This window comes from uncultured Moraxella sp. (genome assembly GCF_945873075.1).
GTDB lineage: Bacteria > Pseudomonadota > Gammaproteobacteria > Pseudomonadales > Moraxellaceae > Moraxella.
In genome coordinates this window covers 1-57671 of sequence record NZ_CAMCBS010000002.1, presented here as the reverse complement: position 1 = coordinate 57671, position 57671 = coordinate 1, and the positions used below count along the sequence as shown (strand labels likewise).

The following is a 57671-nucleotide window of genomic DNA, read 5'->3' as shown; positions in this document are numbered from 1 at the left end:
CACAGTAATGTTGCCATTAGGCTTAATTGTTTCACTAAGTTTTCCTTATGCATCGGATGATGACGCTGGTTGGATACCAAAACTTATCACATCTTTTAGCCTTTTATTATCAGCATTTTTCTTGTAATTACAAGCCTAATTTGGTAACTGCTTTTTTGAATGATAGTCATTATTATTAAGCACCATGTGTCAATATCACAACTTTGCCAAACTTTGCCTTTAAAGATGACGCCCTTCGTGGTAAACTTAGCCCAAAATCTTATCAATATTGAACTCATGAACAGCACCGACTATTTAAAAAAAATTCACCAAACCAGTTTTTTGATGTCCGCACCGACTTTCAAGCTCTGCCCTGAAGACAGTGGCTTTGAAGTGGCGTTCGCTGGCCGCTCAAATGCTGGCAAGTCATCCGCCATCAACACCATCACCCACCAAAAACAACTCGCCCGCTCATCCAAGACCCCGGGGCGTACGCAGATGATTAACTTTTTTAAGGTGGGGGCTGATGAAGCTCGCATCGTTGATTTGCCGGGTTATGGCTATGCCGCCGTGCCTGAGAGCATGAAAATCAAGTGGCAAAAAGAGCTAGAAGAATATCTGGTCTCACGCAAATCGTTGGTCGGGCTTGTCTTGATGACTGATATTCGCCATCCGCTTAAGTACTTTGATGAGCAGATGCTCCACTGGGCAAAAGATGGCGGTCTGCCTGTGCACGTGCTATTGACCAAGTCAGATAAGCTAAAGCGTGGCGCTCAAAAAGCTGCCCTACTCGCCACCAAAAAACAGCTACAAGCACTGGATTTACCATTTAGCATTCAGCTATTTTCGGCGCTCAAAAAAGAAGGTATGGATGAGCTTGCGCTTATACTTGGCGAATGGCTACATTTAGCTGAGATTGATAATAAAGCCAAAGCTGATGATGCTACTTCATCAAATGACAACGCTGATATCAGCACTCAGACAGATACTCCATCAGACACTGCCACAACTGACACTCAAGCGGTAACCACCGATGAATAAAGGCGTGCTATACATCGTTGCCACACCGATTGGCAATCTGTCTGACATCACCGCTCGTGCCATCGATACGCTCAAAAGCGTCGATATCATCGCCTGCGAAGATACTCGCACATCAGGTAAATTGTTAAATTATTTTAACATCACTACCCCGACAACCGCCTATCATGAGCACAATGCCGACAGCCAAACCGAGCGATTGATTGACAAACTGCTCGGCGGGCAATCGCTTGCACTCATCAGCGATGCAGGCACGCCACTGGTGTCTGACCCCGGTTTTCGCCTAGTCAAGGCGGCGCATGAGCATGACATCACGGTCGTGCCGATTGTCGGTGCGTGTGCGATGATTGGGGCATTGTCAGCGGCAGGCTTGGCATCGGATAAGTTTAGTTTTATTGGGTTTTTGCCCGCCAAAAGTCATGGCAGACAAAAGACGCTAGAAGCATGGCAAAACCGCACTGAAACGCTGATTTTTTATGAAGCGCCACATCGTATTATCGACAGTCTTGCCGATATGGTGACGGTATTTGGTGCACATCGTGAAGCAACACTTTGCCGTGAATTAACCAAAACTTTTGAAACCATCAAAAAACTGCCACTTGGCGAGTTGCTTGACTTTGTCAAAAATGACGCCAATCAACAAAAAGGCGAAATCGTACTCGTCGTGGCAGGCGCTGATGATACCGAGCAAGAAGTCCAAGACTATGACACATGGCTACTACGCATCGCCCAAGAGCTACCGCCCAAGAAAGCCGCCGCTGTCGTTGCTGATGTCTTGGGGCTCAAAAAATCTGCCGTCTATGATAGACTGCTTGCTCTACAAAACGCATGATATATAATTTAAACTTAATGGTATAAACACAGGAGAATAGTAATGAGCCTAAAAGATACACTCACCGAAGCGGTCAAAACCGCCATGAAAGCCCGTGAAATGGACACCGTCAAAGTCCTACGCAATGTCCAAGCTGCACTCAAAAAAATCGAGATTGACAGCCAAATTGAGCTTGATGATAAAGCGGTGCTTGAGCAACTACAAAAGCAAATCAAACAGCGTCAAGAGTCATTGACCATCTATCAAGCCAATGGCCGTGAAGACTTGGCACAAAAAGAACAGTTTGAAATCACCATCATCGAGCAGTTCCTACCAGCACAGCTGTCTGATGATGAGCTCACTGCCATCATCACCGCAACCATCAGCGAAACTGGTGCGGCTGGCATGAAAGATATGGGCAAAGTGATGAATGCCGTCAAAGAAAAAACCGTCGGTCAAGCTGACCCTGCGGTGATTTCAGGCTTGGTCAAAAAAGCACTGGCAGGTTAATCAATTTTTATCAAAATTGAACAAAACCCACAAAAACAAAAAGTGGCGATATCAATTGCCACTTTTTGTTTGCCTGATGCTTTTGGATAACTTTTTAAATATTTTTATCAGTTAATCAAATATGTTTTGAATTTTATAGACATACTTTGTTCATTAACAGCTAATAGCTATGGCTTAAACTCCTGCGCATCCACAATGGCTTCTTTATCTTTTTTGAGCATGGTCAGCATCATCTTAGTGCGTTCTTGCTCGCCTGCTAGCTGCTCGGCTTGAGCGATGGACTGCAAGGCTGCTTGATATTGCCCTTGCCACAGTGCTTCTTGACTGCGCGCTCTGAGCGCATTGATGGTGGCGATGGTCTTGGCGATGTCATCTTGGGCACTTCTTGCCATCAGCTCATAGGCTTGGGCGGCGTATTGCCACGCCACTAGGTCATTTGAGCCATCTTGGGTGAGTAGCGAGAGTAGGCTATTTGCCTTTTGACCATCGCCATGATGGATATGATAATTGGCAAGCACTAGGCGTAAATCTCGACGCTCGGGATAGATGGCTTGGCATGGCGTGAGTATCTCAATGGCGCTTTGATAGTCTTTTTTGGCAAATGATAGGTGCGATTTGGTCAAGCACACGAGCGTATCAGCGGTGTCAAACGCTACGCCATCAAAGACTTGCTTGGCTTCGTCATGTCGCTGACGGTCTGCCAAATAAGTCGCCAAAGCAAGCTTTGCACCATCGCTTTGGGCAGCATTGGCGACAAGCTCGGTATGCGATGTTTGATTGGTGAGATATTTGATACGCCACACCCAGCGGTCAAATAGCTTGGCTTGGGTTTGCTTGGCGCTCATCATCGGCGCAGGATGGCTAGCTGCTCGGGCATTGGCTTCGCTGAGCCGTTCGGCGGTGAATGGGTGCGACTGCATAAAGCTTGGCATAAAGGCATTTTTGGCTTGGTTGATGTTCAGCTGTCTTTGTAATCGCCCAAAAAATCTTGGCATTGCATAGGCATCATAGCCCGCCTGCACCAAGATTTGCATACCGACACGATCGGCTTCTTTTTCGTGCTCACGGCTGTGTGTGGCGGCGTTTTCAGCGGTGGCTGTCTGTGAGCCTGCCATCGCAAGTAGTGCTGCATCACCCCCTGCTGCCGATGCAGCAATCGCCGCCAACAGACCACCCAGCTGTAGTGCCATCAGTCGTTTATTATTCTCCATGCGGTGTTCATAGTGCTTTTGGCTGATGTGTGCAATCTCATGCGCGATGACGCTCGCCACTTCATCTAGCCCCTGAGCGGATAATATCGTCCCTGTATTCATACCAATCAACCCACCCGGCACGGCAAAGGCATTGATATTCTTATCCATAATCAGTGGCGTGGCATACAGCTGACGAGTACGCACGACGGCATTCATCTCACCAGATAACTGCATTAGCACCTGATTGACCCATGGATCGGTGACGAGAGGTAGCTCACGGTTGATTTGGCGTAATGACCAAGCGGCAATCTGCTCATTGCGATGCACTTCATAAAACCCTGCACCACTCGTCATCGTCGGCAGACTAAAAGCACTCGTCGGCGCCTGCGCCTGTACGGTACTGGTACTTATGCTAAGCACCACGGGCAGCGCCAAGTATAATGAATGGAATCGGTGTTTGGTCAGAAAATTTTTCATATCAATGGCTAAATTCACAAGACAAAATAAACAGAATTATCCTATGATGATTGTACTTGAAAAATAGTACAAATGTATGTCTTATGGACAACTTTTTGTTATTAGCATTGACAAGGCTGTAACATTTTGTCAATATAGGCTACCTTAAGCAACAAATTCTCGCTTAATTTGGTGTATTTTTTAGTTTTATTTTCAAGGATTGTTTATGAAACACCCACTACTTACTCCATCTCGTTTGGCACTTGCTGTTGGTTTGAGTGCATTATTGGCTGCTTGTGGCGGCGAATCAACTGACAAACAAGCTACCCAAAGCACTGCCAAAGCCACTAAAGCCGATGAGCTAACTATCAATAACGGCGCTGAGCCAGAATCTCTAGATCCGCACAAAGTTTCAGGCGTGCCTGAGTCAAATATCCTACGCCAAATGTTCGTCGGTCTGACCACCACCGATCCTGATGGCAAGACAATTCCAGGTATGGCAGAAAGCTGGGAAACCACTGATAACAAGGTCTGGACATTCAAGCTGCGTGATGCCAAATGGTCCAATGGCGATCCTGTGACCGCCCATGACTTTGTGTACTCGATGCGTCGCCTTGGCGATCCTGCGACCGCATCACCGTATGCCACTTATCTAGCAGATGCCAAAGTGGTGAATGCACAAGCCGTCGTCGATGGCAAGGTCAAGCCTGAAGAACTTGGCGTCAAAGCCATCGATGATAAGACACTTGAAATCACCCTATCTGAGCCTGTGCCATATTTCCCTGACATGCTGATTCACACATCAGTCAAGCCTGTAAACCAAAAAGTCATCGAAGCACATGGCGATAAATGGACAGCTCCCGAAAATATCGTCGTCAATGGCCCATATAAGCTAGCCAGCTGGCAGGTCAATGAGCGCATCGTCCTTGAGCGCAACCCACAATACTATGATGATGCCAAGACCACGATCAATAAAGTGACCTTGCTTGCTGTATCAGCATCGACCACCGATGTACAGCGCTACAAGGCAGGCGAGATCGACATCACTTATGATGCACTGCCACCAGAGCAATATGATCAGCTCAAAAAAGATCTGGGCGCAGAAGTCATCGAGCCACCGAAGCTTTGTACTTATTATTATGAGTTCAACCACACCAAAGCACCATTTGATGATGTGCGTGTGCGCAAGGCACTATCTTTGGCACTTGATCGTGACACCATCGTCGATGGCATCCTAAAACAAGGTCAAAAAGTTGCTTATCAATTCACCCCAGAAGCCACCCAAGGTATGAAAAACTTTGAGCCTGAGTGGAAATCTTGGGATAAAGCCAAGCGCATCGAAGAAGCGAAGAAACTCTTGGCTGAAGCTGGTTATAGCGAATCAAACCCATTGAAGTTTGAACTGCTGTACAACACCAACGAACAGCACAAGACTTTGGCGGTGGCAGCAGCGGCATTTTGGAAAGAATCGCTTGGCTTTGTTGAAGTTAATCTAAACAACCAAGAATGGAAAACTTATCTAGAAACTCGCCGTACACAAAAGCATGAGATGGCTCGTGGCGGCTGGTGTGCTGACTACAACGAAGCATCGACTTTCCTAAATACCTTCAAGTCAGATAACTCTAGCAACTATGGCAAATACAACAGCCCTGCCTTTGATCAGCTGATGACACGCACCCTAAGCGGTGATGTCACCCCTGAACAGCGTGCCGATCTGTACGCCCAAGCAGAAGCTGAATTGGATAAAGATTCTGCCACCATCTTTGTATATCAATACACAGCGCCACGCTTGGTCAAGCCATATATCCAAGGCTTCTCAGTCGTTGATCCATTGGGCAACTGGCAAGCCAAAGATCTTAGCATCAAGCAATAATTGGCCAACACTCATCAAGCTTATGGTCGCAACCGTGCGATCGTAAGCTTGATGACATCAATTTTTATCGCCATCAGATAGCGATATTTACTCATCGATCAAGGAAAGACCCATGAAACAAACCCTGTTAAAACCAAGCTTACTTGCGCTCAGCCTAGCCTTAGCACTCAGCGCCTGCTCAAAAGACAGCGCCAAGCCTGCTACCAGTGCTGCCAACCCAACTGGCATCACCATCAATAACGCCAGTGAACCTGAAACGCTCGATCCACACCTAGCTCAAGGCGTCCAAGAAGCCAATATCATCCGTCAGTTCTCAGAAGGCTTAGTCAGCACGGACAATGACGGCAATCTGATTCCGGGTATCGCCACCGAATGGACGACGAGCGATAACAAGGTCTGGACATTCAAGCTGCGCGATGCCAAATGGTCCAATGGTGATCCTGTGACCGCTGATGACTTTGTGTATAGTTTTCGCCGTCTGGTCGATCCTGCCACAGGTTCGTACTACGCCAGCTATCTAGAAGATGCTAAGCTGGTCAATGCCCAAGCCGTCATCGATGGCAAGGTCAAGCCTGAAGAGCTAGGCATCAAGGCGATTGACGATAAGACACTGGAAATCACTCTATCTGAGCCTGTGCCGTATTTTGTGGATATGATGATTCACTCATCAGTACAGCCTGTGCATCGTGCAACGGTGGAGAAATTTGGCGAAAAATGGACAGATCCTGCCAATATCGTCGTCAATGGCGCATATAAGCCAAGCCAATGGGTGATTAACGAAAAAATCGTCCTACAAAAGAACCCAAGCTATTACGATGCGGACAAAGTCAAGCTTGAGAGCCTAACGGTACTACCAATCCCACAAGCCACCACCGATGTACTGCGCTATCAAGCCGGTGAGATCGACATCACCGCAAGCGAACTACCGCCAGAGCAATTTGAACAGCTTAAAAAAGAACATGGCGATGAGCTAAAGACCGCACCGACGCTGTGCACTTATTATTATGACCTAAACCACGAAAAACCACCGTTCAATGATCCAAAGGTACGTCAAGCGCTATCATTGACGCTCGACCGTGAACAAATCGCCGAAAAAGTGATGGGTCAAGGTCAAATTGCGGCATACCAATTCACCCCAACCGCCATCAAAGGTAATCTAAAATACACCCCGGATTGGCAAGCATGGGATAAAGCCAAGCGCATCGAGACCGCCAAACAGCTACTTGCCGAAGCAGGCTATAATGAGTCAAATCCGCTGAATTTTGACCTGCTTTACGACACTAACGAAAGCCATAAGAAAATCGCTGTCGCAGCCAGTAGCCTATGGAAAGACTCGCTTGGCTTTGTCAATGTCAATCTGACCAACCAAGAGTGGAAGTCTTATCTCGACAGCCGCCGTAATGGTAACTATCAAATGGCTCGTGCTCGCTGGTGTGGCGACTACAACGAAGCATCGACTTTCCTAAATCTGCGTAAGTCGAACAACACCAACAACTGGACACGCTATAAGTCAGCGGAATACGATCAAGTGATGGCACAAACTTTGGCGGCAGGTCTATCTGATGCTGATCGCATCAAGCTGTACGAACAAGCCGAGCGCATCATGGATCAGGATCATAGCCAAATTGACATTTTCTACTATGCCAATGTGCGCCTGGTCAAGCCCCGTGTCGGCAACTACGCCAACAAAGATCCACTGGATCAATGGCAAGCCAAATACTGGGTCATCAATCAATAATCCAGAAGCACCGCACAAACAGCCTGCTACCATGCAGGCTGTTTTTTATCGCAGCCTGCAAATGATGATAGATTGCAAAAATTTGCATAATTATCACCAAAACGCTTAAAATGCCCACTTTTTTGGCAGTTTTATTCGATTTTTATGATAATGCCATCGCAAAATATCTCAAATAAATCATAATCATCTTGCAAAGTTTTGATATAATACGAAAATTGTGGTTTGTGTTTACAAACTGGCAAGAATTGATACAGTTTTGATGCAATTCAACATTAAAAAAATGATTATTGCGACTGACTGATATTTTTTGGTTCTGCATTGACCAACCGCACGGCTGTACCCTTTCTTAGACAGCCATCAAATGGAAGTGTTTTGCCTTGGCAAAAAGAGGTTTTTTATGCTCAAGCTCATTATTCGACGCACCTTGGAAGCGATTCCAACGCTACTTTTTCTGATCACCATTTCATTTTTTATGATGCGACTGGCTCCTGGCAGTCCATTCACTGGTGAACGCAATCTACCCCCTGCGGTTCTAGCAAACATCGAAGCTAAATACAATCTCAATGATCCGCTTTGGCTACAATATCTACACTATCTTAAGCAGCTACTGCACGGGGATTTTGGCCCATCGTTCAAATATAAAGACCATACCATCAATGAGCTGCTGATTCAGAACTTACCTGTATCGATTGAGCTTGGCGTCTATGCCTTTATTATCGCTGTCGTCATCGGAGTGACGATGGGTATCATCGCAGCACTCAAGCAAAACAGCGCTTTTGACTATGGTCTGATGACGCTTGCGATGGCTGGCGTGGCGATCCCAAGCTTTGTCAAAGCGCCGCTGATGGTGCTGATTTTTGCAGTGATTTTAAAGTGGTTCCCGGCAGGCGGCTGGAATGATGGCGCCTTTATGAACCTTGTGCTACCGGTGACCGCATTGTCCTTAAGCTATATCGCCAGTATCGCTCGTATCACTCGTGGCTCGATGATTGAGACGATGAACTCTCAGTTTATCCGCACCGCACGCGCCAAAGGCTTGCCACTGCGACACATCGTCATCAAGCACGCCCTGCGCCCTGCATCGCTGCCAGTGATTTCATATCTTGGCCCTGCATTCGTCGGTATCATCACAGGCTCAATCATCATCGAAACCATCTTTGGCCTGCCAGGGATTGGTCAGCTATTTGTCAATGGCGCCTTGAACCGTGATTACAGCTTGGTGCTGAGCTTGACCATTTTGGTGGGTGTCTTGACCATCGTATTCAACGCCATCGTTGATATTTTATACGCGGTCATCGACCCAAAAATCAAATACTAAGCCTGATTGCGATATTTTTATAAGGATTGTTTATGTCTAACATTGCAACGACCACACCAACCACGACCCAAGCCAAAGAAATCAAAGGTCGTAGCCTGTGGCAAGATGCTTGGCGCCGCTTTTCACGCAACAAAGCCGCCTTGGTCAGTGGCTTGGTATTATTATTGATTGGATTATTTGTGACATTTGTGCCGATGTTTGCGCCATTTGGCTATGCCGATACCGACTGGGCAAATATGGCATCAGCACCATCGATGGAAACCAAGCACTATTTTGGTACCGACAACCTTGGTCGTGACCTGTTGGTACGTACTGCTGTCGGTGGTCGCATCTCGCTCATGGTCGGTATCGCTGGTGCATTCGTGGCGGTACTATTTGGCACCATCTATGGCGCAATCTCAGGCTATCTGGGTGGTAAAGTAGATATGCTGATGATGCGTTTTGTTGAAGTGTTAAACGCATTTCCGTTCATGTTCTTTGTGATTTTGCTTGTGACTTTATTTGGTCGTAACATCATCTTTATCTTTGTTGCCATCGGTCTGGTGTCATGGCTTGATATCGCCCGTATCGTGCGTGGTCAAACCTTGAGCCTAAAAAACAAAGAGTTCATCGAAGCGGCTCATGTCGGCGGTGTGTCTGGCTGGAAAATCGTTACCCGTCATATCGTACCGAATGTGCTGGGCGTGGTCGTGGTCTATGCGTCACTGCTAGTACCAAATATGATCATGTTTGAATCTTTCCTAAGCTTTTTGGGTCTGGGCGTTCAAGAGCCGATGACCAGCTGGGGTGCACTACTACAAGAAGGTGCACAGACCATGCAGGTATCGCCATGGCAGCTGATCATTCCATCGATCTTTTTGACCATCACACTGTTTTGTTTTAACTTCTTGGGCGATGGTCTGCGTGATGCGCTGGATCCAAAAGATCGCTAATAGATGACACAGATTTAAGGATATTAACAAGGTGTGGCGATCGTCATACCTTAGGAGAACACCATGGCTTTATTAGAAGTATCAGACCTAAAAGTCAAATTTGCCACCGAAGACGGCTTGGTCACTGCCGTCAATGGACTCAATTTCAAACTCAATCAAGGCGAAACGCTTGGCATCGTCGGCGAATCAGGCTCGGGCAAATCGCAAACCGCCTTTTCGATTCTAGGACTGCTTGCCAAAAACGGTCGCACCGAAGGCTCAATCAAATTCCGTGACAAACAACTGGTCGGAATGCCAGAGCATGAGCTGAACAAAATTCGTGCTAATGAGATCGCCATCATCTTCCAAGATCCGATGACCAGCCTAAACCCATTTATGAAAGTGGGCGATCAGCTGTCTGAAGTCTTGGTGCTACATAAGGGCATGAGCAAGGCCGAAGCGTGGGAAGAATCCATCCGTATGCTCGATGCGGTCAAAATCCCCGAAGCTCGTAAGCGTATCGGTATGTATCCGCATGAGTTCTCGGGCGGTATGCGTCAGCGTGTGATGATCGCGATGGCGCTACTGTGCCGTCCAAAGCTACTGATCGCTGACGAACCGACCACTGCACTTGATGTCACCGTGCAAGCACAGATTATGGCACTACTAAACGACCTAAAGCGTGACTTTGACACCACCATCATCATGATTACCCATGACCTAGGCGTTGTGGCAGGCACTTGTGATCGCATCCTAGTGATGTATGCTGGTCGTACGATGGCATATGGCAAGACCGAAGAGATTTTTTATAATCCGACGCATCCATACACCATCGGTCTGCTCGGTGCTGTGCCACGCCTAGATAATGACAATGAGCGTCTCACCACCATTCCTGGTAACCCGCCAAACCTACTGAACCTACCAGTCGGCTGTCCATTTGTTGAGCGTTGCCAATACGCCATGGACATCTGCCACAGCACACCGCCTGAGCTACAATTCTTGCCGAATGAGCGTCAGCGCGCCTGCCACTGGAAGCACCCAAATCTACCTGTAGGAGAATAATGCATGAGTACCCCACTATTACAAGTTCGCGATGTACAAACGCATTTTGACATTCATAAAAAAGGTGCGTTCTTTTGGCAAAAGCCTGCCACCCTAAAAGCCGTCAATGGCGTGTCATTTGACCTAAAAGCAGGTGAAACCTTAGGCGTGGTCGGTGAATCAGGCTGTGGTAAATCGACACTGGCTCGCACCATCATTGGTCTGGTCAAAGCCAAATCAGGCAGTATTTTGTTTGATGGTGAAGAATTGGTCGGCTTATCTGAAAAAGGCTGGAAGAAAAAACGCCAAGAAATTCAGATGATTTTCCAAGATCCGTTGGCGTCATTAAACCCCCGCATGACCGTCGGTGATATCATCGCCGAGCCACTACGCACCTATCACCCTGAGCTTGGCAATGAAGAGATTGGCAAGCGTGTGCGTGAGATGATGAAAAAAGTGGGTCTGTTGCCCAATGTCATCAACCGCTATCCACATGAGTTCTCAGGCGGTCAGTGTCAGCGTATCGGTATCGCTCGTGCGCTCATTCTACGCCCAAAGCTGATCATCTGTGATGAGCCAGTATCGGCGCTCGATGTATCGATTCAGGCGCAGGTGATTAACCTACTCCAAGAAGTCCAAGAAGAAATGGGCTTGGCACTGATTTTCATCGCCCACGATCTATCTGTCGTCAAGCACATCTCAGATCGTGTATTGGTGATGTATCTGGGCAATGCTGTCGAAGTCGGCACTGACACCGCCGTGTATGACAAGCCAACACATCCATACACCCAAGCACTGATGTCGGCCGTGCCGCTGCCCGATCCAGAGCTTGAGCGCACCAAAGAAGTGCAGCTACTCGAAGGCGATCTACCAAGCCCAATCAATCCGCCATCAGGCTGTGTGTTCCGCACTCGCTGTCCAAAAGCCACCGATGCTTGTGCCCAGACCAAGCCAAGCCTTGCTGGTAATGACGATCATCAAGTGGCGTGCTTACATGCGCAGGTGTAAGTTAAGATAATAAAAATCGGCTTAGTGATTAAGCCGATTTTTTGTATCTACTATATATTTAGCAGAGCATGGTTTACAATTGCACTACCGTCACGCCGACATCACGGTTATTTTCCATACCTATGAGAGCATCAATAGACGCTTCCAAATCGATCGTCCTGCCAATCAGCTTCTCAGGCGCCAAGCGACCCGACTGAATCAGCGTCATCATATCATCATAGCGATGCGCCTGCATACCATGACTACCGATAATCTCAAGCTCATTGGCAATCACACGACCCATCGGGATTGGTGGTAGGCTATGAGTGCCCAGCATGAGTCCAACTTGGATATGCTTGCCAAGTTTGCGCAAGCTATTGATGGAGTTAACACAAGTTGCTGTCGCACCCAGTGCATCTATCGATGCGTGCGCACCGCCACTGGTCAAATCACGAACCACTGCGCCCACATCTTCAACACCTGTGGCATTGAGGCAGATGGCAGCACCCAGTGATTTTGCCAATGCCAGTTTATCTTCTTGGACATCGATAGCGATGACATTAGCACCTGCCGCCACAGCAATCATAATCGCTGACAAACCCACGCCACCGCAACCATGCACACACAGCCATTGTCCAGCTTTGATTTTGGCTTGATCAATCACCGCACGATACGAAGTTACAAAGCGACAGCCCAAGCTTGCCGCCGTGGTAAAATCCATCGTCTGTGGCAGATGTACTAGATTTAGATCTGCATGATGAACCGCCACCAGTTCGGCGAACGACCCCCAATGCGTAAACCCTGGCTGCGACTGATGATCACATACCTGTTGATTACCCGAATGACAGCTCGGACAATCCCCACAGCCTGCCACAAAGGGCACCGTCACTCGATCACCAACTGCAAACCGCTTAACATTCTTGCCCACAGCGGCAATCACCCCCGCAAACTCATGTCCTGGCACATGCGGCAAGATAATATCACTATCATGCCCCACAAATCCATGCCAATCACTGCGACATACGCCAGTTGCCTTGACTTCGATGACTACGCCATCGTCATGCACGATAGGATCGGTTACGCTTTGTATGGTTGGGCGTTTGCCAAATTGTTCTATGACGACTGCTTTCATAAGACACTCCTTGTGTAACTGTTGATGCCATACAAATTCTATGGCAAAAAATAGGCGAATTGATCGTTTTAATTGTAGTCAATTTCATCTTACTACACAAGCAATTCATCTTGACAAATACCTTGATAAATCAAGTTTTGCCCTTATAAAAATCCCAATCACTCAAATCTATTGCCAAAATTAAGACAATACCCATGACAAGCCCTATCTTTGATTTTTTAGACACACCCGACCAAACAGAGCTATCAGCACAGCTGACTGAACAGTTGCATCAAGCCACCTTGCCACTAGATACGGTGACGGTATTTTTTGACGCACGCAATCTACCTTGCCCGATGCCATTACTCAAAGCCAAGCTTACCCTACGCTCGGTCGCCGATGGCAAGGCACTGTATCTGATTGCTACGGACAAAAATTCTCAGCACGACTTGGTGGCATTTTGCCAAAAAAACGGCTACACCGTCCATGCATGGCAAAGCGAGCAGGCTGATGCGATGATTTATCATTTTATTATCAAAAAACCTTAATTAATTATATTAAGTATCTAAAAATTGCCACAAACTTTGCTGATTGTAAAATTTATAAAACAACCACATCTAACACTAGCCACGACCGCCAATTTGCCGTACAATACAAAGCAATGAATAACAAAATTTAGTGGAAACAATGGCACCAAGAAACCGACACGATGACTATCACGATGATTATGATGGTCACAGCTATGATAATTATGACGACGGCTATGATGAAGATTATGCCGATTATGAAGATGTGCTTGATGATGAACTCATCGGCGAGCTCGATGATTTTGACGAGACGCTGATTGATGACATCGATGACTTGGACGAATCAGCCACCCAACTCATCAACAAACGCCCACAAATCATCGATCATGGCGATACCGACAAGCACAGCATCCCGACCAAAGAGCTTGTGCCTGCGATGCCAACGCACCTAGCCGCGCCGGGGGTCAATCTCGGTGCGTATATCAATACCGTGCACCAAATCCCCATTCTCACCCCAGAGCAAGAGCAAGAGCTCGCCCTACGCTACTACAATGATGGCGATGTCGAAGCGGCGCGCCTGCTTGTCATGAGCCACCTACGCTTTGTGATTCATATCGCACGCAGTTACTCAGGCTATGGACTCTCCCAAGCCGACCTGATCCAAGAAGGCAATCTGGGTCTGATGAAAGCGGTCAAGCGTTTTGATCCCAATAAAGGCGTGCGATTGGTCAGCTTTGCGGTGCATTGGATCAAGGCCGAGATTCACGAGTTTGTCATCAAAAACTGGCGTATCGTCAAAGTCGCCACCACTAAGGCGCACCGTAAGCTGTTTTTTAATTTAAGAAGTCTTAAAAAATCCAGCAATCAGCTGACACTCGAAGAAGCCACCGCCATCGCCAATGATCTGAATGTCACTGTCAAGCAAGTGCTTGAGATGGAATCACGGCTCACCAGCTACGATGCGTCCTTTGAAGCACAGGATTCGGATGATGAAGATGGGCGTTATGCACCGCAGTTATTCTTAGAAGATGCTGCCGACCCTGCCGACATGGTCGAAGAAGCCGACTGGGAAGAGAACACCACCAACGCCCTAAAAGATGCGATGGACAGTCTTGATGACCGCTCACGAGACATCATCACTCAGCGATGGCTCGCCGACCAAAAATCCACCTTGCATGAGCTGGCTGCGGTGTACAATATCTCCGCCGAACGAGTCCGCCAAATCGAAAAAAATGCAATGGATAAAATCAAAGAAGCCATCACGCTTGACCGTATGATTTTGGAAAATGACTAAACAATAACCATCATCCGCTTGGACAAGCTTATCAAGCTACAAGCGGATGATTCACAGATGATATGATGATGAACTGGCTAAAAATCGCAGCACTGAATCTTGCCATAGGCGTGGGTCTTGGGGCGTTTGGCGCACATGGGCTCAAAAAATTTGCCGACAGCTATGCCATCGACATTTGGCAGACAGCTACCTTATATCTGTTCGTGCACGCCTTGGGACTACTTGCCATTGGTGTATTGCACACGGTGAGCCAATACCGTGCCGATAAGTCTGCCTATCTGATGCAAGGCGGTATCGTGATTTTTAGCGGTAGCCTGTATGCGATGGCATTGGGTGCGCCCAAATGGCTTGGTGCGATTACACCGATTGGCGGGACGCTGTTTATCGTAGCATGGCTATTGCTTGCTTTTGGTCGTCATACTGTTAAGCATTGATAAACAATTATCTTGTATAAATCAAACCATCAGATAACAAAAACGGATTTCTTTATGACACAGTTACTACTAAACGGACAAGCGATTGAAACGACAGCCGCCACCGTGCTTGAGCTACTGACCGCACAAGGATTGACCCAAGGACGCTTTGCCGTCGAAATTGATGGGCTACTCGTGCCAAAATCTCGCCTAGCTGATACCGCTCTTAGCAATGGCATGACCATCGAAGTGGTGCAGGCTGTGGGTGGTGGCTGATGGCACTTATTAGCCCGATTAAATAAAAATACCCAATGATTATCACAGCCTGTTAGTAATAAAATGACAATCATTGGGTATGCTTGTACTATCGCATATCAAGCAGGCTTTTGCAAGCTGTTTTTAACTTGTTTTATACTTGGTTTGTGCTTTGCGATTTTTTCTTGGATTTTAATCAAAGAAAGCCAAACCATAAAAGCCCAAAAAACCCATCACCTACCGACACCACAGACACCACAGGGACGAGCCATGACCACCATCCGTATCGCCAGCATTCAGCTGAACAGCCAAACCGATATCGACGCCAACCTTAACATCATCACCCACGCCATCGGTGATGCCGCCTTGCATGGTGCTCGGCTGATTGTCCTGCCTGAGAATGCTTGCGTCATGGGTCGCCAAAGTGAGCTTGCCGATAGATTTGATGAAATTTGTCAATTTTATCAATCACTTGCAAAGACTCATGGCGTACATATCCTAGCAGGTACACTGCCTTGCCCCACCAGACCCAGCGGCACAGCCGTCGCCCATGATAAGGTACGACAGGTGAGCCTACTCATCGACGACACAGGCGCTATCAAGGCACGCTATGATAAAATTCATCTGTTTCGTGCCACCGTCGATGATGCCACAGGCAATTATGATGAAGGCAAGACCTTTGAAGCGGGTGATAAGCTTGTTGTCGCTGACTGCACCATCGATGGCGTGGCGGTGGGCATTGGCATGATGATTTGCTTTGATGTCAGATTTCCTGCGCTAGCACAGCGGCTACGCCAAATGGGTGCGGACATCATCACCGTGCCTGCGGCGTTCACTTATCAGACGGGCAAGGCACATTGGCAACTGCTACTCCAAGCCCGTGCTCTAGATAGTCAGTGCCTAGTCGTCGGCTCGGCACAAGGCGGCAGCCATCACATCGGCACAAGCACACGAGAGACTTGGGGGCATTCGTTGGTGGTAGATGCTAGTGGCAAAGTGGTGGCAGACAGTGGCACGACCGACATCGGCACTGATGGCTATGCGGTGGTGTATGCCGAATTTGACCCCGCCAAGCAAGCCAAAATCCGCCAAGCGATGCCGATTTTTGACTGTCATCGCTTGGGCGCTTAACTCATCTGCCCTTATTGATTGGAACTTTACCATGAAAGCTTATCCGTTTTATCTGATCAATGTCTTTGCCGAAAGTCATTTTGGTGGCAATCCTTTGGCGGTCTTTCCCCATGCCGATGGGCTAACTGACGAGCAAATGCAGGCGATTGCCAAGCAGTTTAATCTATCCGAGACGGTGTTTATTCATCCACCGACAGACAGGCATGGCGTATCGGCGGCGGCTGATTTACGCATTTTTACGCCAAATTATGAATTGCCACTGGCAGGTCATCCGACGCTTGGCAGTGCGTTTATTTTAAAAAAGTTATACAATCTACCATCATCATTTACCACCAATACCCAAGCCAAGCCTGTGCAAATCCACATTAATGATGATACCGTGCAAATGGCAGTCGCAGGGTTTGAAGTTCATAATATCACCAATTATAGTTCAGCACTACATGATATTTGTGGACTTGCACCCAGTCACATCGTGGACACGGGGTATTTTGTCAATGCAGGGACTTTGCAGTTTTTATTACAAGTAGATAGCCCATCAGCACTGCATTCTGCCAAAATCAATCTTAATAACTTACAACAATTATTCATCAACCACCCTTGCGCTAATGGCTATGAACCGTCGATTTATTTATGGGCACAGGATGATAATGATGATAGTGTAGTTTATGCAAGAATGTTTGCCAAAGAAGGTGATGTTATCAGCGAAGACAGCGGTACAGGTTCGGCGTGTGCCAATTTGGGGGCGTATTTTATTCAACAAAATCAATATCCTATCGCCAAAACCATCCATCAAGGCGATGATATGGGACGACCCAACCGCCTGACGCTCAAAGTCGATGACGAGCAGACGATTTTTGTCGGTGGGCGTGTGGTGCAAGTTGCCCAAGGTGAGTTTTTGGTATAAGTTTTTGGGTGTAGATAGATAAATTTAACGACTTATTACACCAAGCCCAATCTGCCATCAACACAGCCATCAATCCGACCACGCCATCTTAAGCACACTTGCCACCACCCACGGCGTCACAAGCACAGCGATGATACTGCCTGCTGCCATCAGCGCCAATGTCGGTAAGCCATTGAGCCCCGTAGCGTGCAAATCCACCGCACCGGTAGCAAAAATCAGCACCGGCAGCTGCATCGGTAGTGCAATCAGCGGCACTAAGATAGCGCCATTTTTGAGTGTCAAAGTCAGACTGCTAGCAATCGCCGACAACGCAAGCAGTAGCGGTGAGCCGACGATGATGGATAAAGCCAGCACAAGCGCATCACCGGTCGCCATGCCAAACAGTACAATCACAAGCAATGATAACAACGCCACCACGCCTGCACTAAACAGCCAATGCACCATCAGCCGAGCCAGTACCCACAGCATCAGCGGTGCTTTGGTGACGACCATCTGCGCAAGCGTGCCATTGTCAAACTCACCACGGAACAAATCATCCACACCAATCACAAGCGCAATCAGCGCAGCAATCCACACCGCCGATGGCGCAAGGCGAAGTAGCAGATTTGGCTCACTGCCGATGGCAAGCGGAAACAAAGTGATGATGAGCAAAAACAGCACCAAAGGAAATAGCCACTGCACCGCCCCTTGGCGTTTGATTTGCCATTCACGCTGTAGCATGGTCATAAACGCTTGGTTCATCATAAGGCAAACTCCGCCAAATCCAAAGTGCAGTTGGTTGCGTGCGTCGCCTGATGGCTAGTCATCAGTACCGCACCGCCATCACGGGCGAACTGCCCGATACGAGCTTCAAGCCGTGCCACCATCGCCACATCAAGCGCTGTCAATGGCTCATCGAGTAGCCAAAATGGTGCATCTGTCGCATCCAGTACAAACAACCGAGCCAAACCGACACGACGCATCTGCCCTACCGACAGCTGAACGCTTGAGACATCCGCCAAGCCTTGCAAGCCCACTTGCTCAAGCGCCCCTTCAAGCACCTCATCATCCGCCTGCACGCCGTACAAGGATAACAAAAACCGCAGATTTTGCCCCACTGTCAAAGCCGAGCTAATCCCAAGCTGATGCGACACATACACGCACGCCCCATTTATGGTGGCCGACCCTGTCATGATGGGTAGCAAGCCTGCAATCTGCGACATCAAGGTCGTCTTGCCCAGACCATTCTCGCCAATCAGATGGCAAATATCCCCCGAGTACAGCGTCAAATCCACACCTTGACACAGCAAAAAATCACCCCGCTGCACAGCCATCTGCTCTAGGGATAAAATCGGCTCGCCTGCACTTGGTTTGGTGATATTTGACGATAAAGTCGCGACAGTCATGAAGTTTATTACCACAAAAATTTATCCGCTATCATACCAAAAAACCACATCAAAAGCTAAAAAAGCACGCAATCATCACAGATTTTACAAAAAAAATTTGGCAAATCCGCCCCTTGATAAGATGCTGATGGTAGTTTGATTGGCACTTTGGTAGAATTTTTGGTATGCTAAGCATCCAAAACACAGCACCATGACGATGATGAAATTATTAAAAAAACTAAAACAACTGCTCAATCTAGATACACCACAGGATGATGCACCCAAGCCAATCAGCGAGCCTGCACTGCCTGATACGGACAGCCAACTGCCAAATGCCAAGCCAAACCCAAGCACGCTTGAGCATCTACCCATCACATCCGCCATCGCCGAGTGGCTCAATCAGCACGGCTGGCAGCTTGAGCATCGCCCATCAGATGCCTATGGCATGATGCCAAGCGGTGTTGCGCAGGTGCATCACTTGATTGTGCCTTTTGGGGGTGGTGGGGATGAGTGGACTTGTGTGTTTCGGATTAATGAACGCACCAAGCTTGTGTCTGTGTTTGGCGTCTTAACCGATGTCGTGCCACTGTCCCACTATGCGCCGATGATGATGGCGATAGCGATGGCAAATCTTGGCATCCCGTTTGGCAATCTTGAGATGGACCCGACCGATGGCGAAGTGCGTGCCAAAGTCAGCTTTGATGCGGAATTTACCAATCTTGACGACCATACACTGGATTGCTATTTGCAAGGTGTGGCAAGCCTAACCGAACTTGCCCAAAAGCTGTATCACGATGTGATGAGCGAACAAGAGCCCAGCCCGATTGTGCTGGATTATCTCAATGCGCCTTTTACATCCAATGACACTCATGATGAGACATCTGGACAATTTTTTGAGCCGACACAGCAATATCAATAAGTTATTCTAAATTATAAAAATCCATCATCTATGTTCAAAATCGCCCACTCGCCCATCTTTTGTCATGCTGTGCCCGAAGGTCATCGCTTCCCGATGGCAAAGTATGAAAAGCTACCACAGAAACTGATTGCCGATGGTATTGCTACGCCCAGTCAGTTTTTTGAGCCGCCGATGGCGACGGTGGATGAGATTTTGACCACGCATACACCCGACTATTGGCACGCCCTAGACACGCTGACCTTACCTGCCAAAGACTGCCGTAAAATCGGTCTGCCTATGAGTCAAGCACTCATCGACCGTGAACGGTTCGTCGTCGGTGCGACCATCGCCTGCGCCAAGCACGCCCTGATAAATGGTATCGCCCTATCGACATCTGGTGGTACGCACCATGCCTTTGCTGATAGCGGAGAAGGGTTTTGTATCCTAAATGATGTCTGCGTGGCGAGCAATGTGCTACTTAGAGATGGACTTGCCAAACGCATCTTAATCCTAGACCTAGATGTCCATCAAGGCAATGGCAATGCAGCCATCATGGCGGACAATCCTTCAGTATTTGTCTTTAGTATGCATGGCGAGAAAAATTATCCTTATCATAAGCCAAAATCCGACCTAGATATCGCCCTAACAGACGGCACAGGTGATGATAAATATTTAAAATTATTAAACTATCATCTGCCAAAGGTGCTCGATGAGTTCTGCCCTGATTTTGTGTTTTATCAAGCGGGGGTGGATGTGCTGGCTGATGACAGACTTGGACGCATTAACCTGTCTATGGACGGACTTATCCAAAGAGAACAATTTGTCATCGAAACGCTCCACAATAACAAGCTACCAACAGTGGTTACGATGGGTGGTGGCTATGCCCCTGATATTGATATTATTGTGCGGGGACATAGTGTGGTGTTTGGGGTGGTTGGTGGATTATTGTAAAATCATGGCTCACTTCCAATAAAAATGGGCATAACCTAAGTTATACCCATTGCAATCAGCTTAAACAAAGCCGATAAGGTCAATTAAAGCCCCTTCAACTGCTCCACCTGCTTAGCAATCTCGGCAAGCTGAGTGTTTAGCTCATCAAGTTTGGCTTTTTCGGCGGCGACCACCGCTTCAGGTGCTTTGGCGACAAAGCCTTCATTGGACAGCTTACGAGCGATGCCATCGGCTTGTGCTTGCAGTTTTTCGGCGACTTTGGCGAGACGGCTTAGCTCTGCGGTCGGGTCAATCAACCCTTTCATCGGTACGAGCACCTTGACCTGCCCTACCATGCTCGATGAGCACAGTGGCACTTCATCGGTGTCGGCGACGATGGTGAGTGTTTCGACTTTTGCCAGTGCCTTGAACTGATTGGCGATACGGCTGAGTGATGCTTGCTCGGTATCGTTCGCCCCTTGTAGTAGTACAGGCAGACGCACGGCATTACCCAGCTTCATCTCGCCACGGATGTTACGCACCGCACCGATGAGTGCTTGTAGCCATGCCATATCCTGCTCGGTCTGCTCACTGATATCATCGGCGTTCGCCACAGGGAAATCAGCGATGACGATGCTGTCAGCAGATTTGCGGTCAATCAGTGGCGCAACCGTCTGCCACAGGCTCTCGGTCAGATACGGCATGATTGGGTGGGTGAATCGCATGGCGACCTCAAGTACATGAATCAGCACATAGCGAATCTGCGCCTTGCGCTCATCGCTGACACTGTCGTCATTGAGCGCTGATTTGGCAAGCTCGACATACCAGTCGCAATATTCATTCCAAATAAACTCATAAATCGCTTGGCTCACCAAGTCAAAGCGATAAGTCGCCATCGCCTCATGGATGCTTGCGATGGTTGAGTTTAGACGGCTGACAATCCATTTTTCGGGTAGCTCCCACAGCTGTTTATTGGCGGTTTTGTCAATGGGTAGCTCATTGCCTGCTTTGTCCACGCAGTTCATCAGCACAAAGCGGGTGGCGTTCCAAATTTTATTACAGAAGTTACGGTTGCCCTCGATACGCTTGATATCAAAGTTAATATCACGACCTGTACTTGCTAGGCTTGTAAAGGTAAAACGCAGTGCATCCGTGCCGAATGCCTCGATGCCATCGGCAAATTCTTTGCGGGTGGATTTTTCGATTTTGGCGGCATCTTTTGGATTCATCAGCCCTGTCGTACGTTTCGCCACCAAGCTTTCTAGGTCAATGCCATCAATCAAATCAATCGGGTCAAGCACATTGCCTTTTGACTTACTCATCTTTTGACCTTGACCATCACGCACCAGACCATGCACATAGACGGTCTTGAACGGTACTTGTGGCGTACCATCGGCATTTTTGACAAAATGCATGGTCAGCATAATCATGCGAGCCACCCAGAAGAAGATGATGTCAAAGCCAGTCACCAGCACGCTGGTTGGGTGGAAAGTCTGCAATGCTCGTCCGTCATCATTTGGATTACCCCAATCAAGCGTGCTGAATGTCCATAGACCTGAGCTAAACCAAGTATCAAGCACATCTTCATCTTGGCGTAGGATGACATCGGCAGGCAGATTGTATTTACTGCGAACTTCAGCTTCGTCATGCGCCACATAGATACCGCCCTTGTCATCATACCATGCAGGGATACGATGACCCCACCACAGCTGACGGCTGATGCACCAGTCTTGGATATCACGCATCCACGCCATGTACATATTCTTGTATTGTGCGGGCACAAACTCAATGCGACCATCTTCGACCGCTTCAATCGCAGGCTTGGCAAGTGCCTCAATCGCCACATACCATTGGTCGGTCAAATACGGCTCAACAATCTCACCACTGCGGTCGCCTCGTGGGGCTTTGAGTGCGTGCGGTTCGATTTTTTCAAGCCAGCCTTGAGTTTCGGCATCTGCCACCAGTTTTTTGCGGGCATCAAAACGAGCCAAGCCTGCATAATCGCTCGGTGTCGTCTCAAGTGTCGGCTCACGCTGAGTTAGGCTCTCATAGACCTGCATATCAGCTAGGATATTGGCATTTTTATCAAAGATATTAATCAGTGGCAGATTGTGGCGTTTACCCACTTCATAGTCATTAAAATCATGCGCAGGGGTGATTTTGACACAGCCTGTACCAAAGTCTTTTTCGACATAAGTATCCGCCACGATAGGCACGATACGACCCGTAATCGGTAGGACGATATTTTGACCAATCAGATGCGCATAGCGTTCATCTTCAGGATGTACCGCCACCGCCGTATCACCAAGCAAGGTCTCAGGACGAGTAGTTGCCACCACCAGATAGTTCTGACCATCTTTGGTTTTAAGCTCTTGATTTTCAAAGAAATATTTAAAGTGCCACAATGAGCCTTGCTCGTCGTGATTTTCTACTTCTAGGTCAGACAATGCCGTCTCAAGCTTGATATCCCAGTTCACCAGACGCTTGCCACGATAGATAAGACCATCATCATACAGCTTGACGAACACATCTTGCACCGCTTTTGATAGGCCTTCATCCATCGTAAAGCGTTCACGGCTCCAGTCCACCGATGAGCCTAGACGACGGATTTGGCGAGTGATGTTGCCACCTGATTCGTTTTTCCACTCCCAGACTTTTTCTAGGAATTTGTCACGGCCTAAGTCATGGCGTTTGATACCCTGTAAGCCAAGCTGACGCTCAACAACCATTTGGGTTGCGATACCTGCATGGTCAGTGCCTGCTTGCCATAGCGTGTTGTAGCCCATCATGCGGTGGTAGCGAGTCAGCGTATCCATGATAGCATTATTAAAGCCATGCCCCATGTGTAGTGAGCCTGTGACATTCGGCGGTGGCAAGGCGATTGAGAAGGCTTTAGGCTTCGTGTAATCTGGCTTAAAATAGCCTGCATTTTCCCAGCCTTGATACATTCCTGCTTCAATGTCGCTTGGATTGTAGGCAGAAGATAGGCGGTCTAGGGCGGTTTGGATGGCGTTGTTGGTCATAATCAGCTCTCAAATTTATACTTAAAAAAATGGTTCTATTTTAGCAAGTTTTGGGCGGTTTGTGGGGATTTTTGATGGGAATTTATTGGGTAACTTGTCTAGTATTTTTTATCAAAATGACTTTGGATTGATAATTTCAATTCCTTAATATTTATATGTATTTATTTGGCGTATAATAAACCCAAGCACATTCAAAATAAAATTGATTATCATAAGGACATCGGTTGCAGTGTCCTTTTTTTGCTTTATAGTTATAAAAATGGGTGTATTATGAACAAATCAAGCTTAGGCTTTAAGCCAATACCCACGCTGATTGCCATTGCTTTGGCGGTGGCGATTATCCTGATTCCAACCCCTGATGGCGTGACGCCACAAGCATGGAATCTACTTGCGTTATTTGTCGGGGTGATTGCAGCGATTATCGGCAAAGCCATGCCAATCGGCGCAATCTCAATCATCGCCATCACTTTGGTGGCTGTCACAGGCATCACCGTCAGCGATGGCAAGGCGGATGCCGCCATGAAAGATGCCTTATCAAGCTTTGCCAATCCTCTGATTTGGCTGATTGGTGTGTCCATCATGATTTCTCGTGGTCTATTAAAGACAGGACTTGGCGCGCGCATTGGCTATATTTTTATTGCGATTTTTGGTAAAAAGACATTGGGCATCGGCTATAGTTTGGCATTATCCGAGCTCATCCTTGCCCCTGTCACCCCAAGTAACACCGCTCGTGGTGGCGCTATCATGCACCCGATTATGCGCTCTATCGCCGAAAGCTATGATTCAAACCCCGCCAAAAACACCCAAGATAAAATGGGCAAATACCTAGCACTGGTCAATTATCACAGCAACCCAATCAGCTCGGCGATGTTCATCACCGCCACCGCACCAAACCCAATGGTGGTCAATCTCATCGCCGAAAGTCTAGGCAGTGAGTTTCGCCTAAGCTGGAGTCAGTGGGCATTGGCAATGCTTGTGCCGGGTCTTGTGGCGTTTATTTTGATGCCTTTGGTGCTGTATTTTCTTTACCCACCGACCATCAAGCACACGCCAAATGCCGTACAGTTCGCCAAAGATAAGCTTGCTGAAATGGGCAAAATGAGCCGTGACGAGTCAATCATGCTTGCCATCTTTGGTATCTTGCTCGCTTGCTGGGCAGGTGTGCCTGAGCTGTTGTTCGGCTTTAAGATTGATGCCACTGCCACCGCCTTTATCGGTCTTAGCTTGTTGCTACTATCTGGCGTTCTGACTTGGGCGGATGTCACTTCCGAAAAAAGCGCATGGGATACCATCGTGTGGTTCTCGGCACTGATTATGATGGCGACATTCTTAAATAAGCTTGGCTTAATCGAATGGTTCTCAAACTCGCTTGAGACAAGCATCAGCGGTCTGGGTCTTAGCGGTATGATGGCAGGCTTGTTGCTACTGGTTGCTTATATGTATGCACACTATATGTTTGCAAGCACCACAGCGCATATCACGGCGATGTTTGGCGCATTTTTGACCGCAGGGATTGCACTTGGCGCACCGCCGATGTTCTTTGCATTATTGATGGCAGCGGCATCTAGCCTGATGATGACTTTGACGCATTATGCCACAGGGACTTCGCCGGTGATTTTTGGTTCAGGCTTTACGACCTTGCCTGAATGGTGGAAAGCAGGCTTTGTGATGAGCGTGGTCAATCTGCTGGTATTTGTCATCATTGGTGGCGCTTGGTGGAAAGTGCTTGGCTATTGGTGATATTCATTTATTAAACAATCATTTAAAACCATCTTGTGATATCAAGATGGTTTTTTTGCTTGATGAGTGCTTATAATTAATGAGCGTGTTTGACAAGTCTATGCACCGCCTATCTTACTTGGTCAAAACCCCCACCCCATAAACCAGCACTTCGACACCGCCATCTATATCGCACATCTCAAAGCGTAAGCCATAGATAGCATCACAGCCTGCTTTGTGCGCTTGGGATTTGGCACGCACCACCGCTTCACGGCGAGCACGGTCAAGCAGGCTCTCATAGACGGTCAAATTCTTACCAAATAAGCTAAGCACACTTGCAATCACGAGCTTAAATCTGTCTTGGGCGATGACGACATTACCCGTCACAAACACTGGCTCGCCTGCGCCATCAGGCACATCGATACGCTCGCTCGATACTCGGATATGACGGTATTTGGCTTCATCGGCGACTAGGCTTGCCAAATGGCGACGCTCGGCACGAGAACCAAAATACCACCCAACAAAGAACAAGATAATCGCAATCAGCCAATCAATATTTCTTAATAATATCGCAGAAATGTCCATGATTATTCTGTGCCGTCAGCCTGCCCAAAAGGGTTGAATTTCTTTTGCACCTTGACCGCCGTACCATAGACGAACAGCTCTGATGCGCCTGCGGTGATGTTCGATGTCGAAAAGCGAATACCCACAATGGCATCTGCACCCAGCGCTTGTGCTTTGGCAATCATGCGTGACATGGCTTCTTGGCGAGCTTCTTCGAGTAGCTCGGTATAAGCAGTCAGTTCACCGCCGACGATATTTTTTAGCCCTGCTAATAAATCCTTACCCACGTGCTTACTACGCACGGTGCTGCCATAGACGACATCAAGTCGCTCGGTGATGATATAATTTGGCAAATGCTCAAGATTGGATAACTGCATAACTTCCCCACATGATTCGTATTTGATAAAAAAGCAGGATGTACACACCCTGCTTATCGCTTTGTCAATGACTGCCAATGCTTAGTCATCGGTGTGAAATAACAAGAACAGCTCGGTGATGTTATCTTCAAGTGCGTTTGCCATATCAGCTAGCATCTCATCACTGCGAATCTCATCAAGCTCTTCGTCAATGCCTGATAGCACAACCATCGGCAAGGTCAAATCCGCCACATCTTGCTCGGTGTTTTCATCATCAAACCAATCGACATTCTCATCTGAATACATCGCATCCACAAAGCCAATCGCCCATGCTGCTAGGTCACCATCTTCGCTAAAGTCTTCGGCTTCTTCGCTGGCATCGAACGGCAGCTCAATCGGCTGTTCGGCTTTTAGGGTGTCAATCAGCTCTTGACGCCATGCTTGTAGCGCTTCTTTGACTTCGCTTGGTACGCTTGCATCCGCCCCTTCAAAGAATGCTGATAGCCAATTTGGCAATGGCTTACCCACCACAGTTGCGGTCAAAAAGCCATGCGCTGCAATCGGGTCTAGACCCATTTCATTGGCAGGTGACTCAAGATAAGCAAACAGTTCTTGTTTATTCATTTTTCATACTCTTTTTAAAAATAAGGCTTATACCAACACAATGTCAGTATAAGCAAACATCTTGTCATTGACAGCTAGGATCAAAAATCATCGTCCAAGTCATCAAAGTCATCATCAAGATCATCAAACTCCGCAAAATCGTCTTCTTCTAACGCACGCTTGAGTTTGTTGATGCGTTGCTCTTCGAGTAGTGCGTCGATTTTTAGGCGTTTTTCTAGGGGTTTTGCCTTGCCTTCATCGGCAAGCTTGGCATCAGCATCTTCTTCAAAGTTATCATCATCAAAATCATCATCAATATTACTCATAATGACTCCTTAGCTATCGTTACACTCTTCCAATTCATCCACCGTAATTGATCGGTTGAACTAGCTTATAATCGATATTGAAAAATTTGTCAAGTTTTTTATTCAATGGTGGCAGACAATCCAGCGTCTAATCTTCAATAAATACCGCATCACGAGCCACACGCAAGCGATTCACTGCCTGCTGATTGAGCGCAGTGACAATTTGACAATCACGCTCTGACATGGAAAGCGGGTTTGGTAAATTCTCAATCGTGCCCGAATGAGCAAGCTCTTGTTTGGCAGCATCTTCAAACATCAGCACCATTGGCAGCTTTCGGCGTGATGATACACCGAGCACGGCATTATTTTGGGCGGTATCACTTGCAGTGGTACACATTTTTAGGGCGAACTGACCTTGTTTAAGATGGCGATCATAGACGATCTGATTAACCATCAATACAAGCTGTGCTAACATCATCGATGCAGTTGCAACCTTGGCATGGTCATTATTTGCAAGCAGTTCAACGCTTGCGCCATTTTCATCAAACCCTTTGATGGCATAAATCGACACCCCTACCAAAAATGGTGCTTCGAGTAATTTTTCGGCAGCTTTTGAAAGCATCTGATCACACAGCGCAAAATACATTTTTTTATGATCAAATGACAGAGCTTGCAGTAGCTGATTTGGATCTTCGAAGCGGATCTGTGTCGTATAGCTAGCATGTCGCGTATTTTGTACGACAGCTTCTTCTTTTTCTTTTGGAGCGATGTTCTCATCACTCACAGTCATCTTATCATCACTCGGCTCGGGCGCAAGACTTGGGCTACCGCCAAGCACCAAGCCTTGGCTTAAGAGTCGATCTCGTGTCTGCTGCTCGATTTGTGCTCTAAGCTCACGACTTGGACGAGCAATGAAAGTATAAGCCACCCACACCAAGCCATGTAGTACGATCATCGCCAATAAAAATAGCCACTGACCCATCAAAATACCAGCAGTACTGATCGCTTTGGTGCCAACCACCACCGAGCCGAGTGCCTTATCTCCAGAGACAATCGCTTCATTTTTGGTCTGATAGCCGCCTTCATTTTCGCCAACTGAGACCACGATATTGTCTTCGGCATTATATACCGCAACGAATGCCACCTGTGGCTCTTGGGCGTATTGGTTGGCGATGTAGCTCATGCTCACACGGTCATTGATTGAGCTTGGCATGGTCAAGTCTGACACAAGCTCTGTGGCAATGCGATCCGCTACGGTGCGATTTTGTTCGGTCAAATAACGATTAGAACTCACCACAAAAAAAACTATGTGAAAAAATAAACTCACCAATAAGACAATCAAAAAAGTAACTTGCTTGGGGGCAGAATAAGACATGATAAAAAACCAACACTAAGCAATCAGAGCTTGACAAATAGAAAAAATCCCCTAATTTTCCCATGTTTACTATGATTACGCAACTGTTTTTGAGCCAAATACACAATTCCATCACATTACCCTTTTATAAAAGCTGGTTTGGTGCTAATATGTTCACTCTATGGCGGATTTATCTGCGGTTTTATTTCACCAAAAAAACGAGTTTTATCATGACCATCACTTATGCCCTACCAAATAACAGCCAAGCATGGCTACACGCCTTTTCACAGCTACAGACACTGCCACCTGCACTACATGGCGTGGATTTGACCACAGGTCAGCACAGCGAGCAGATTGAAGAGCTGCCGATTTTTGGTATTGTCGTGGTGGCAAGCTCGCCTGCTGTTGATATTGATGCACTGATGAGCGAGTGGGTGCAAGCACAGCCCAACTGGCAACTTAGCATCGTCAATGATGACGAAACTGCCAAAGCATCTGCCCATCTGATTGACAGCAATGAGACTTTGACCGCCGTCGCCATTCACCGCTATCTACTGTCTTATACAGGCGCACCGATGAGTCAGGACAAACGAGTAGCGGCTGCACACATCATTGATGAGCAAATCACCCAGCATTTATCCGCACAGCTACAGGCTGATGTGCATATCCTATCCGCTGATAAGCTACTGACACAGCATCGCTTGGCGTGCTTTGATATGGATTCAACACTGATTCAAGAAGAAGTCATCGTTGAGCTTGCCAAATTCTGCGGTATCGAAGATAAAGTATCAGACATCACCGAGCAGGCGATGCGTGGCGAGATTGATTTTGCAACGAGTTTTGCTCGTCGTGTGGCACTGCTTGCTGATGCGCCGATTAGCATTGTTGATGAGATTATCGCCAAGCACATTCATTTTCAGCCGGGCGCAGCAGCCACCATCAAGGCGCTCAAAGCGCTTGGCTATCATACCGTGCTGATTTCGGGCGGCTTTGAGCCATTTGCCCAATATGTCGCAAACACGCTTGGCATGGATGAATATTATGCCAATCCGCTACTCAATGACGGCAAAACTTTAAGCGGACTGGTCGATGATAATATCCTAGATGGCAACCAAAAAGCTGTCATCGCCCAAACCGTCGCCAAACGCCTAGGGCTATCGATGAAAGAAGTCGTCTGTATCGGCGATGGTGCGAACGATTTGCCAATGATGGCGGTGAGTGATTTGGGCATTGCTTATCATGCCAAGCCCATCGTACAGGCGCGTGCTGATGCCGCTGTCAATCTGACAGGGCTTGAGGGCGTGCTATATGCACTGGGTCATCGACTCGATGTACGCTGATTGGTTACAAATTTTTCGTCGAAAAATCACGGATAATCTGCTACCCTTTTCATTTTTAATTTGTCATTTATTTATCGATAGGATTTTTATGCTGACCATTCCCGTAATCAATGTCAAAGCCGACCCGCTAGATGCTCTTTTGGCAGGCTTAGGACTGCGTTTGCAAAACCTTGCCAAAGCTCGCAATAACGAGTCGTTTAATAATCTTGTCAAAGAACGCACCGTCTGTATTCAGTTCGTCGCACCCAATGTTGAGCGTTATTTTCGCTTTGACCAAGGGCATTTTGGACAAACACTCGGCACAGCGCACGATGCGGATTTGACCATTGATTTTAAAGACTCGATGACCGGTGTCAAGCTACTGACCAAAGGCGATGTGGCGGCATTTATGACAGCTATCCAAGATGGCGATGTCAAAATCACGGGCGATTATAAGCTTGTGCTATGGTTTGCAGGTATTGGCAAGCAAGCGGCGACCATTCCCGAAGAATATCGTGGCTATGTCGAGCAGGCCAAGCCCTATATTGAGCTTGCCAAGCCTTATGCCGAGACCGCCAAAGATGCGCTACTTAGCCTAAAGAAAAAGCTGGGCAAATAACCGTCTTGCCAATGATTTCGCCCAACACTGCAAATGGATTTGCTATTTGGTAAAAATTTCAGTACAATCGTTCACCAACTATCGACCGATAAGATGCGTCAAATCACGCATATTCAAACACAATAAACACCGACAATACGATGATGACCACCATGACACAAGCTACCACCAAGGACGAAATTGCTCGTTTATTTGACCTACCGCTGATGGATTTGCTGATGCAAGCTCAGACGGTGCACCGTGAGCATTTCAACGCCAATGAAGTGCAAATCAGCACCCTATTATCCATCAAAACAGGCAACTGCCCCGAAGACTGTGGCTACTGCTCACAGTCAGGTCATCATCGTGACAAGACGGGCTTGACAGCCGAAAAACGCCTAGAAATCGAAAAAGTGCTCGCAGCGGCACGCCGTGCCAAAGCACAAGGCTCATCACGCTTTTGTATGGGTGCAGCGTGGAAACATCCAAGTGCCAAAGATATGCCGTATCTGGTTGAGCTTATCAGCGAAGTCAAGGCGCTTGGGCTTGAGACCTGCATGACTTTGGGTATGCTAAATCCCGACCAAGCCAAAACCCTAGCAGATGCAGGCCTAGATTATTATAATCATAACCTAGACACATCTCGCAGCTACTATGACAGCGTCGCCACCACACGCAGTTATGATGACCGCCTTGAGACCATCGAGTATGTCCGCAATGCGGGTATCAATGTCTGCTCGGGCAGTATCGTTGGCATGGGTGAGAGCCGCCAAGACCGCATTGACTGGATTTATGAGCTAACCCAAATGCCGATTCCGCCACAGTCAATCCCTGTGAATCTATTAGTACCCATCAAAGGCACACCGCTTGGCGATAAGGTGCTTGCCGAAGGTCAGCTGTCAGTCATCGAATGGATTCGCACCATTGCGGTGACTCGTATCTGCTGTCCGACAAGCTATGTACGCCTATCTGCTGGCCGTGAGAGCCTAAGCGATGGCGAGCAGGCATTGGCATTTATGGCGGGGGCGAACTCATTTTTTTATGGGGATAAGCTACTGACCACAGGCAACCAATCTACCGCACACGATGACAGACTGATGGCAGAGCTTGGGCTGACGCCAACTCGCCCTATGCCAAAGCCACAAATCATCGATGCCATGAGTGGCACTGCCATCAATCAAGAACACCCCGAAGGTTGCCCGCTAAGCGCCTAATGAGTGGCTAATGAGTGGCTAAGCGGTCATCCATTGCCGCCTACTCGGCAAATCAATACCATCAAAAGATGTGCTATAATAAGCGCATCTTTTTTATTGGACGCCACAATGCTAGAGTACATCAGAGCCTTTCATATCATCAGTATGGTTTGTTGGTTTGCGGGGATTTTTTATTTGCCACGCCTATTTGTGTATCATGCGATGAGCGATGATACGCTCAGCCAAGAGCGATTTGCCCTGATGGAGCGTAAGCTGTATCGTGGGATTATGACGCCTGCGATGATTGCCACTTGGGGGTGTGGACTTCTGATGATTGCCTTAGCACCAAGTATCTATCTATCTCAAGGCTGGCTACACGCCAAACTTGTCCTTGTCGTGCTACTCACCCTGTATCACCTGTCCTGCGGTCGCTTTCGTATTCGTTTGATGGATAATCCCAAGCTTAAAAGTCATGTCTATTGGCGATGGTTCAATGAGATTCCTGTGTTTATCTTGATTGCCGTGGTGATTTTGGCAGTGGTCAAGCCGTTTTAAGCAGTATGCATACCCCAAAAAACAAAAGCCCTAGCTGATGCTTAGGGCTTTTGTTTTGCTATCTTATCAATCCGCTGTGCTAACCATCTTAATGACGGCGTTTTTCTTGGCGACGCTTTGACCATCAAGCACCGCTTTGGCAATGCTCATCTCTCGCTCGTCCGCAAAGCCCGAAAAATGATACTCAAGCCCACGGTCTTTAACAATCAGCCACACGCCATTGATGTCCACCTGTGCAGATTCGGACAATGTCAAGGATTTATCATCAATCATAAATCGCTTGGGTGTAAGCCTTAATTCACCGACACCAAACACATGACGGCGCTTCGCCTGATGACGCTTGATATTAAAGCCAAACATCGCCACAGCAAACACAAACAACGAGCCGATGGCATACTCAACAGGCATGGTAAAGCAAATCACCGCCACGACAATCCCAAGCACAAGCAATCCCACCGACCACCAAAACAATGGGTCGCCCCCTTGTCCTGTCAGGCGAATGCTGACGCCATCATCATTGACCGTCAGCATCTTACCAGCCCAATGCTTGCTGTTGTGCTTCGATGATTTGGCGGATACCAGCTTCAGCCAGACTTAGCATACTATCAGCTTCGGCTCGGGTGAATGGCTTATCTTCTGCCGTGCCCTGAATCTCAATAAAGCCCCCTGCTTGGGTCATCACCACATTCAAATCGGTATCACAGGTTGAATCTTCGGCATAGTTCAAATCCAGATACGCCTTACCATCTTTGATACCCACCGATACCGCACCAACCAAGCCCAGCAGCGGGTCTTGGGTCAGTTTCTTTTCTCGCTGTAGATATTCAAGCGCATCAATCAGCGCCACCGCTGCTCCTGAGATACTCGCCGTGCGTGTACCGCCATCGGCTTGGATGACATCACAATCGATATGAATGGTATTCTCGCCAAGCTTTGATAAATCAAGCATCGCACGCAGGCTACGACCAATCAGACGCTGAATCTCTTGGGTGCGACCTGACTGCTTACCACGAGCAGCTTCGCGCTGAGTGCGTGTGCCTGTCGCACGCGGTAGCATTCCGTATTCAGCGGTCAGCCAGCCTTGTCCTTGTCCCTTGAGCCATCTTGGTACGCCTGCTTCGACGCTGGCGGTGCATAGCACTTTGGTATCACCAAAGCACACAAGCACCGAGCCTTCGGCGTGCTTGGTGTAGTGGCGGGTAAAGCTGATTGGGCGAAGTTCATTCAATTGTCTGCCATCAATACGCATAAAAATCTCTAGTCATTGTTGTGAATTTAAGCAATTTTACCAAGTTATGCCCAAAAACACAAAACAAAAACCTGCCATCACCCAATGATAGGTGATGACAGGTTTTGATAAGTCGATATCGCTTATTTGCTCTCTTCAAGCTTACGCAAATCTTTACGCAGAATCTTACCGACATTCGACTTCGGCAGCTCACTGATGAACTCGATGTATTTTGGACGCTTGTAGCCGGTTAGATTTTCTTTTGCCCACGCACGCACTTCTTCGACGGTCAGACTTGCATCTTTTTTGACCACAAAGATTTTTGGCACTTCGCCACTGTGCTCATCAGGCACGCCAATGACGCCACATTCTAGGATTTTTGGATGCGCAGTCATCACATCTTCGACTTCGTTTGGATAGACATTAAAGCCTGAGACCAAAATCATGTCTTTTTTGCGGTCAACAATCTTGATAAAGCCTTTGTCGTCCATCACGCCGATATCACCTGTGCGGAAATAGCCATCAGCGGTCATCACTTTGGCGGTCTCATCAGGACGCTTCCAGTAGCCCGGCATCACTTGCGGGCCTTTGGCGCAGATTTCACCCGGCTCACCCATTGCCACTTCGTTGTCATTCTCATTTAATAAGATAACATCGGTTGCAGGGAATGGGATACCGATTTTGCCGGTATAGCCCCCCGGTGGATTCAAGGTCAAGACAGGTGATGTCTCAGACAAGCCATAGCCTTCGATGATATAATTACCCGTCAGGCGCTCCCACGCTTTGGCAGTGTCGGACAGTACCGACATACCGCCACCTAAGGATAGTTTTAGGTTGCTGTGGTCAAGCGCACGGAAACCTTCGTCATGTACCAAGCCATTAAACAGCGTATTGACCGCAGGGAAAAATACCGGACGATATTTGGCGTAATCTTTACACACCGCCTTAAAATCTCGTGGGTTGGTGATAAGCAGCATGCTAAAGCCCATCTTCATACCCAACAGTGCACACGCTGTAAATGAGAAAATATGATACAAAGGCAGTGCCACAGCGATGTATTTACCGCTCAAATCCTGCTCAGGGAATACCTTAGAAACAAACGGTTTGCACTGCTCGACATTCGATGCTAAGTTGGCATGGGTCAGCATCGCACCCTTAGCAACGCCTGTCGTACCGCCCGTGTACTGTAGCGCAGCGATGTCATCAAGCGATACCTGTGGGCGATTGTAAGCCGATGCCGATACTTGATTTAGCGCTTCTTTAAAGCTGATATGACCCGGGATATTCCACGATGGCACCATTTTTTTGACATGGCGTACCACCGCATTGACAATAAAGCCTTTAAAGCCAAGCATATCGCCAAGCGATGTGACAATCACATGCTTGACTTGACCCTTGTTCTCCACACGCTCAAAGGTCTGCGCAAAGTTCTCAACGATAAACAACGCCTTAGCTTCAGAGTCATTGAGCTGATGCTCAAGCTCATGTGGTGTGTATAGTGGATTGACATTCACTAGCGTCAACCCTGCTCGCACGATACCAATCATCGTAATCGGATACTGCAAGATATTTGGCATCATCACCGCCACTTTATCGCCCTTGACCAAGCCAATCGATTGCAGATAGGCGGCGATTTGACGGCTGTAATTATCAAGCTCACGATAGGTAATCGATACATCCATACAAGTAAATGCCACCTTATTGCCATGTCGAGCAAAGGCTTGTTCAAAAATATCAATCAGTGAATGAATGTTGTTTGACAAATTAAAATCAAACTCAATGCCGTGTTCTTGGTAAGTCTTGTACCATGGGCGGTCGGTGGGGACGGTGAAATGTTGTGTGGTCATAATACTTCCTTATGTCTAAAAATCCATCATTCGATACCAAGCCGTATCACGGTATGCTAAATCAGTTACATACACCCTAAATCTATCATAAGTTTGGCAGCATGACAAGAATGTTGGCAAATTTTTTGAGAAAACAGTTGTAAGCTATTAGACCATATTTTACATAATTTTCCAAGTAAAATCAGTCTAAAGCCCAAAAAATACACTGCATTTATCGGACATACTGGACATTTGACAGCCTAATCAGCCCGCACAATTAAGCTTATCGCTACAGCATCTTTGTTATCAACAAAAAAAGACACCGTGATATACACGATGTCTTATGATTAAAATATCATTCAAGCATAGCTTATAGCTTTCTGAGCTCTTTACGCAGGATTTTGCCGACATTGGATTTGGGCAATTCATCAACAAAGGCGATTTGCTTGGGGCGTTTATAGCCGGTCAAGTTTTTCTTCGCCCATGCTTTGATGTCATCGGTGGTGAGACTGTCATCTTTTTTGACCACAAAGACCTTGACCACTTCGCCGCTGTGTCCATCAGGCACGCCGATAGCACCACATTCGAGCACTTTTGGGTGAGCGGCGATGACTTCTTCGACTTCGTTTGGATAGACATTAAAGCCTGAGACCAAAATCATGTCTTTTTTGCGGTCCACGATTTTGAAATAGCCCTGCTCGTCCATCACACCAATATCACCCGTGCGAAAATAACCATCAGCAGTCATCACTTTGGCGGTCTCTTCGGGTTGTTTCCAGTAGCCTTTCATCACCTGCGGACCTTTGGCGCAAATCTCGCCTGCTTCACCCATCGCCACTTCATTGCCGTCATCATCCAGCAGGATAATGTCGGTCGATGGGAATGGCACGCCGATTTTGCCCGTGTAGCTACCAAGCGGATTGAAGGTCAAGACAGGGGAAGTCTCGGACAAGCCATAGCCTTCGACGATGTAATTACCAGTCAATTTCTCCCATGCGTCAGCCGTGCTTGGCAGCACCGCCATGCCACCGCCCAAAGAGATTTTCATATTGCTATGGTCAAGCGCGCCAAAGCCCTTGTGATGGGTCAAAGCGTTAAACAGCGTATTGACCGCAGGGAAAAACTGCGGACGATATTTGGCAAATTGCTTGGTCAAATCATCAAAATCACGGGCGTTCGGGATAAGTAGCATCGCAAAGCCCATCTTCATGCCAAGCATCGTCACCATGAACGAAAAAATATGATACAAAGGCAGTGCCACCGCCATGTATTCGCCGTGCTGATACGGCCTATCAAAGCCTGATTTGACATAGGTCATGCACTGCTCAACATTGGCTATCAAATTACCATGTGTCAGCATCGCACCTTTTGCGACGCCTGTCGTCCCGCCTGTGTACTGCAAAATCACCACATCATCAAGGGTCAGTGTTGGGCGAGTGTAGTTGGCAGAAGTTTTTAGGATATCTTTAAAGTTAATCTTATTTGGGATGCAATAATTTGGCACCATTTTTTTCAGATGACGCACAACAGCATTAATCACAATGCCCTTGATACCCATCATATCGCCGATGCCTGTGGTGATGACATGGCTAATTTGCCCTTTGTCCTGCACCTTTTCAAAGGTATGAGCAAAGTTCTCAACGATAAATAGCACTTTGGCTTCACTGTCTTTGAGCTGATGCTCAAGCTCATGAGCGGTATATAGCGGATTGACATTGACAAGCACAAGCCCTGCTCGCACAATCCCCATCATCACCGCCAGATACTGCGGTGTGTTTGGCATCATCACCGCCACTTTATCACCTTGAGCGAGACCTAGCGACTGCAAATACGCTGCGATTTTTAAGCTTATCTTATCAAGTTCATCATAGCCGATATGCACCCCCATAAAGGTGATGGCTCGCTGACCCCGATTGGCACGAAAATTGACATCAAAAAAATCCAGCAAATTATTCACGCCATCAGGCATGACAAGCTGAATATCTAGATTGTTTTTGCGGTAAGTGGCTTGCCAAGCACGGTCGGCAGGCGTGGTAAATGATGAGTAATCAGTCATGTTTCTTCCTATGAATGTTGTTGTCATTGACGGTGGCGGTCAAATGCCAAAGCTGATAATCAAGCGAATAATTAGATGATTATGTGCAAAGTTACGCAAGCCACCGACTTTTGACAATCAATTTTTGTGAACCAGTTTTCATAGTTTTTGATTGACAAGTGAATGAAAATTTGGCTTAAGTGTATTTATTTTATAGAGTAATTATTACTACTAATCAATGCGATACAATCTACCAACTGCCTTGCGATGGTGGATTTTGGGGCTTTGGGCAGTTTTTGGGCGGTTTTGGCATATTTATCAGCAAAAAACACCATCATCGCATTATCATCGCTACCAAAGCCGATGCTGGTATCAGACACATCATTGACCGCAATCATGTCAAGATTTTTGGCGATAAGTTTGCCTTTGGCATAGTTTTCAGTGTCTTGAGTCTCAGCAGCAAAGCCGACGGTCAGCACATCAGGATAAGTCTTGGCGATGGTGGCAAGCACATCAGGATTTTTGATGAGTTCTAGCGTCATGCCGTCCACGCCATCGGTTTTTTTGATTTTGTGAGCGGCGATGGTTGCCATCTTATAGTCCGCCACGGCAGCGGTGGCGATAAATACATCCGCCGTACGGCAGACATCTAGGCACACCGACAGCATCTCATCTGCCGTGCCGACATCAATGCGATGCACACCTTTGGGTGCTTGTAATGCCACACGCTTACCGCTGACGAGCACCACATCCGCACCAGCATCACGGCACGCCGCTGCCAGTGCATAACCCATCTTGCCTGTAGAATGATTGGATAAAAAACGCACCGGATCAATCGGCTCAAGCGTCGCCCCTGCGGTAATAACGACAGTCTTAGCCGCCAATGACTGTGGCAGTCTTTGGCGAGCCACAAATGCCAAAATCGTCTGGCTCAACGCCTCAGGCTCAGGCAATCGCCCTGCCCCGACATCGCCGCACGCCTGCTCGCCGCTATCTGGTGTGATAAGCTCATAGCCAAAGCGGGTAAGCTTAATCAAATTATCCTGCACAATGGCATTTGCCCACATCTGCTGATTCATCGCAGGTGCGATAAGAATCGGCGCATCGGTCGCAAGACACACAGTGGTGAGTAGATTATCCGCCAAGCCATTAGCAAGCTTGCCGATGGTGTTGGCAGATGCAGGTGCGATCACGACCACATCCGCCCATTTGGCAAGCTCAATATGCCCCATGCCCTTTTCGGCTTCTGCATCCAAAAGCTGTGTATGTACTTCATTGCCAGTCAACGCCTGCAAGGTCAAAGGCGTGATAAACTCGCACGCTGCTGCCGTCATCATCACACGCACTTCACAGCCTGCCTTGATAAGCAGACGAGCAAGTACTGCCGATTTATAAGCAGCGATACCGCCTGTGATACCGAGTAGGATTTTTGGTTTGGTCAAATCAGTCATGGCTGTCGCCTATGTGGAGAAATGGGCGTATTATAGCCTAAATCGGACTTTAGGTACAATGAACAATGACTTATAATTATCAAATCCCCTTGTATACCATCGCAGACAAGGGGATTGATCAACATCCGCCATCAAGACTGTCTAGCAATCATTTGACCTATCAAAAAGAACATCACTGCCGCCACGAGCGCAGGAACGGCCAACAATCCAACGATGGTATCTGCCGATAAATTCATCGCCATCAACCAACCCCCAACCATTGAGCCAACAACTGAGCCGCTGCGTCCCACCGCATTTGCCCAACTAACCCCGGTAGCACGGCAATGTGTTGGGTAGTATGCCGAACTGAATGCATTAGCGCCTACTTGCGAGCCTGAAACACCCACGCCGATACCAAACATCCCAATGAGCAGTAAAGCCAAATTAAGGCCAATAATTCCTTGTCCAACAATGATCAAAAATACAGCACCGGCAATATAGGATAGATACAGTACTTTTGCCGCACCTTTTTTATCCATCAAATAACCCAGAGTGATTGCACCGATAGTGCCTCCAATTTGAAAAACAGAAGTAATCCATGCAGCGTTTTTTAGGTCAAATCCAACACTTTTAAGCAATGTCGGCATCCAACTTGAGATCAGATAGATGATCAGCATGCTCATAAAAAACGCAATCCACATCAATATGGTGCCAAGCGCATAATTTTTACTAAACAATTCTTTGACACTGACTTGCGCTTTGTCAGTCGGTGCTGCAATGAGCTGCGGCACAATTGCATTGGGGTCAGCACTGATACGGCGTGCGACTTGATCAACTTTATGTTTTGGAAAATTTTTGGTTACCATAAAGCGTAGCGACATTGGAAACCACCAAATCAAAATTGGTAAAATCATCAACGGCATTACTCCACCGATAATCAAAATCCCTTGCCAGCCAATCGATGGAATCAGCTGCCCCGATACAATCCCACCTAATGCTGAGCCAATGGTGAACCCACAAAACATCAAAGTTACTAAAGTTGAGCGGCGAGCAGTTGGACAAAATTCCGATGTCATTGTGATGGCATTTGGCATTGCACCACCAAGTCCAATCCCAGTGATAAACCGCAAAATCACCAAAGTCTGCAAATCAGGTGAAAATGCCGATAAAAAACTGGCAGCCCCAAAAACAAACACCGAACCAATCATGATCGGCTTACGACCAATCTTATCTGCCAATGGCCCAAACACCAATGCACCAATCATCAATCCAAATAGACCTGCACCAAATAACGGTGCCAACTGCGGCTGTGTTAGCTGCCACTGCTCGATCAATGCTGGCGCAATAAACCCCACCGCCGCTGTATCAAAACCATCGATCGCCACTACCACAAAACACAACGCAATGATGAGTTTTTGGGTGGCTGATAAAGGCTGTGCATCAATAAACGCTTGAACTTCCATGGTATTTGTTGTTGTGTTCATCGCAAATTCCTGTCTGTTTTTCCCTAAATTTGACATAAAAAATGAGCAATCAACAATCCTAAAGCCATGTGATTTTGTTGATTGCCCTACTGATTGAAAGTGATTATTTTACATTGATGGTAATGCCCGTTAGACCTGCAATGTCTGCTTGCATGACATCACCCGGAACAACGGCACCAACACCTTCTGGTGTGCCGGTAAAAATCAGATCCCCTGGCTGCAATTCAAACAGTTCGGATAATTTGCTGATGGTCTCAGCAACATTCCAAATCAGAAAATCAATGCCGCTTTTTTGTTTGGTTTCGCCATTAACTGTCAGATGGATTTCACCTTTGTCAATCTCACCTGTCTCACCAATTGGGTGAATCACACCGATCGGAGCTGAATAATCAAAGGCTTTGCCAATTTCCCACGGGCGACCCATTTCACGCATTTTCATTTGCAAATCACGACGGGTCATGTCCAGTCCCACGGCATAGCCAAAGATATGCTTGGCTGCGTCTTCGACAGTGATGTTTTTCCCACCTTGACCGATAGCAACAACCAATTCAATCTCATAGTGATAGTTATTCGTCTGGCTAGGATATGGTAAATCAATGGCTTGGCCTGCAGGTACAGGTATGATTGACTCTGGATCGTTTGGCTTACAAAAGAAAAATGGCGGCTCACGATCAGGATCAAATCCCATCTCGCGTGCGTGAGCAGCATAGTTACGGCCGACACAGTACACACGGCGTACAGGGAATTGATCTGAGCTACCATTGATGGCTAGGCCGACAGTTTTTACAGGTTCAAACACATAAGACATATATGGCTCCTTGTTGTTGTTTTTGGTTATGCTTTTGGGGCATCAGGTTGGTTGTCTGGATAGGCTTTTTTAAATGCGTCCAAACTGTTGCAATGCGCATCAATGGCGACAATGTTTGGATAAGCGGATAAATCAACATTAAATCGTCGTGCTGAATACACCTGCGGTATCAAATAAGCATCAGCCAATGTCGGCGTATCACCATAGCAGAATCCAGTATGACGAGTACTATCCTGCACAAGCAAAGCCTCGAGTGCACGGAATCCTGCATGAATCCAAGTCGCCGTCCAGGCTTCGATAGCGTGTTCATCTTCGATGTGATGGCTGCGTAGATAACCCAAAATACGCTTATTGTTAATCGGATGAATGTCACAGCCAACAATAGCTGCCAAGGCGCGCACATTGGCACGAGCAATAGGATCTTTTGGCAAAAGCGCCTGATCTGGGTATACTTCTTCTAACCACTCGATGATGGCGACACTTTGGGTTAATACTTCACCATCATCAAGCACAAGTGCAGGTACAAGCTCTTGTGGATTGATAGCCTTGAACGTATCGCTGTGATGCTCTCCCTTGCCAAGACTGATAGGGATATACTGATAATCCACCCCTTTTAGGTTCAAAGCGATGCGTGTGCGGTGCGATGTCCCACTGCGAAAAAAATTATACAGTTTTAACATATTATTATACCTTTTTAAATTATATTATCCTTATTTTTTCGCCAATCATGCTTTGCCATCGATACGCTCACGCTCACTGTATAGACCAAGTTTCTTTTGGAATGGTGCTTCATCTGCCACAAAGACAAAGCTTGGCTGATTGCTGCGATTTGTCAAACTGACATGCGTAAATGCTGGCGCAACCGCTGTGTCAGACTTGCCCATTGGTAGCGTTTCATCATCAATCACAAGCGATATTTCCCCTTCAATCATATGAAACACTTGTGCTGCTGAGCGGCGTTTGAGATGCACGGTTTCATTGGCGCGCAACATGATGGCGGTGTAACCAATGATTTTTTGACAATCAGCACCCGTTTCTGGATTGACATATGCCACTTGTACAATATCGGTATTGGGCTCAGTTTGGGCAATATTTTCCAATACACGCTTAGCATCTACCCAGCGATAACGCAGGATTGGATAATCTGCTTGGTTGCGAGCAAACTGTTTCACTGGCACAATACCGCCATGATAGGTCGGCTCTAGAGCAACTTTGCGTTCAGCTTGATCATCCCCTTCTTCGACATAGGTTGCTTCAGCATAATACACCAGCGGCAAATCCAAAATATCCAACCATACAACGGGCTCATCACCTTCATGTCCATGCTCATGCCACATGCCAGATGGTGTCAAGATCAAATCACCATGTTCCATTGGGCATTTTTCACCTTCAACAGTGGTATAACCACCACGACCTTCTACAATCAAGCGTACAGCGTTTGGTGTGTGGCGGTGGTTGGGTGCAATCTCTCCAGGTAAAATCAACTGCATACCCAAATAAATAACTGGACTGGCACGCATGGTGGTAATATCAAGACCAGGGTTTGATAATACCAAAACTCGGCGTTCGGCCTTTTCGATCGGTGTCAGCTGCCCTGCTTGCATCAATAGCGGACGAATATCTTTATAAGGCCATAGGGTAATTTGTGATTTTGGTCTTGGGGTCAAGGGTGGCATTACATCACGCAGACTCGGCCATAGCGGAACTAAGTTATTTTTTTCCAATTCATCACGATAATCTTGGGGCAAGTCTTCAAGGCGACCTAGCTGTAAATCCATTTTTCACTCCTGTGTGTTGTCAAGATTTAGTGTGGCAACTATAACAAAGTCATCCCAGCCAGGCTATAACCAAGCTCCAATAAATACTATTAAAGTTATTAATAGTTCATGTTAAAATACTCATACTTTTGAATTTTGATGTGATGTGATGTGATGATGACTTCGATTGATATTCGCTTATTGCAGCTATTTTATGCGATTTATACGCATGAGAATATTTCGCAAGCCGCCCAAAGCCTTGATATCGGTCAGCCGGCCGCCAGTATTGGACTTGCTAAGTTGCGTAAGCATTTTGATAATGATTTGTTTGTGCGTGTTGGTCATCGCATGCTACCAACTGAGTTTGCTAAAGAATTGGCACCATTGATCAGTGAGACACTGGAGCGATTTCGACTGGTGAATGACTATCGTCGTGCCTTTAATCCACTCGAATCCACTCGTGAATTTACATTAGGGCTTACTGACATCAGTCACTTACAGCTTGTGCCAAAGCTTGCTGCCTACCTACATACTCATGCACCATCTGTTAGGCTCAATGTCGTACCGATCGATGGCTACACCCCAAGCTTAATGAGTAATGGGCAAGTGGATTTGGCGATTGGCTTTATTCCGCAACTAGAAGCAGGATTTTATCAACAGACGCTATTTCGGCAACGCTATGTAGGACTGGTCAGAAGACGCCATCCCGTGATACAGACACAGCTTAGTCTGGCAGATTATGAAGCTTGTGATCATATTGAAGTTGTACCGAGTGGAACTGGTCATTTTATGGCCGAAAATGCCCTACAAAAACTTGGCATCACTCGCAAAATTCAAATGCGTATGCCGGGTTATTTGGGCGTTGATGCCGTGGTCAAAGCGACCAATTTGATTGCAACCGTACCCGAAAAACTGGGCGATTTGCTTGACTCAAACGATTGTCAGATTTTTACTCTACCTTTTAAACTACCAACTTTTGATGTCAAGCAGCACTGGCACGCTAGAATGCACAAAAACCCCGACAATCGCTGGCTGCGACAGGTATGTTTTGATTTATTTCACCAATAAAATATTGACCACTAATGCAATATCAAATCTTTTTTATTATTCAATCTATCACCAAAACACATACCGCACCACCATCGCAAAGCACATCAGTACAATCACAGGGCGGATAAATTTAGCACCGCCTTTGACCACCATCTGCGAACCAAAAAACGCCCCAATCACCTGCCCTGCCATCATCACAAAGCCGACTTTCCATAGCACTTGACCGCCGACGATAAACAGTGCAAGGCTTGCGATATTGGTGGCGAAGTTTAGCAGCTTGGCGGTGCCTGTGGCTCGTATCAAATCCATCCCACGCAAAGCGACATTGGACAGTGCAAAAAATGTCCCCGTGCCCGGCCCAAGATAACCATCATAAAAGCCGATGAGTGGTACGATGGTTTTTTGCCATGTGCTTTGGCTGATTTTGGGCGCGCGTTCAATCTGCCCAAGATTGGGCGCAAACAGCGTATAAAGCCCCACGCCTGCGACCAGAAACGGAATGACGACTTTTAGCATCTCAGGCGGTGATAGTTGCACCAATATCGAGCCGATGGCCGAGCCGATAGCTGCCATCATAAAGGCGATTTTGATGTCTTTTGGGTTGATGACACCTTTTTTTATCATCGTAAGGCTTGCCGAGAACGACCCTGCCGATGCTTGAAGCTTATTGGTGGCAAGGGTGGCAATTGGTGGCACACCTGATAGCAATAACGCAGGAATGGTCAACAGACCACCCCCACCTGCCATCGCATCGACAAAGCCTGCCACCATCGCCACGCCAAACAACAGCATCAATATTTCTAAGCCTAGCTGAATATCCATTATAATATCACTTATCAAGTCATCGAAAATACCAAAAAATGCTTTATTATACGCCCAATTTTTGATACATTGGAAAAAATGATAACACTTATCAAAAAACAATCAAAGACCCAAAGCAAGCCTTAAGTTTGCACTTACCGTCTTGTTATTAGGAAAAACTTTACCATGTTTGCACAGATTAAGAAATTTTTGGCACTCGAAGCTGCCGGTGGTATCATTCTTGCCATCGCCGCGATTTTGGCGATGATTGTCGCCAACTCACCCCTGCACGATGCGTATCATGCGTTCATTCATGCGCCTGTGGTGGTACAAATCGGTGCGTTTGAGATTGCCAAAGATGCACATCACTGGATTAATGATGGTTTAATGGCGATTTTTTTCTTTTTGGTGGGGCTTGAACTCAAGCGTGAAGCACTGATTGGTGAGCTGGCTGATGTTAAGCAAATCTTAATGCCTGCACTCGCTGCTATCGGTGGCATGATTGCCCCTGCGTTGATTTATGCAGGGCTAAATTACGAGAACCCAGAACAGCTTGCCGGCTGGGCAATCCCTGCAGCGACTGACATCGCCTTTGCACTTGGGGTACTCAGCCTACTTGGTAATCGCGTGCCAAATGCACTCAAGGTATTTTTGGTGTCGATTGCGATTTTTGATGACCTTGGGGCGATTATCATCATCGCATTGTTTTATACATCTGAATTATCATTGGTCTCGCTTGGCATTGCAGGGATTTGCTTGCCGTTTTTGTATCTATTAAATCGCATGAATGTCGTGCGTCTGACGCCGTATCTGCTGATTGGTCTGATTATGTGGGCGGCCTTACTCAAATCGGGTGTTCATGCGACTTTGGCAGGGGTACTATTGGCGTTTTTTATTCCTTTAAAGAATAAATTTGACCCAGAACATTCACCGCTCGAAGAGCTTGAGCATGATTTGCACGGTACGGTGGCGTTTGGGATTTTGCCGTTATTTGCCTTTGCCAATGCAGGGATTTCGCTAGCGGGCACAAGCCTAGACACCCTGCTACATCCTGTACCACTTGGCATTGCTGCAGGTTTATTCATTGGTAAGCAAATTGGCGTGATGGCAGCGGTGCTGCTTTGCCTAAAGCTTGGTCTAGCAAGCCTACCGACAGGCACGAACATGAAACAAATCTATGGCGCATCACTGCTGTGTGGTATCGGCTTTACCATGAGTTTGTTCATCTCAGGGCTTGCTTTTGGTGGTATTCCAGAAGGCTTTGACCCACGACTTGGCATTATCCTAGGCTCTATCATCTCAGGTGTCGCAGGCTATCTGTTACTGCGTAAAGCTGTACCAAATGCCGAGCATCCTGTGCTTGCCAAAGATAGTGGCGATGGCTACATCCCATCTACGCACTAAGCAATATCTTGACCAAAAAACAATCCCCCATTCTGTAGAATAGGGGATTTTTTGATGATAAATGGTTAATTGTCATCACTCATCTTTCGCCAATCCAATATCTACTCACCTGTACGCCATTAGACTTAGTCAAGATATTTTCTAAGATGCCACCGTTTTTCTCAATAACTCTTGCTGATGCAAGATTGTCATGCTGACAAGTAACCAATACCTTGTGCACACCCATCTCATTGAGTGTACGGACAGCAAATGCCAGCACACGAGTTGCAATGCCCCGTCCTTGATAAGCAGGATGCGTACTATATCCGACATGACCGCCTTGTTGTAGCAGCGCATCATTGAGCGTGTGGCGTATATGCACAATCGCAACCACCACATCATCTATCAATGCAATATAGGTGCTGTCGGCGACTTTTTGGTATTCAAACCACTGCGTGCCTGCTGGTGCATTGATATAATTAATCCAACCGGCAAAGCCACCGTCCATAAAGGCATTGAGCTCATTTGCGCCGTGCATGGCATCAAAGACGGCATTAAATTCACGGCGAAAAGTCAAAATACGCGCTTTATCATCCAGTGTCGGGGTTTTAAACTGCAAATCCATCATCGCTCTCCATGCGCCACATCCGCCACAAGCCGTGCGACCAAATCCGCCATCGACTCATCACGGCACTGACTCACGCCTGTACCTGCCCATAGGCTCATCAGATTGTCATCTTGCGTGCTAGCTCCATGCGCTCGTAGCGACTTGGTCATGGCATTCATCGTCGGATAAATCGGAATGTGTGGATGACGCACCAGTCCATCAAGATGAATAAAGTCCTGCATATAACCTGTCACCAAGCCCCGAGCAAGCTTGCCCGAATACAGCCGAGTCAGCCGAGTCTCGCCACCTGCTAATAGGCGTGATTTCCACAGTGGCGATATGCACGACTCCGCCGTACTCAAAAAAGCCGTACCGACAGCGACGGCTACCGCCCCGTGATTGAGATAATGGCGTACCTGCTTGTCATCATGAATACCGCCTGCTGCAATGAGTGCAATCTGTACTTGCTCATCACTTAGCCTGTCTGTCACCGCTGTGAACAGCTGTGCCAATGCCATCGGTGATGCTGATTCATCCAGCCAGCCACCACGATGTCCGCCTGCTTCAGCACCCTGCACCACGACCGCATCAGCACCGACATCCGCCCATGCAATGACTTCATCAGGGCAGTTGGCAGTGCCAATGACAAGCGTACCCACTTGCTTGAGTGCCTGCACCTGCTCAATGCTGATTATCCCAAAGGTAAAGCTCGCCACAGGCACAGGATTATCAAGTAGTACTTGAAACTGGTCATCGAACGACTGCGCAGGCTTATCATCCAGCACAGGCGCAATGCCAAGCTTATCATAGTACTCACCAAGCCACTCAGGCATCGGCTCGCTGTATCGCTCGGTGATGGCTTGTGGTAGCACCATCAGATTGACACAAAACGGCAAATCGGTCGCCGATTTGATATCATCAATACTTTGGTGTATCTGCTGTGGCGTCATCATCCCCGCACCAAGCGAGCCCAATGCCCCTGCTTGGCAGGCAGCGACCACAGTTGCGCTATTGCTCGCCCCTGCCATCGGTGCTTGGATGATGGGTGATGATAATAGCGCTTGTAGCGATGACTTCATGCTTACCTACCTTGATTGATTAATCAGACTAAAAACTGGTCTCAACCACTCGCCCTGTCAGTGTCTGACCGCTAAATGGCGTGTTTTTGCCTTTTGAATACATGGTGTCACCACCCACCACCCACGATACAGTTGGGTCGATGACAATCGCACCGCCGATGGCTTGATAGTCGTGGATGCCTGCGATTTTGGCAGGGTTTAGGCAGATTTTTTGAACCAATTCATCCGCCGTCAAGATACCATCATTAACAAGCTTCACCCCAAGCGCCACAAAGGTATCAAAGTTACTAATCCCCGGTGTCGCTTCGCCAAATGGTGCTTGCTTGGCGGATGATGACAATGGCTCATGATGACTACAAATCGCATCAATCGTGCCATCTTTTAGCCCTGCAATCAGTGCTTTTTGGTCAGTGTTACTGCGAAGTGGTGGCAGGACATAGGCGCTAGCATCATAGCCTTCGATATCATCATCAGTCAGATGCAATTGATGCATGGCGACATCACAGGTAATCGGCAAGCCACGAGATTTCGCCCAGCGGATGAGCTCAACCGATGTACGGCAGGTGATTTGGCTAAAGTGTGCGCTGATGCCTGTTTCTTCGACCATCAATAGCTGCTTGGATAATGCCACCGTCTCGGCAAGCCAAGGAATGCCCTGCAAGCCATGAAACGATGCGATATAGCCTTCATGCGCCACACCGCCCTTTGACAGGCTTGGCTCATCAGGATAAAAGAACACTTTTAGCCCAAATGTCGCTGCATACTCAAGCGTGCGTAGCATCACCATATCATTGGCAAAGCCTTGTGTGGCGTTGGTTACTGCAATTGCACCGCCTTGTTTTAGACCGGCTAGATTGGCAGGTTGTTCGCCTTTTAGCCCATCGGTCAGCGCGCCTAGGATGTGCAGATAGATGCCACCGTCTTGCATGGCTTTTTCTCGTAAGCCCTTGAGCAGTGAGCCGTTTTGTAGGATTGGGTCGGTATCTGGGGGCAGTACGATGTGCAGGATGCCATTTTTGCGAGCTGCCAAGCCTTCAGATGCCAGCGTGCCATGCGCCTGATGTCCCGGTTCACGCAGGCGTGCGCACAAATCCACAATCGGCGGAAACACCCACGCATCATCACTGTGAGCTTGTTCAAATTTTGGCGCTTGCCAGTCATTTGGTAGATAATTTTTCATGTTTTTTTTGCCTTTATTCGTTATCAATTTGATGTAATCACAAGCCTGCCAATGCCTTTTGGTACGCATCCTGCCCTGCCACAGACAGCGCCATCACCGCCATACGCACCGCAATGCCGTTATTGACCTGCTTTAGGATGACTGACTGCGGGCCATCAGCGACACTCGATGCAATCTCAACACCACGATTCATCGGGCCTGGATGCATCACAAGCGCATTTGGGCGAGCCTTTGCCACGCGCTCTTCGGTGATGCCGTATGCCTTGAAATATTCACTTGATGATGCCAACAGTGGCGAGCCGATGCGTTCGTTTTGGATACGCAAGCCAATCAGCACATCACAATCAACCACCCCTTCATCGATGTTCTCATACACACCCACGCCATAGCGTTCAATCCCTTTTGGTAGTAGTGTGCGTGGGGCGATGACACGGATATCCTTGACGCCAAGTGTCTTGAGCGCTGCGATATCCGAGCGTGCCACACGGCTGTGCTTGATATCACCGATGATGGCGACGGATAATTCATCAAATGGCTTAGTCGCTTCACGGTGAATGGTCAGCATATCTAGCATCGCTTGGGTTGGGTGAGCATGCCAGCCGTCGCCTGCGTTGATGATGGCGATATTTGGCGTGACTTGTGTCGCCATAAAATGCGCCGCCCCCGATGCATTGTGTCTGACGACAAACATATCAGCACTCATCGCTTCTAGATTCCACAGTGTATCTCTGAGACTCTCGCCCTTAGTGGTGCTTGAGCGTGCAATGTCGATATTGAGCACATTTGCCCCAAGTCGCTTTTGGGCGGCTTCAAAGGTCATGCGAGTGCGAGTACTCGGCTCAAAAAACAGATTCATCACCGTACGCCCAGCCAGCTCTTCGGTATTGGTCAATTTACCATCTTGGTCAAAATAGCTCATCGCTTTGGTGATGATATTTTCAAGCTGAGCTTTATTTAGCCCTTCCACGCCCAAAAAGTGACGAATCGCCCCGTCGTCATTGAGCTGTGGGCGGACTAGCGATGCATTAAGTCGTGCATCGACATCGGTCAAGATATTTTGTGACATAGAGATATCCTTGCAAGTAGTGTGAAAAAAGCATTATCCAACCACCACACAAAAGCCTATGATTTCTAGGGCAAATTTGCTACACTATTAGCCAAATCTTTTGGCGGATGCACACTTTGCCAAAAATTAAGTTATTTTATAAATACTGTGTATAATGGCTTTGGGATTGATGGTTTGGTTTGACGCTTTATAGTTTAGCTGATTTACCGCCAACTAAAAAGCAAAAATTGAGATTTTTTGCCAATCATTGCCACATCGCACAAAGACACCATCGCATGATGACAAAGGACGAACCATGACAACGCTACACGACTATCTACAAGCCCACACCACGCCTGCCATCGCAAGCACCTTGACCACACTTGCCACCGCTAGTATCTCTATCAGCCATCTGCTTGACAAGGGCGCTTTGGCAGGTATTCATGGTGAAGCAGGCAACGAAAATGTGCAAGGCGAAGCCCAAAAAAAGCTTGATGTCATCTCAAACGACCTACTGCTTGGCGCACTGACTCGCAATCCGCACTGTGCAGGCGTGGCATCCGAAGAGCTTGACGACATCAGCCCTGCCAATGACGACGGCTCATTGCTTGTGCTGTTTGACCCGCTCGACGGCTCAAGCAATATCGATATTAATATGACTGTTGGCACGATTTTCTCGATTTTGCCATATCATAATGCAGGTAAACCTGCGACCGAAGCGGATTTTTTACAAAAAGGTGAAAACCAAGTCGCCGCTGGTTACTTTATCTATGGCACATCGACCATGTTGGCACTGACTTTGGGTAATGGCGTGGCAATGTTTAGCTTTGACCCAAATACCCAAGCTTATATCCTGATCAATGACAATGTACAAATCGCCAAATCCACCGCTGAATACGCCATCAACGCATCCAATCATCGCTACTGGCTTGCGCCAATCCAAGAATACATCGACGGACTCGTCGCAGGTGATGCTGGCGTGCGTAACAAAGACTACAATATGCGCTGGGTGGCGGCGATGATTGCCGATGTGCATCGTATCTTGATTCGTGGTGGCGTGTTTATGTATCCATACGACACCAAAATCGCAGGCAAAGCAGGCAAACTACGCCTAATGTACGAAGCCAACCCAATGAGCTTTGTGATTGAGCAAGCAGGCGGTGCATCGACCGATGCTGTGGCTCGCATTATGCAAATCGAACCAACGAACATCCATCAGCGCATCCCTGTGGTACTGGGTGCAGTCGAAGAAGTGGAATTTGTCAAAGCCTTGCACGCCAAAGCAGGCATCTTGGCAAATGGTGAGCCGGCTTAAGCCATGCGCTAAATGTCATGTTTCATTATGAATAATAATCAATATCACATTGCATTTACGCTATGCTACTTACAGCTTGATTTATTATCCGATAATGACATTATAAAATTTAACGATTGGCTGATGAGTTTGGGATTTTATGACGACTTGATGTTAAATATCGTATTTGATGATTTGAATTATCATGAAAACAAAGAAACCCTATTACTCATCTGCCAAAAGTTAAATTTCCCATCACTACAAATCTGTGATTTACCACTGATTTTCACCATGTGCCACATTAACTCATGGCTACAATTACCAATTGCTTGGGATAAATTAAATATACCTTGTTTTTATGACAATTTTCAAGAAGACATAAAAGCAGATGTCTCTGAGCTTGGCTATCTAATGGAACTTTTTGACACAATAGAAGTAGGCGATGATCACAAAAAAGAAATTATTGCCAAATTCTTTGAAATATGTCAAGATTGGCTACATAAATACCAAAACACCCTATCCCAAATTCTCATGCCATTTTCCCAAATCAGTATAACATCATGAATTTTATCACTTCAAAAGACAATCCCACCATCAAGCACGCCCATGCACTTTTGACCAATCACCGTGCTCGCAAAAAAAGCGGTCAAACCGTGCTCGAAGGCGTACATCTGATTGACGCCTATCTTGCCAAAGGCTTGGCAGTGGATAAGCTGATTATCAGCGAAACCGCCATCAACCACCCCGAAATCTCGGCGATTTTGGCACATATCGATGAAAGAGCAATACTTGTCATCACCGATAAGCTGTACAAAGAAATCCGCACACTCGGCGATGGCGTGGATGTGATGGCTATCATCGATGTACCGACACAGACGCTCACCACCATCACTGATGACTGCCTAATCCTAAATGGCGTGCAGGACGCAGGCAATGCAGGCACGCTACTACGCAGTGCATCATCGGTCGGTATCACCACCATCATCACCACGACAGGGTCAGCCAGCCTATGGTCGCCCAAGTGCCTGCGTGCAGGGATGGGGGCACAGTTTTCGCTAGATATTATTGAGCAGGTGAGCACGGATACGCTACTTAAGTCTATCCAGACGCCACTGTACGCCACCAGCAGCCATGTGGATAAGGTGATTTATGACCATGATTTGACTGGCAAGGTCGCATGGGTGCTCGGGCACGAAGGTCAAGGCGTCGAGCCTGCCATCCTAAGCCAAGCCACCGCCATCGCCCTGCCACAGCCCGGCGGTCAAGAAAGTCTCAATGTCGGTGTGGCAGGCAGTATCTGCTTTTATGAGATGCTACGCCAAAGACGCTATCAAGGCTAACTCATGCGCATGCTAGGCTCGCTATGGCTATGGATGGCGTTGGTTGCCCTAGTCATCATCGGTATCATTGCGACCGATGACCGTATCATCGTGCGTGAGTACTCTTGGCAAGCGCCGCAAGGCTCGCCTGCCAGCACAACGCTTACGATTGCCATCATTACCGATTTGCACAGCTGTTTTTATGGTGATAACCAAAGCCAAATCATCGACATCCTAAAATCCCGACACATCGATGCCATCGTGCTTGGCGGTGATATTTATGATGATGTACTACCACAGACGCACGCAGATGTACTACTGTCACAGCTACCTGCCATCACGCCCAATGTCTATTATGTCAATGGCAATCACGAACTGTATCTGCCCCATGACGCCTATCACCAACTAGAACAAAAAATCCGCCAATACGGTATCCATATCCTACACGGTCAAGGTCAAGCCATCAGCACTGACAGCCCTGTGATGATTTGGGGTGTGTCCGACCCTGTTGGCGGACGCTTTGGGCAAGAGTTGGCGGCGGTGGGTGCGCAAGCTCGTGCACATCAACCCAACATTCTTATCAGCCATCGCCCCGAACATATCACCGACTACACAAACCACCCTTTTGACATCGTCATCAGTGGACACGCACATGGTGGGCAGTGGCGTGTGCCGTATCTGATTAATGGGGTGTTTGCACCCAATCAAGGTATCCTGCCAAAATACGCCGGTGGTAGCTACCAACTACCCAACCCATCCAGCCACAGTCAGCAGACACAGCTTATCGTCAGTCGTGGACTGGCTCGTGAATCGACACGCTATATTCCTCGAATTTTTAATCGTCCTGAAGTGGTGCTTTTGACCATCAATCCCAAATCGGGGCAGTTGTGAAGTGGTTGTGGTGTGTCGTGCATACAACAACTTGTTGATTTAAATTGCGTTTTTTATGGTGTGTAGTATGTACTCTACCGTACTTTTATAACAACCCTAGATAGAGATTCACAAACCATTCATAAACAGCTTGCTCACGAAAGAAAGTGGCGGAATGACTAGTGCAACCACGACTTCCCGATATCAGTTGCCATTCATTGGTATCGGACTGATTAAGGATAAAACCACCACATTCACCATAAATATCTCCCCAAGACCAATCATTGATGTTACCTAAGGGCAACATTTCAGGGCGAATGATTTGCCATTGTCTAAAGACTTCAATTTCTTTAATGCGCTCAATAAAATCATCATAAGTATTCAAAGGTTTAAGCATGATTTGCATTGCTTGACGGACTTCATCATAAGTTTTATATTTATTTTGCCATATCAGATTAGAAGCAATCACTTCTTCTGAAAAAACAGGCAACTGCCTACCTAGATAGCCGTATTGGTCTAGGAATATTTGGATGCGGAAGATACCACTATCATATGCTGATACAGAAATTGATTTGTTATCTCTTAACAAATGTATTAGAGACTTATTTTCATATTTTTCCTGATAATCTAGCCCCATTCTTTGAGCATTTACACCCGAACTGGCTTTTAAAGGAAACCCAAACCCACCAATTCTATCAAAGTTAATATTAAAATGAGTAAAAAAGAATTTGTTAATAATATTAGCACTTATTAAAAAATCTTTTAATTCACTATTTGATTTCACGAATATATTCTCCTTCTATTAAATTTTGAATTTTGTTATCTGTGATAAGCGCATCATTAGCCCAAGCATAGGTTGCATACAACACGCCATCAAGAACCATTCATTCAATGGCGTGCAGTACACACTCTACTGTACTGTACTTCACCAAATCAATCCCTGCAATTTATCAGCCACAGTTAATTTCTTTGGTGAGATTGATTAACGATAGTGTATCATTTAATCCGTGTTTTCGGTAGTCATCAGCGTGTACAAGGTACACCATCCATACAAAAAAGCCAAACCCATCGCCCAATAAAAAAACCTTGAAACCAGCACAGTTTCAAGGTTTTTTTGATGTTTATCAAATCACAGCTTAGCAGTCAGCTCTGGCACGACAGTGAACAAATCCCCTTCTAGGAAATAGTCCGCCACGCCTGCGATTGGTGCTTCTGGGTCGGTATTGATAGCGACGATGGTCTTAGAGTCTTTCATACCCGCCAAATGCTGAATTGCACCTGAGATACCCACAGCGATGTATAGATTTGGGGCGACGATTTTACCAGTTTGACCGACTTGATAGTCATTCGGTACAAAGCCTGCATCCACCGCTGCACGGCTTGCGCCCACAGCTGCGCCTAGCTTGTCGGCTAGTGGCTCGATGTATTTGGTGAAGTTCTCACCGCTAGCTAGTGCACGGCCGCCTGAGACGACGATGCTTGCCGAAGTCAGCTCTGGACGGTCAGATACCGCCAGCTCTTCTTTGACAAAGCTTGATTTGCCTGCGTCAGTCGCTGTCGCTACCGCTTCGATGGCAGCTGAGCCAGTCAGCTCAGCAGGCTCAAGTGCAGTGGTACGCACGCTGACGACGATGATAGATTCGCTTGATTTGACAGTAGCGGTGGCGTTACCTGCGTAGATTGGACGCTCAAAGGTATTGGCATCGACCACAGCGGTGATGTCTGATACCATGCTGACATCCAGTAGCGCTGCGACGCGTGGCAGGAAGTTCTTGCCTGTGGTGGTCGCCGGTGCGACGATGTGGCTATAGCCTGCCGCTAGGTCTTTGACCAGTAGCGAGACATTCTCAGCTAGCTGATTGGCATAGGCAGCATTGTCCGCTAGCAATACTTTGCTGACACCTGCGACTTTGGCAGCTTGGTCCGCGACCGCTTGACAGCCTGCACCTGCAACCAATAGATGCACATCACCGCCCATCTTGGTCGCAGCGGTTACGGTGGCGAGCGTTGCTGATTTTAATTCTTTATTGTCGTGTTCTGCATAGACTAAAATTGCCATAATTCTTATCCTTAATCTGTAATAACCGTATTAGATGACGCGTGCTTCATTTTTTAGCTTGTCAATCAACTCATCGACAGAAGCCACTTTGACACCTGCTGAACGCTCTTTTGGTGCAACGACTTTTAGCGTCTCAAGCTTAGAAGTCATATCCACACCAAAGTCCGCTGGCGTTTTGGTTTCTAGTGGTTTTTTCTTGGCTGCCATGATGTTTGGCAGTTTTGGGAAGCGTGGTTCGTTCAGACGCAAGTCGGTGGTGATGACCGCAGGCAGTGGCAAGGCAACGGTTTGCAGACCGCCATCAATCTCACGAGTGACATTCACTTTATCACCTTCGACAACCACTTCTGATGCAAAAGTACCTTGACCCACACCCATCAGCGCCGCTAGCATCTGACCAGTTTGGTTATTGTCATCATCGATGGCTTGCTTGCCAAGTAGGACGATTTGTGCACCTTCTTGTTCGGCGATGCCTTTTAGGATTTTTGCAACTTGTAGCGGATATGGCTTGGCATCAGTCTCAACCAAGATACCACGGTCAGCACCCAGTGCCAATGCTGAGCGGATTTGCTCTTGGGCTTGGGTTGTGCCGACGCTCACTGCGATGATTTCGGTGGCGACGCCTTTTTCTTTTAGGCGTACCGCTTCTTCGATGGCGATTTCACAAAATGGGTTAACTGACATCTTGGCATTGGCAAGCTCGACACCAGTTTCGTCTGCCTTGACACGCACTTTGACATTGTGATCGACGACGCGTTTTACCGCAACTACTATCTTCATAAAATCCTCTTTAATTTTCAGATGTGAAGGTGAAAAAGTTTAATGAATAGGGTACACATTTAGCAGGGATTTGTAAACCATTTGGCACAACTTTTTGGGGCTAAAATGGCGATTTTGACCAGTCAGTCACAGTGCTTGAAATCGCAAATTTTATCTTAAACAATCCATCTCAAAAACTCAAACCACATTCATTCATAAGCCTAGAACCATTTGGCATAGCAGATGACTGTTGGCATGATGGATAATGACAAGCCATCACCAACCCGATGTGTCCCGCCTTGATATACAGCCCATTGATAATCTGTTACAATGACCCTCCCGTCACGATAGATACCACCATGAAAACACTCGCCACGATGACCGATGACCAACAAGGTTATTTTTTTACCCTCATCACCATGCTGATTTGGGGCAGTTTTAGCCTGATTGCACGGCTGAACGCCTATTGGCAGATCCAAGTATGGGATGTGCTTGCCATGCGATTTGGGATAGCGGCGATGATTTTGCTGCCGATTTTGTGGCTAAAAAAAGACTATCGCTTTTTGTTTGATTATCGCATGGTGCTATTGGCACTATCGGGCAGTATCGGCTATTGTGTGTTTGTGTATAGTGGATTTTTTTATGCGCCGGTGGTGCATGGCGTGGTGTTTTTGAACGGGACTTTTCCGCTATTTGCCGCACTGATCGCTTATTTGATGCTCGGGCAAAAAGTCGATCGCCAAACGGGTATCGGGCTATCCATCATCGTCATCACACTGATTGTCATGACGGTGATGATGTCGATGACCGATAGTGGCTTTGGTGTGGGGGATGCGATGTTCGTCGGTAGTGCGGTGTGCTGGGGGCTGTTTTCGGTGCTGCTACGCAGATGGTCATTTACGCCGTGGCAGGTGATGAGCGGTGTCGGTATCTGGTCGGCAGTGCTGTATCTGCCTGTGTATGCGATGTTTGTGACGCCACAGTTTGCCAATGCTGAGCCACTACATTTGGCGGTGCAGGGGCTGTTTCATGGCATTGCCGTGGTAATCGTTGCGACGCTGACTTATGCTAAGGCGGTGGAAAAAATTGGACTGTTTAAGGCAGGTAGTATCGCCAATCTTGCGCCATTTATCGCAAGTATCCTAGCCGTGCCACTACTTGGTGAATCGCTTAATCCCATCATGGTCTGCGGCCTCATCGGTATGGCACTTGGGGCGCTACAGCCGTGGCGGTGGGTGGTGCGGTAAGAATTTAAAAAAACAGAGCAAGCATTAATCGCCCTGTTTTGTGGTTATGTGTGGTTATTTTCCAAAATTATTTTTACATAGCAAAAAAAACCGCCCACCCATAGGCAGACGGTATTTGCAGGATGACTTGGTATCAGTC

57 protein-coding genes (1 of these 57 running past the window's edge) are annotated in these 57671 nt (G+C 47.3%); 29 read left to right on the top strand and 28 right to left on the bottom strand.

Features of this window, described 5'->3' with window-relative positions:
• Window positions 1–35, bottom strand: the 5' portion of a protein-coding gene (locus Q0N89_RS00945; RefSeq protein ID WP_228143770.1) for a c-type cytochrome. It extends 265 nt beyond the left edge of the window; 35 of the gene's 300 nt are visible here — the first part of the coding sequence; its start codon is at window positions 33–35; its stop codon lies beyond the left edge, outside the window.
• A gap of 241 nt (window positions 36–276) precedes the next feature.
• Here Q0N89_RS00945 and yihA point away from each other — a divergent pair, with 241 nt between their 5' ends.
• From yihA to Q0N89_RS00930, 3 genes are read left to right on the top strand one after another with little or no spacing between them, the layout of a single operon-like run.
• Complete coding sequence (gene yihA / locus Q0N89_RS00940; RefSeq protein WP_294032941.1) at window positions 277–1020, top strand: ribosome biogenesis GTP-binding protein YihA/YsxC; 744 nt, start codon at window positions 277–279, stop codon at window positions 1018–1020.
• The gene (gene rsmI / locus Q0N89_RS00935) at window positions 1013–1849 is read left to right on the top strand and encodes a 16S rRNA (cytidine(1402)-2'-O)-methyltransferase (protein WP_294032940.1); all 837 of its coding nucleotides are present in this window, start codon (window positions 1013–1015) and stop codon (window positions 1847–1849) included. Before yihA ends, rsmI begins: the two co-directional genes overlap by 8 nt.
• Before the next feature lie 42 nt (window positions 1850–1891).
• Window positions 1892–2338 (top strand): GatB/YqeY domain-containing protein, encoded by a 447-nt coding sequence (locus Q0N89_RS00930; RefSeq protein WP_078254446.1) that lies wholly within the window; start codon window positions 1892–1894, stop codon window positions 2336–2338.
• 167 nt (window positions 2339–2505) lie between these two features.
• Here the strand turns inward: Q0N89_RS00930 and Q0N89_RS00925 are convergent, their stop codons facing one another.
• Complete coding sequence (locus Q0N89_RS00925) at window positions 2506–4008, bottom strand: M48 family metalloprotease (protein ID WP_294032939.1); 1503 nt, start codon at window positions 4006–4008, stop codon at window positions 2506–2508.
• A gap of 205 nt (window positions 4009–4213) precedes the next feature.
• Between Q0N89_RS00925 and Q0N89_RS00920 the strand changes: the two genes are divergently transcribed.
• The 6 genes from Q0N89_RS00920 to oppF all read left to right on the top strand — a co-directional run bounded on the left by Q0N89_RS00920 (window position 4214) and on the right by oppF (window position 11876).
• Window positions 4214–5860: an ABC transporter substrate-binding protein gene (locus tag Q0N89_RS00920; RefSeq protein ID WP_294032938.1), complete on the top strand. Its 1647-nt coding sequence runs from the start codon at window positions 4214–4216 to the stop codon at window positions 5858–5860.
• 112 nt (window positions 5861–5972) lie between these two features.
• The gene (locus tag Q0N89_RS00915; RefSeq protein ID WP_294032937.1) at window positions 5973–7598 is read left to right on the top strand and encodes an ABC transporter substrate-binding protein; all 1626 of its coding nucleotides are present in this window, start codon (window positions 5973–5975) and stop codon (window positions 7596–7598) included.
• A gap of 397 nt (window positions 7599–7995) precedes the next feature.
• Entirely contained in the window at window positions 7996–8916 is a 921-nt protein-coding gene (oppB, locus tag Q0N89_RS00910; RefSeq protein ID WP_294032936.1) for an oligopeptide ABC transporter permease OppB, read from the top strand.
• Window positions 8917–8948: 32 nt separating this feature from the next.
• A complete protein-coding gene (oppC, locus tag Q0N89_RS00905; protein ID WP_294032935.1) occupies window positions 8949–9848 on the top strand; it encodes an oligopeptide ABC transporter permease OppC in 900 nt (299 codons plus the stop codon).
• A gap of 63 nt (window positions 9849–9911) precedes the next feature.
• The gene (gene oppD / locus Q0N89_RS00900; RefSeq protein ID WP_294032934.1) at window positions 9912–10889 is read left to right on the top strand and encodes an oligopeptide ABC transporter ATP-binding protein OppD; all 978 of its coding nucleotides are present in this window, start codon (window positions 9912–9914) and stop codon (window positions 10887–10889) included.
• Between the two features lie 3 nt (window positions 10890–10892).
• A complete protein-coding gene (gene oppF / locus Q0N89_RS00895) occupies window positions 10893–11876 on the top strand; it encodes a murein tripeptide/oligopeptide ABC transporter ATP binding protein OppF (RefSeq protein ID WP_294032933.1) in 984 nt (327 codons plus the stop codon).
• 73 nt (window positions 11877–11949) lie between these two features.
• Here oppF and Q0N89_RS00890 read toward each other — a convergent pair whose 3' ends face one another.
• The gene (locus Q0N89_RS00890) at window positions 11950–12987 is read right to left on the bottom strand and encodes a zinc-dependent alcohol dehydrogenase family protein (protein WP_294032932.1); all 1038 of its coding nucleotides are present in this window, start codon (window positions 12985–12987) and stop codon (window positions 11950–11952) included.
• Window positions 12988–13181: 194 nt separating this feature from the next.
• On the opposite strand from Q0N89_RS00890, the gene Q0N89_RS00885 reads away from it, so the two are divergent.
• From Q0N89_RS00885 to Q0N89_RS00860, 6 genes are all read left to right on the top strand, one after another.
• Window positions 13182–13514, top strand: a complete 333-nt coding sequence (locus Q0N89_RS00885) for a sulfurtransferase TusA family protein (protein ID WP_294032931.1) — start codon at window positions 13182–13184, stop codon at window positions 13512–13514.
• 415 nt (window positions 13515–13929) lie between these two features.
• A complete protein-coding gene (gene rpoH, locus Q0N89_RS00880; RefSeq protein WP_211271266.1) occupies window positions 13930–14787 on the top strand; it encodes an RNA polymerase sigma factor RpoH in 858 nt (285 codons plus the stop codon).
• A 65-nt stretch (window positions 14788–14852) separates the two neighbouring features.
• Window positions 14853–15221: a DUF423 domain-containing protein gene (locus Q0N89_RS00875; RefSeq protein WP_294032930.1), complete on the top strand. Its 369-nt coding sequence runs from the start codon at window positions 14853–14855 to the stop codon at window positions 15219–15221.
• A 54-nt stretch (window positions 15222–15275) separates the two neighbouring features.
• Entirely contained in the window at window positions 15276–15476 is a 201-nt protein-coding gene (gene thiS / locus Q0N89_RS00870) for a sulfur carrier protein ThiS (protein ID WP_294032929.1), read from the top strand.
• Window positions 15477–15725: 249 nt separating this feature from the next.
• A complete protein-coding gene (locus Q0N89_RS00865) occupies window positions 15726–16586 on the top strand; it encodes a carbon-nitrogen hydrolase family protein (RefSeq protein ID WP_294032928.1) in 861 nt (286 codons plus the stop codon).
• Window positions 16489–17490 carry a PhzF family phenazine biosynthesis protein gene (locus Q0N89_RS00860; RefSeq protein ID WP_367178541.1) on the top strand — a complete coding sequence of 334 codons (1002 nt, stop codon included), beginning with the start codon at window positions 16489–16491 and terminating at the stop codon, window positions 17488–17490. The genes Q0N89_RS00865 and Q0N89_RS00860 overlap by 98 nt, the downstream gene beginning before the upstream one ends.
• A 69-nt stretch (window positions 17491–17559) precedes the next feature.
• Here the strand turns inward: Q0N89_RS00860 and Q0N89_RS00855 are convergent, their stop codons facing one another.
• Both Q0N89_RS00855 and ccmA read right to left on the bottom strand, forming a co-directional pair.
• Window positions 17560–18234 carry a heme exporter protein CcmB gene (locus Q0N89_RS00855; protein WP_294032927.1) on the bottom strand — a complete coding sequence of 225 codons (675 nt, stop codon included), beginning with the start codon at window positions 18232–18234 and terminating at the stop codon, window positions 17560–17562.
• On the bottom strand, window positions 18231–18875 hold the full coding sequence (gene ccmA, locus Q0N89_RS00850; RefSeq protein ID WP_294032926.1) for a heme ABC exporter ATP-binding protein CcmA: 645 nt from the start codon (window positions 18873–18875) through the stop codon (window positions 18231–18233). The genes Q0N89_RS00855 and ccmA overlap by 4 nt, the downstream gene beginning before the upstream one ends.
• A 199-nt stretch (window positions 18876–19074) precedes the next feature.
• On the opposite strand from ccmA, the gene Q0N89_RS00845 reads away from it, so the two are divergent.
• Window positions 19075–19773, top strand: a complete 699-nt coding sequence (locus Q0N89_RS00845; RefSeq protein WP_294032925.1) for a hypothetical protein — start codon at window positions 19075–19077, stop codon at window positions 19771–19773.
• 30 nt (window positions 19774–19803) lie between these two features.
• Complete coding sequence (locus tag Q0N89_RS00840; protein WP_294032924.1) at window positions 19804–20703, top strand: histone deacetylase; 900 nt, start codon at window positions 19804–19806, stop codon at window positions 20701–20703.
• Between the two features lie 83 nt (window positions 20704–20786).
• Here the strand turns inward: Q0N89_RS00840 and Q0N89_RS00835 are convergent, their stop codons facing one another.
• The gene (locus Q0N89_RS00835) at window positions 20787–23705 is read right to left on the bottom strand and encodes a valine--tRNA ligase (protein WP_294032923.1); all 2919 of its coding nucleotides are present in this window, start codon (window positions 23703–23705) and stop codon (window positions 20787–20789) included.
• A gap of 270 nt (window positions 23706–23975) precedes the next feature.
• Here Q0N89_RS00835 and Q0N89_RS00830 point away from each other — a divergent pair, with 270 nt between their 5' ends.
• Window positions 23976–25445: a DASS family sodium-coupled anion symporter gene (locus Q0N89_RS00830; protein WP_294032922.1), complete on the top strand. Its 1470-nt coding sequence runs from the start codon at window positions 23976–23978 to the stop codon at window positions 25443–25445.
• A gap of 114 nt (window positions 25446–25559) precedes the next feature.
• Here the strand turns inward: Q0N89_RS00830 and Q0N89_RS00825 are convergent, their stop codons facing one another.
• From Q0N89_RS00825 to Q0N89_RS00805, 5 genes are all read right to left on the bottom strand, one after another.
• Window positions 25560–26009, bottom strand: a complete 450-nt coding sequence (locus Q0N89_RS00825; protein ID WP_294032921.1) for a heavy metal-binding domain-containing protein — start codon at window positions 26007–26009, stop codon at window positions 25560–25562.
• 2 nt (window positions 26010–26011) lie between these two features.
• Window positions 26012–26365, bottom strand: coding sequence for a YbjQ family protein (locus Q0N89_RS00820; protein ID WP_078254424.1), 354 nt, complete (start codon window positions 26363–26365; stop codon window positions 26012–26014).
• An 81-nt stretch (window positions 26366–26446) separates the two neighbouring features.
• Window positions 26447–26968, bottom strand: a complete 522-nt coding sequence (locus Q0N89_RS00815) for a UPF0149 family protein (RefSeq protein ID WP_294032920.1) — start codon at window positions 26966–26968, stop codon at window positions 26447–26449.
• An 80-nt stretch (window positions 26969–27048) separates the two neighbouring features.
• The gene (locus Q0N89_RS00810) at window positions 27049–27273 is read right to left on the bottom strand and encodes a PA3496 family putative envelope integrity protein (RefSeq protein ID WP_078254422.1); all 225 of its coding nucleotides are present in this window, start codon (window positions 27271–27273) and stop codon (window positions 27049–27051) included.
• A 127-nt stretch (window positions 27274–27400) separates the two neighbouring features.
• Window positions 27401–28549: a hypothetical protein gene (locus Q0N89_RS00805; protein WP_294032919.1), complete on the bottom strand. Its 1149-nt coding sequence runs from the start codon at window positions 28547–28549 to the stop codon at window positions 27401–27403.
• Between the two features lie 287 nt (window positions 28550–28836).
• Here Q0N89_RS00805 and serB point away from each other — a divergent pair, with 287 nt between their 5' ends.
• From serB to hemJ, 4 genes are all read left to right on the top strand, one after another.
• On the top strand, window positions 28837–29946 hold the full coding sequence (gene serB / locus Q0N89_RS00800) for a phosphoserine phosphatase SerB (protein WP_294032918.1): 1110 nt from the start codon (window positions 28837–28839) through the stop codon (window positions 29944–29946).
• An 88-nt stretch (window positions 29947–30034) separates the two neighbouring features.
• On the top strand, window positions 30035–30544 hold the full coding sequence (locus tag Q0N89_RS00795; protein WP_294032917.1) for a hypothetical protein: 510 nt from the start codon (window positions 30035–30037) through the stop codon (window positions 30542–30544).
• Between the two features lie 140 nt (window positions 30545–30684).
• Complete coding sequence (gene bioB / locus Q0N89_RS00790; RefSeq protein WP_294032916.1) at window positions 30685–31737, top strand: biotin synthase BioB; 1053 nt, start codon at window positions 30685–30687, stop codon at window positions 31735–31737.
• A 108-nt stretch (window positions 31738–31845) separates the two neighbouring features.
• On the top strand, window positions 31846–32271 hold the full coding sequence (gene hemJ / locus Q0N89_RS00785; RefSeq protein WP_294032915.1) for a protoporphyrinogen oxidase HemJ: 426 nt from the start codon (window positions 31846–31848) through the stop codon (window positions 32269–32271).
• 66 nt (window positions 32272–32337) lie between these two features.
• Here the strand turns inward: hemJ and Q0N89_RS00780 are convergent, their stop codons facing one another.
• From Q0N89_RS00780 to Q0N89_RS00740, 9 genes are all read right to left on the bottom strand, one after another.
• The gene (locus Q0N89_RS00780; RefSeq protein WP_294032914.1) at window positions 32338–32802 is read right to left on the bottom strand and encodes a hypothetical protein; all 465 of its coding nucleotides are present in this window, start codon (window positions 32800–32802) and stop codon (window positions 32338–32340) included.
• 1 nt (window position 32803) lies between these two features.
• On the bottom strand, window positions 32804–33520 hold the full coding sequence (gene rph, locus Q0N89_RS00775) for a ribonuclease PH (RefSeq protein ID WP_078254416.1): 717 nt from the start codon (window positions 33518–33520) through the stop codon (window positions 32804–32806).
• A 122-nt stretch (window positions 33521–33642) separates the two neighbouring features.
• Window positions 33643–35346: an AMP-binding protein gene (locus Q0N89_RS00770; RefSeq protein WP_294032913.1), complete on the bottom strand. Its 1704-nt coding sequence runs from the start codon at window positions 35344–35346 to the stop codon at window positions 33643–33645.
• 349 nt (window positions 35347–35695) lie between these two features.
• A complete protein-coding gene (locus tag Q0N89_RS00765) occupies window positions 35696–37381 on the bottom strand; it encodes an AMP-binding protein (RefSeq protein ID WP_294032912.1) in 1686 nt (561 codons plus the stop codon).
• Between the two features lie 185 nt (window positions 37382–37566).
• On the bottom strand, window positions 37567–38811 hold the full coding sequence (coaBC, locus tag Q0N89_RS00760; protein ID WP_294032911.1) for a bifunctional phosphopantothenoylcysteine decarboxylase/phosphopantothenate--cysteine ligase CoaBC: 1245 nt from the start codon (window positions 38809–38811) through the stop codon (window positions 37567–37569).
• A 131-nt stretch (window positions 38812–38942) separates the two neighbouring features.
• The gene (locus Q0N89_RS00755; protein WP_294032910.1) at window positions 38943–40274 is read right to left on the bottom strand and encodes an aromatic acid/H+ symport family MFS transporter; all 1332 of its coding nucleotides are present in this window, start codon (window positions 40272–40274) and stop codon (window positions 38943–38945) included.
• 103 nt (window positions 40275–40377) lie between these two features.
• A complete protein-coding gene (locus Q0N89_RS00750) occupies window positions 40378–41082 on the bottom strand; it encodes a fumarylacetoacetate hydrolase family protein (RefSeq protein WP_294032909.1) in 705 nt (234 codons plus the stop codon).
• Between the two features lie 26 nt (window positions 41083–41108).
• A complete protein-coding gene (maiA, locus tag Q0N89_RS00745; protein WP_294032908.1) occupies window positions 41109–41762 on the bottom strand; it encodes a maleylacetoacetate isomerase in 654 nt (217 codons plus the stop codon).
• 45 nt (window positions 41763–41807) lie between these two features.
• On the bottom strand, window positions 41808–42860 hold the full coding sequence (locus Q0N89_RS00740) for a cupin domain-containing protein (protein ID WP_294032907.1): 1053 nt from the start codon (window positions 42858–42860) through the stop codon (window positions 41808–41810).
• 153 nt (window positions 42861–43013) lie between these two features.
• Between Q0N89_RS00740 and Q0N89_RS00735 the strand changes: the two genes are divergently transcribed.
• Window positions 43014–43907 (top strand): LysR family transcriptional regulator, encoded by an 894-nt coding sequence (locus tag Q0N89_RS00735; protein WP_367178539.1) that lies wholly within the window; start codon window positions 43014–43016, stop codon window positions 43905–43907.
• 48 nt (window positions 43908–43955) lie between these two features.
• Here the strand turns inward: Q0N89_RS00735 and Q0N89_RS00730 are convergent, their stop codons facing one another.
• Window positions 43956–44711 (bottom strand): TSUP family transporter, encoded by a 756-nt coding sequence (locus tag Q0N89_RS00730; protein WP_078254411.1) that lies wholly within the window; start codon window positions 44709–44711, stop codon window positions 43956–43958.
• Window positions 44712–44876: 165 nt separating this feature from the next.
• Here Q0N89_RS00730 and nhaA point away from each other — a divergent pair, with 165 nt between their 5' ends.
• Entirely contained in the window at window positions 44877–46094 is a 1218-nt protein-coding gene (nhaA, locus tag Q0N89_RS00725) for a Na+/H+ antiporter NhaA (protein WP_294032906.1), read from the top strand.
• Window positions 46095–46173: 79 nt separating this feature from the next.
• Here the strand turns inward: nhaA and Q0N89_RS00720 are convergent, their stop codons facing one another.
• The 4 genes from Q0N89_RS00720 to Q0N89_RS00705 are packed head-to-tail and all read right to left on the bottom strand — an operon-like array spanning window position 46174 to window position 50005.
• Complete coding sequence (locus Q0N89_RS00720; protein WP_294032905.1) at window positions 46174–46698, bottom strand: GNAT family N-acetyltransferase; 525 nt, start codon at window positions 46696–46698, stop codon at window positions 46174–46176.
• Window positions 46698–47759 carry a nitronate monooxygenase gene (locus Q0N89_RS00715; protein ID WP_294032904.1) on the bottom strand — a complete coding sequence of 354 codons (1062 nt, stop codon included), beginning with the start codon at window positions 47757–47759 and terminating at the stop codon, window positions 46698–46700. The genes Q0N89_RS00720 and Q0N89_RS00715 overlap by 1 nt, the downstream gene beginning before the upstream one ends.
• Before the next feature lie 28 nt (window positions 47760–47787).
• Window positions 47788–48939, bottom strand: a complete 1152-nt coding sequence (locus tag Q0N89_RS00710) for a dihydroorotase (protein ID WP_294032903.1) — start codon at window positions 48937–48939, stop codon at window positions 47788–47790.
• Window positions 48940–48976: 37 nt separating this feature from the next.
• Window positions 48977–50005: an aspartate carbamoyltransferase catalytic subunit gene (locus Q0N89_RS00705; protein WP_294032902.1), complete on the bottom strand. Its 1029-nt coding sequence runs from the start codon at window positions 50003–50005 to the stop codon at window positions 48977–48979.
• A 295-nt stretch (window positions 50006–50300) separates the two neighbouring features.
• Between Q0N89_RS00705 and Q0N89_RS00700 the strand changes: the two genes are divergently transcribed.
• Genes Q0N89_RS00700 through Q0N89_RS00685 form a run of 4 tightly spaced genes read left to right on the top strand, consistent with a single transcriptional unit; the run spans window position 50301 to window position 53488 of the window.
• Window positions 50301–51299, top strand: coding sequence for a class 1 fructose-bisphosphatase (locus Q0N89_RS00700; protein WP_294032901.1), 999 nt, complete (start codon window positions 50301–50303; stop codon window positions 51297–51299).
• A gap of 27 nt (window positions 51300–51326) precedes the next feature.
• Window positions 51327–51842 carry a hypothetical protein gene (locus Q0N89_RS00695; RefSeq protein ID WP_294032900.1) on the top strand — a complete coding sequence of 172 codons (516 nt, stop codon included), beginning with the start codon at window positions 51327–51329 and terminating at the stop codon, window positions 51840–51842.
• Complete coding sequence (locus tag Q0N89_RS00690) at window positions 51839–52618, top strand: RNA methyltransferase (protein ID WP_294032899.1); 780 nt, start codon at window positions 51839–51841, stop codon at window positions 52616–52618. The genes Q0N89_RS00695 and Q0N89_RS00690 overlap by 4 nt, the downstream gene beginning before the upstream one ends.
• 3 nt (window positions 52619–52621) lie before the next feature.
• On the top strand, window positions 52622–53488 hold the full coding sequence (locus Q0N89_RS00685; RefSeq protein ID WP_294032898.1) for a metallophosphoesterase: 867 nt from the start codon (window positions 52622–52624) through the stop codon (window positions 53486–53488).
• Window positions 53489–53573: 85 nt separating this feature from the next.
• Here the strand turns inward: Q0N89_RS00685 and Q0N89_RS00680 are convergent, their stop codons facing one another.
• The 3 genes from Q0N89_RS00680 to Q0N89_RS00670 all read right to left on the bottom strand — a co-directional run bounded on the left by Q0N89_RS00680 (window position 53574) and on the right by Q0N89_RS00670 (window position 56306).
• Entirely contained in the window at window positions 53574–54251 is a 678-nt protein-coding gene (locus tag Q0N89_RS00680) for a hypothetical protein (protein WP_294032897.1), read from the bottom strand.
• Between the two features lie 345 nt (window positions 54252–54596).
• A complete protein-coding gene (locus Q0N89_RS00675; protein ID WP_294032896.1) occupies window positions 54597–55526 on the bottom strand; it encodes an FAD-binding protein in 930 nt (309 codons plus the stop codon).
• A gap of 30 nt (window positions 55527–55556) precedes the next feature.
• Window positions 55557–56306: an electron transfer flavoprotein subunit beta/FixA family protein gene (locus Q0N89_RS00670; protein ID WP_078254401.1), complete on the bottom strand. Its 750-nt coding sequence runs from the start codon at window positions 56304–56306 to the stop codon at window positions 55557–55559.
• 356 nt (window positions 56307–56662) lie between these two features.
• On the opposite strand from Q0N89_RS00670, the gene Q0N89_RS00665 reads away from it, so the two are divergent.
• On the top strand, window positions 56663–57532 hold the full coding sequence (locus Q0N89_RS00665; RefSeq protein WP_294033022.1) for a DMT family transporter: 870 nt from the start codon (window positions 56663–56665) through the stop codon (window positions 57530–57532).
• The last annotated feature ends 139 nt before the right edge of the window (window positions 57533–57671 follow it).

What these genes read in the sequence shown, in the direction of transcription:
- yihA (WP_294032941.1), top strand. Translation starts at nt 277, where the DNA reads ATGAACAGCACCGACTATTTAAAAAAAATTCACCAAACCAGTTTTTTG.
- rsmI (WP_294032940.1), top strand. Translation starts at nt 1,013, where the DNA reads ATGAATAAAGGCGTGCTATACATCGTTGCCACACCGATTGGCAATCTG.
- Q0N89_RS00930 (WP_078254446.1), top strand. Translation starts at nt 1,892, where the DNA reads ATGAGCCTAAAAGATACACTCACCGAAGCGGTCAAAACCGCCATGAAA.
- Q0N89_RS00925 (WP_294032939.1), bottom strand. Translation starts at nt 4,008, where the DNA reads ATGAAAAATTTTCTGACCAAACACCGATTCCATTCATTATACTTGGCG.
- Q0N89_RS00920 (WP_294032938.1), top strand. Translation starts at nt 4,214, where the DNA reads ATGAAACACCCACTACTTACTCCATCTCGTTTGGCACTTGCTGTTGGT.
- Q0N89_RS00915 (WP_294032937.1), top strand. Translation starts at nt 5,973, where the DNA reads ATGAAACAAACCCTGTTAAAACCAAGCTTACTTGCGCTCAGCCTAGCC.
- oppB (WP_294032936.1), top strand. Translation starts at nt 7,996, where the DNA reads ATGCTCAAGCTCATTATTCGACGCACCTTGGAAGCGATTCCAACGCTA.
- oppC (WP_294032935.1), top strand. Translation starts at nt 8,949, where the DNA reads ATGTCTAACATTGCAACGACCACACCAACCACGACCCAAGCCAAAGAA.
- oppD (WP_294032934.1), top strand. Translation starts at nt 9,912, where the DNA reads ATGGCTTTATTAGAAGTATCAGACCTAAAAGTCAAATTTGCCACCGAA.
- oppF (WP_294032933.1), top strand. Translation starts at nt 10,893, where the DNA reads ATGAGTACCCCACTATTACAAGTTCGCGATGTACAAACGCATTTTGAC.
- Q0N89_RS00890 (WP_294032932.1), bottom strand. Translation starts at nt 12,987, where the DNA reads ATGAAAGCAGTCGTCATAGAACAATTTGGCAAACGCCCAACCATACAA.
- Q0N89_RS00885 (WP_294032931.1), top strand. Translation starts at nt 13,182, where the DNA reads ATGACAAGCCCTATCTTTGATTTTTTAGACACACCCGACCAAACAGAG.
- rpoH (WP_211271266.1), top strand. Translation starts at nt 13,930, where the DNA reads ATGCCAACGCACCTAGCCGCGCCGGGGGTCAATCTCGGTGCGTATATC.
- Q0N89_RS00875 (WP_294032930.1), top strand. Translation starts at nt 14,853, where the DNA reads ATGATGAACTGGCTAAAAATCGCAGCACTGAATCTTGCCATAGGCGTG.
- thiS (WP_294032929.1), top strand. Translation starts at nt 15,276, where the DNA reads ATGACACAGTTACTACTAAACGGACAAGCGATTGAAACGACAGCCGCC.
- Q0N89_RS00865 (WP_294032928.1), top strand. Translation starts at nt 15,726, where the DNA reads ATGACCACCATCCGTATCGCCAGCATTCAGCTGAACAGCCAAACCGAT.
- Q0N89_RS00860 (WP_367178541.1), top strand. Translation starts at nt 16,489, where the DNA reads ATGGCTATGCGGTGGTGTATGCCGAATTTGACCCCGCCAAGCAAGCCA.
- Q0N89_RS00855 (WP_294032927.1), bottom strand. Translation starts at nt 18,234, where the DNA reads ATGATGAACCAAGCGTTTATGACCATGCTACAGCGTGAATGGCAAATC.
- ccmA (WP_294032926.1), bottom strand. Translation starts at nt 18,875, where the DNA reads ATGACTGTCGCGACTTTATCGTCAAATATCACCAAACCAAGTGCAGGC.
- Q0N89_RS00845 (WP_294032925.1), top strand. Translation starts at nt 19,075, where the DNA reads ATGAAATTATTAAAAAAACTAAAACAACTGCTCAATCTAGATACACCA.
- Q0N89_RS00840 (WP_294032924.1), top strand. Translation starts at nt 19,804, where the DNA reads ATGTTCAAAATCGCCCACTCGCCCATCTTTTGTCATGCTGTGCCCGAA.
- Q0N89_RS00835 (WP_294032923.1), bottom strand. Translation starts at nt 23,705, where the DNA reads ATGACCAACAACGCCATCCAAACCGCCCTAGACCGCCTATCTTCTGCC.
- Q0N89_RS00830 (WP_294032922.1), top strand. Translation starts at nt 23,976, where the DNA reads ATGAACAAATCAAGCTTAGGCTTTAAGCCAATACCCACGCTGATTGCC.
- Q0N89_RS00825 (WP_294032921.1), bottom strand. Translation starts at nt 26,009, where the DNA reads ATGGACATTTCTGCGATATTATTAAGAAATATTGATTGGCTGATTGCG.
- Q0N89_RS00820 (WP_078254424.1), bottom strand. Translation starts at nt 26,365, where the DNA reads ATGCAGTTATCCAATCTTGAGCATTTGCCAAATTATATCATCACCGAG.
- Q0N89_RS00815 (WP_294032920.1), bottom strand. Translation starts at nt 26,968, where the DNA reads ATGAATAAACAAGAACTGTTTGCTTATCTTGAGTCACCTGCCAATGAA.
- Q0N89_RS00810 (WP_078254422.1), bottom strand. Translation starts at nt 27,273, where the DNA reads ATGAGTAATATTGATGATGATTTTGATGATGATAACTTTGAAGAAGAT.
- serB (WP_294032918.1), top strand. Translation starts at nt 28,837, where the DNA reads ATGACCATCACTTATGCCCTACCAAATAACAGCCAAGCATGGCTACAC.
- Q0N89_RS00795 (WP_294032917.1), top strand. Translation starts at nt 30,035, where the DNA reads ATGCTGACCATTCCCGTAATCAATGTCAAAGCCGACCCGCTAGATGCT.
- bioB (WP_294032916.1), top strand. Translation starts at nt 30,685, where the DNA reads ATGATGACCACCATGACACAAGCTACCACCAAGGACGAAATTGCTCGT.
- hemJ (WP_294032915.1), top strand. Translation starts at nt 31,846, where the DNA reads ATGCTAGAGTACATCAGAGCCTTTCATATCATCAGTATGGTTTGTTGG.
- Q0N89_RS00780 (WP_294032914.1), bottom strand. Translation starts at nt 32,802, where the DNA reads ATGCTGACGGTCAATGATGATGGCGTCAGCATTCGCCTGACAGGACAA.
- rph (WP_078254416.1), bottom strand. Translation starts at nt 33,520, where the DNA reads ATGCGTATTGATGGCAGACAATTGAATGAACTTCGCCCAATCAGCTTT.
- Q0N89_RS00770 (WP_294032913.1), bottom strand. Translation starts at nt 35,346, where the DNA reads ATGACCACACAACATTTCACCGTCCCCACCGACCGCCCATGGTACAAG.
- Q0N89_RS00765 (WP_294032912.1), bottom strand. Translation starts at nt 37,381, where the DNA reads ATGACTGATTACTCATCATTTACCACGCCTGCCGACCGTGCTTGGCAA.
- coaBC (WP_294032911.1), bottom strand. Translation starts at nt 38,811, where the DNA reads ATGACTGATTTGACCAAACCAAAAATCCTACTCGGTATCACAGGCGGT.
- Q0N89_RS00755 (WP_294032910.1), bottom strand. Translation starts at nt 40,274, where the DNA reads ATGAACACAACAACAAATACCATGGAAGTTCAAGCGTTTATTGATGCA.
- Q0N89_RS00750 (WP_294032909.1), bottom strand. Translation starts at nt 41,082, where the DNA reads ATGTCTTATGTGTTTGAACCTGTAAAAACTGTCGGCCTAGCCATCAAT.
- maiA (WP_294032908.1), bottom strand. Translation starts at nt 41,762, where the DNA reads ATGTTAAAACTGTATAATTTTTTTCGCAGTGGGACATCGCACCGCACA.
- Q0N89_RS00740 (WP_294032907.1), bottom strand. Translation starts at nt 42,860, where the DNA reads ATGGATTTACAGCTAGGTCGCCTTGAAGACTTGCCCCAAGATTATCGT.
- Q0N89_RS00735 (WP_367178539.1), top strand. Translation starts at nt 43,014, where the DNA reads ATGATGACTTCGATTGATATTCGCTTATTGCAGCTATTTTATGCGATT.
- Q0N89_RS00730 (WP_078254411.1), bottom strand. Translation starts at nt 44,711, where the DNA reads ATGGATATTCAGCTAGGCTTAGAAATATTGATGCTGTTGTTTGGCGTG.
- nhaA (WP_294032906.1), top strand. Translation starts at nt 44,877, where the DNA reads ATGTTTGCACAGATTAAGAAATTTTTGGCACTCGAAGCTGCCGGTGGT.
- Q0N89_RS00720 (WP_294032905.1), bottom strand. Translation starts at nt 46,698, where the DNA reads ATGGATTTGCAGTTTAAAACCCCGACACTGGATGATAAAGCGCGTATT.
- Q0N89_RS00715 (WP_294032904.1), bottom strand. Translation starts at nt 47,759, where the DNA reads ATGAAGTCATCGCTACAAGCGCTATTATCATCACCCATCATCCAAGCA.
- Q0N89_RS00710 (WP_294032903.1), bottom strand. Translation starts at nt 48,939, where the DNA reads ATGAAAAATTATCTACCAAATGACTGGCAAGCGCCAAAATTTGAACAA.
- Q0N89_RS00705 (WP_294032902.1), bottom strand. Translation starts at nt 50,005, where the DNA reads ATGTCACAAAATATCTTGACCGATGTCGATGCACGACTTAATGCATCG.
- Q0N89_RS00700 (WP_294032901.1), top strand. Translation starts at nt 50,301, where the DNA reads ATGACAACGCTACACGACTATCTACAAGCCCACACCACGCCTGCCATC.
- Q0N89_RS00695 (WP_294032900.1), top strand. Translation starts at nt 51,327, where the DNA reads ATGAATAATAATCAATATCACATTGCATTTACGCTATGCTACTTACAG.
- Q0N89_RS00690 (WP_294032899.1), top strand. Translation starts at nt 51,839, where the DNA reads ATGAATTTTATCACTTCAAAAGACAATCCCACCATCAAGCACGCCCAT.
- Q0N89_RS00685 (WP_294032898.1), top strand. Translation starts at nt 52,622, where the DNA reads ATGCGCATGCTAGGCTCGCTATGGCTATGGATGGCGTTGGTTGCCCTA.
- Q0N89_RS00675 (WP_294032896.1), bottom strand. Translation starts at nt 55,526, where the DNA reads ATGGCAATTTTAGTCTATGCAGAACACGACAATAAAGAATTAAAATCA.
- Q0N89_RS00670 (WP_078254401.1), bottom strand. Translation starts at nt 56,306, where the DNA reads ATGAAGATAGTAGTTGCGGTAAAACGCGTCGTCGATCACAATGTCAAA.
- Q0N89_RS00665 (WP_294033022.1), top strand. Translation starts at nt 56,663, where the DNA reads ATGACCGATGACCAACAAGGTTATTTTTTTACCCTCATCACCATGCTG.